At 54.1% G+C, this 43290-nt stretch carries 40 protein-coding genes; 17 read left to right on the forward strand and 23 right to left on the reverse strand.

Annotated features, from left to right (window positions below):
- The 4 genes from pflB to LZ634_RS20370 form a co-directional block, all read left to right on the forward strand.
- The coding region (gene pflB, locus LZ634_RS20355) for a formate C-acetyltransferase (protein WP_234508454.1) at positions 1 to 1965 on the forward strand (1965 nt) is incomplete at its 5' end.
- 78 nt (positions 1966 to 2043) lie between these two features.
- Entirely contained in the window at positions 2044 to 3408 is a 1365-nt protein-coding gene (locus tag LZ634_RS20360) for an L-serine ammonia-lyase (protein ID WP_234508455.1), read from the forward strand.
- Positions 3409 to 4008: 600 nt separating this feature from the next.
- Positions 4009 to 5334, forward strand: a complete 1326-nt coding sequence (locus tag LZ634_RS20365; protein ID WP_234508457.1) for an amino acid permease — start codon at positions 4009 to 4011, stop codon at positions 5332 to 5334.
- 16 nt (positions 5335 to 5350) lie between these two features.
- Complete coding sequence (locus LZ634_RS20370) at positions 5351 to 6655, forward strand: serine dehydratase subunit alpha family protein (protein WP_234508460.1); 1305 nt, start codon at positions 5351 to 5353, stop codon at positions 6653 to 6655.
- Between the two features lie 35 nt (positions 6656 to 6690).
- Here LZ634_RS20370 and LZ634_RS20375 read toward each other — a convergent pair whose 3' ends face one another.
- Together LZ634_RS20375 and LZ634_RS20380 are read right to left on the reverse strand one after the other, a co-directional pair.
- Positions 6691 to 6855, reverse strand: a complete 165-nt coding sequence (locus LZ634_RS20375; protein ID WP_234508462.1) for a hypothetical protein — start codon at positions 6853 to 6855, stop codon at positions 6691 to 6693.
- A 22-nt stretch (positions 6856 to 6877) separates the two neighbouring features.
- Entirely contained in the window at positions 6878 to 7579 is a 702-nt protein-coding gene (locus tag LZ634_RS20380; protein WP_234508465.1) for a pirin family protein, read from the reverse strand.
- Between the two features lie 104 nt (positions 7580 to 7683).
- On the opposite strand from LZ634_RS20380, the gene LZ634_RS20385 reads away from it, so the two are divergent.
- Complete coding sequence (locus LZ634_RS20385; protein ID WP_234508466.1) at positions 7684 to 8580, forward strand: LysR family transcriptional regulator; 897 nt, start codon at positions 7684 to 7686, stop codon at positions 8578 to 8580.
- 81 nt (positions 8581 to 8661) lie between these two features.
- Here LZ634_RS20385 and LZ634_RS20390 read toward each other — a convergent pair whose 3' ends face one another.
- The 11 genes from LZ634_RS20390 to LZ634_RS20440 form a co-directional block, all read right to left on the reverse strand.
- On the reverse strand, positions 8662 to 9027 hold the full coding sequence (locus tag LZ634_RS20390; RefSeq protein ID WP_234508468.1) for a DUF805 domain-containing protein: 366 nt from the start codon (positions 9025 to 9027) through the stop codon (positions 8662 to 8664).
- A 130-nt stretch (positions 9028 to 9157) separates the two neighbouring features.
- Positions 9158 to 10144 (reverse strand): glutathione S-transferase family protein, encoded by a 987-nt coding sequence (locus LZ634_RS20395; RefSeq protein ID WP_234508470.1) that lies wholly within the window; start codon positions 10142 to 10144, stop codon positions 9158 to 9160.
- Between the two features lie 109 nt (positions 10145 to 10253).
- Complete coding sequence (locus tag LZ634_RS20400) at positions 10254 to 10646, reverse strand: DoxX family protein (RefSeq protein ID WP_234508472.1); 393 nt, start codon at positions 10644 to 10646, stop codon at positions 10254 to 10256.
- Positions 10647 to 10930: 284 nt separating this feature from the next.
- On the reverse strand, positions 10931 to 11212 hold the full coding sequence (locus LZ634_RS20405; protein ID WP_234508474.1) for a YqjK-like family protein: 282 nt from the start codon (positions 11210 to 11212) through the stop codon (positions 10931 to 10933).
- On the reverse strand, positions 11209 to 11607 hold the full coding sequence (locus LZ634_RS20410; RefSeq protein ID WP_234508476.1) for a phage holin family protein: 399 nt from the start codon (positions 11605 to 11607) through the stop codon (positions 11209 to 11211). The genes LZ634_RS20405 and LZ634_RS20410 overlap by 4 nt, the downstream gene beginning before the upstream one ends.
- A gap of 2 nt (positions 11608 to 11609) precedes the next feature.
- Positions 11610 to 11915 carry a DUF883 family protein gene (locus LZ634_RS20415; protein ID WP_052283711.1) on the reverse strand — a complete coding sequence of 102 codons (306 nt, stop codon included), beginning with the start codon at positions 11913 to 11915 and terminating at the stop codon, positions 11610 to 11612.
- Positions 11916 to 11941: 26 nt separating this feature from the next.
- Positions 11942 to 12310: a DUF1090 domain-containing protein gene (locus tag LZ634_RS20420; RefSeq protein ID WP_234508479.1), complete on the reverse strand. Its 369-nt coding sequence runs from the start codon at positions 12308 to 12310 to the stop codon at positions 11942 to 11944.
- Between the two features lie 148 nt (positions 12311 to 12458).
- Positions 12459 to 12839: an EnvZ/OmpR regulon moderator MzrA gene (mzrA, locus tag LZ634_RS20425; RefSeq protein WP_234508481.1), complete on the reverse strand. Its 381-nt coding sequence runs from the start codon at positions 12837 to 12839 to the stop codon at positions 12459 to 12461.
- Between the two features lie 2 nt (positions 12840 to 12841).
- A complete protein-coding gene (gene yqjA, locus LZ634_RS20430) occupies positions 12842 to 13504 on the reverse strand; it encodes a DedA family general envelope maintenance protein YqjA (protein WP_234508484.1) in 663 nt (220 codons plus the stop codon).
- A 315-nt stretch (positions 13505 to 13819) separates the two neighbouring features.
- A complete protein-coding gene (gene exuR / locus LZ634_RS20435; RefSeq protein ID WP_234508486.1) occupies positions 13820 to 14596 on the reverse strand; it encodes a transcriptional regulator ExuR in 777 nt (258 codons plus the stop codon).
- Positions 14597 to 14725: 129 nt separating this feature from the next.
- On the reverse strand, positions 14726 to 16030 hold the full coding sequence (locus tag LZ634_RS20440) for an MFS transporter (RefSeq protein ID WP_234508487.1): 1305 nt from the start codon (positions 16028 to 16030) through the stop codon (positions 14726 to 14728).
- A gap of 472 nt (positions 16031 to 16502) precedes the next feature.
- On the opposite strand from LZ634_RS20440, the gene uxaC reads away from it, so the two are divergent.
- From uxaC to LZ634_RS20455, 3 genes are all read left to right on the forward strand, one after another.
- Positions 16503 to 17915: a glucuronate isomerase gene (gene uxaC, locus LZ634_RS20445; RefSeq protein ID WP_234508489.1), complete on the forward strand. Its 1413-nt coding sequence runs from the start codon at positions 16503 to 16505 to the stop codon at positions 17913 to 17915.
- A 14-nt stretch (positions 17916 to 17929) separates the two neighbouring features.
- The gene (locus tag LZ634_RS20450) at positions 17930 to 19417 is read left to right on the forward strand and encodes a UxaA family hydrolase (RefSeq protein ID WP_234508492.1); all 1488 of its coding nucleotides are present in this window, start codon (positions 17930 to 17932) and stop codon (positions 19415 to 19417) included.
- An 84-nt stretch (positions 19418 to 19501) separates the two neighbouring features.
- Complete coding sequence (locus LZ634_RS20455) at positions 19502 to 20053, forward strand: YgjV family protein (protein ID WP_234508494.1); 552 nt, start codon at positions 19502 to 19504, stop codon at positions 20051 to 20053.
- A gap of 19 nt (positions 20054 to 20072) precedes the next feature.
- Here LZ634_RS20455 and sstT read toward each other — a convergent pair whose 3' ends face one another.
- The 4 genes from sstT to LZ634_RS20475 all read right to left on the reverse strand — a co-directional run bounded on the left by sstT (position 20073) and on the right by LZ634_RS20475 (position 24366).
- The gene (gene sstT / locus LZ634_RS20460) at positions 20073 to 21323 is read right to left on the reverse strand and encodes a serine/threonine transporter SstT (protein ID WP_234508496.1); all 1251 of its coding nucleotides are present in this window, start codon (positions 21321 to 21323) and stop codon (positions 20073 to 20075) included.
- 243 nt (positions 21324 to 21566) lie between these two features.
- Positions 21567 to 22535 carry a TerC family protein gene (locus LZ634_RS20465; protein WP_234508499.1) on the reverse strand — a complete coding sequence of 323 codons (969 nt, stop codon included), beginning with the start codon at positions 22533 to 22535 and terminating at the stop codon, positions 21567 to 21569.
- Between the two features lie 271 nt (positions 22536 to 22806).
- Positions 22807 to 23793, reverse strand: coding sequence for a Gfo/Idh/MocA family protein (locus tag LZ634_RS20470; protein WP_234508501.1), 987 nt, complete (start codon positions 23791 to 23793; stop codon positions 22807 to 22809).
- 72 nt (positions 23794 to 23865) lie between these two features.
- Positions 23866 to 24366 (reverse strand): YgjP-like metallopeptidase domain-containing protein, encoded by a 501-nt coding sequence (locus LZ634_RS20475; RefSeq protein ID WP_234508503.1) that lies wholly within the window; start codon positions 24364 to 24366, stop codon positions 23866 to 23868.
- A gap of 83 nt (positions 24367 to 24449) precedes the next feature.
- Between LZ634_RS20475 and rlmG the strand changes: the two genes are divergently transcribed.
- Positions 24450 to 25586: a 23S rRNA (guanine(1835)-N(2))-methyltransferase RlmG gene (gene rlmG, locus LZ634_RS20480; RefSeq protein ID WP_234508505.1), complete on the forward strand. Its 1137-nt coding sequence runs from the start codon at positions 24450 to 24452 to the stop codon at positions 25584 to 25586.
- Positions 25587 to 25660: 74 nt separating this feature from the next.
- Here rlmG and LZ634_RS20485 read toward each other — a convergent pair whose 3' ends face one another.
- The 4 genes from LZ634_RS20485 to LZ634_RS20500 all read right to left on the reverse strand — a co-directional run bounded on the left by LZ634_RS20485 (position 25661) and on the right by LZ634_RS20500 (position 31366).
- Entirely contained in the window at positions 25661 to 27679 is a 2019-nt protein-coding gene (locus LZ634_RS20485; RefSeq protein WP_234508508.1) for an NADPH-dependent 2,4-dienoyl-CoA reductase, read from the reverse strand.
- Positions 27680 to 27816: 137 nt separating this feature from the next.
- A complete protein-coding gene (locus LZ634_RS20490; RefSeq protein ID WP_234508510.1) occupies positions 27817 to 28887 on the reverse strand; it encodes an ABC transporter ATP-binding protein in 1071 nt (356 codons plus the stop codon).
- On the reverse strand, positions 28884 to 30260 hold the full coding sequence (locus LZ634_RS20495) for a phosphomannomutase CpsG (protein WP_234508512.1): 1377 nt from the start codon (positions 30258 to 30260) through the stop codon (positions 28884 to 28886). The genes LZ634_RS20490 and LZ634_RS20495 overlap by 4 nt, the downstream gene beginning before the upstream one ends.
- 29 nt (positions 30261 to 30289) lie before the next feature.
- Entirely contained in the window at positions 30290 to 31366 is a 1077-nt protein-coding gene (locus LZ634_RS20500; protein ID WP_234508514.1) for a LacI family DNA-binding transcriptional regulator, read from the reverse strand.
- Positions 31367 to 31545: 179 nt separating this feature from the next.
- On the opposite strand from LZ634_RS20500, the gene LZ634_RS20505 reads away from it, so the two are divergent.
- The 6 genes from LZ634_RS20505 to LZ634_RS20530 are packed head-to-tail and all read left to right on the forward strand — an operon-like array spanning position 31546 to position 38096.
- Positions 31546 to 32835, forward strand: coding sequence for an ABC transporter substrate-binding protein (locus LZ634_RS20505; protein WP_234508516.1), 1290 nt, complete (start codon positions 31546 to 31548; stop codon positions 32833 to 32835).
- Positions 32836 to 32844: 9 nt separating this feature from the next.
- Entirely contained in the window at positions 32845 to 33711 is an 867-nt protein-coding gene (locus LZ634_RS20510; protein WP_234508518.1) for a carbohydrate ABC transporter permease, read from the forward strand.
- Entirely contained in the window at positions 33712 to 34539 is an 828-nt protein-coding gene (locus LZ634_RS20515) for a carbohydrate ABC transporter permease (protein ID WP_234508520.1), read from the forward strand.
- A gap of 11 nt (positions 34540 to 34550) precedes the next feature.
- A complete protein-coding gene (locus LZ634_RS20520; protein WP_234508522.1) occupies positions 34551 to 36137 on the forward strand; it encodes an alpha-glucosidase in 1587 nt (528 codons plus the stop codon).
- Positions 36118 to 37176 carry a glycoside hydrolase family 130 protein gene (locus tag LZ634_RS20525; RefSeq protein WP_234508524.1) on the forward strand — a complete coding sequence of 353 codons (1059 nt, stop codon included), beginning with the start codon at positions 36118 to 36120 and terminating at the stop codon, positions 37174 to 37176. The genes LZ634_RS20520 and LZ634_RS20525 overlap by 20 nt, the downstream gene beginning before the upstream one ends.
- On the forward strand, positions 37152 to 38096 hold the full coding sequence (locus LZ634_RS20530) for a DUF1861 family protein (RefSeq protein WP_234508526.1): 945 nt from the start codon (positions 37152 to 37154) through the stop codon (positions 38094 to 38096). The genes LZ634_RS20525 and LZ634_RS20530 overlap by 25 nt, the downstream gene beginning before the upstream one ends.
- A gap of 36 nt (positions 38097 to 38132) precedes the next feature.
- Here LZ634_RS20530 and ygjG read toward each other — a convergent pair whose 3' ends face one another.
- On the reverse strand, positions 38133 to 39524 hold the full coding sequence (gene ygjG, locus LZ634_RS20535; protein ID WP_234508528.1) for a putrescine aminotransferase: 1392 nt from the start codon (positions 39522 to 39524) through the stop codon (positions 38133 to 38135).
- Between the two features lie 355 nt (positions 39525 to 39879).
- Between ygjG and LZ634_RS20540 the strand changes: the two genes are divergently transcribed.
- Complete coding sequence (locus LZ634_RS20540; protein WP_234508530.1) at positions 39880 to 41400, forward strand: PAS domain-containing methyl-accepting chemotaxis protein; 1521 nt, start codon at positions 39880 to 39882, stop codon at positions 41398 to 41400.
- Here the strand turns inward: LZ634_RS20540 and LZ634_RS20545 are convergent.
- Positions 41397 to 41969 (reverse strand): PadR family transcriptional regulator, encoded by a 573-nt coding sequence (locus LZ634_RS20545; protein ID WP_234508532.1) that lies wholly within the window; start codon positions 41967 to 41969, stop codon positions 41397 to 41399. The genes LZ634_RS20540 and LZ634_RS20545 overlap by 4 nt on opposite strands.
- Before the next feature lie 237 nt (positions 41970 to 42206).
- Here LZ634_RS20545 and LZ634_RS20550 point away from each other — a divergent pair, with 237 nt between their 5' ends.
- Positions 42207 to 42971, forward strand: coding sequence for a siderophore-interacting protein (locus LZ634_RS20550; RefSeq protein ID WP_234508534.1), 765 nt, complete (start codon positions 42207 to 42209; stop codon positions 42969 to 42971).
- Positions 42972 to 43290 lie beyond the last annotated feature (319 nt).

The following is a 43290-nucleotide window of genomic DNA, read 5'->3' on the forward strand; positions in this document are numbered from 1 at the left end:
AGTTGGAGTCATTACCCGTTTGGCGGCATCAATATGATCAAAAGCTCGTTTGAAGCTTATGGTCGCGAAATGGACGCTGATTTTGAATATCAGTATACCTCGCTGCGTAAAACCCATAACCAGGGCGTATTCGATGCTTACTCCCCGGATATGCTGCGCTGCCGTAAATCGGGCGTACTGACCGGTTTACCGGACGGCTACGGACGTGGACGCATCATCGGCGATTACCGCCGCGTAGCGCTGTACGGCATCCGTTATCTGGTGCGTGAGCGCGAACTGCAGTTTGCCGATCTGCAAACCAAAATGGAGTGGGGCCAGGATCTGGAAGCCACGCTGCGCCTGCGTGAAGAGCTGGCTGAGCACCGCCGCGCGCTGCTGCAAATGCAGGAGATGGCGGCCAAGTACGGCTGCGATATTTCCCGTCCGGCGCTCAATGCGCAGGAAGCGGTGCAGTGGCTCTATTTCGCCTATCTGGCAGCGGTGAAATCGCAAAACGGCGGCGCGATGTCGCTCGGGCGTACCGCCACCTTCCTCGACATCTACATTGAACGTGACATGCAGGAAGGGCGTCTCACCGAGGAACAGGCGCAGGAGCTTATCGACCACTTCATTATGAAGATCCGCATGGTGCGCTTCCTGCGTACGCCGGAATTCGACACGCTGTTCTCCGGCGACCCAATTTGGGCGACGGAGGTTATCGGCGGGATGGGGCTGGACGGGCGCACGCTGGTGAGCAAAAACGCGTTCCGCTATCTGCATACGCTGCACACCATGGGCCCGGCACCGGAGCCAAACCTGACCATCCTGTGGTCGGAAGCGCTGCCGCCGGCCTTTAAGCAGTACGCCGCGCAGGTCTCTATCGTCACTTCATCGCTGCAATATGAAAATGACGACCTGATGCGCGCTGATTTTAACAGCGATGATTACGCCATTGCCTGCTGCGTCAGCCCGATGGTCATCGGCAAGCAGATGCAGTTCTTCGGTGCCCGTGCCAACCTGGCAAAAACGCTGCTGTACGCGATCAACGGTGGGGTGGATGAGAAGCTGAAGATCCAGGTGGGGCCGAAAACCGCGCCGCTGATGGACGACGTGCTGGACTATGAATCGGTGATGGAAAGCCTCGACCACTTTATGGACTGGCTGGCGGTGCAGTACATCAGTGCGCTGAACGTCATTCACTACATGCACGATAAGTACAGCTATGAAGCCTCGCTGATGGCGCTGCATGACCGCGATGTCTATCGCACCATGGCCTGCGGTATCGCCGGGCTGTCGGTGGCGGCGGATTCTCTGTCGGCCATCAAACACGCCCGCGTGAAGCCGATTCGTGATGAAAATGGTCTGGCTATCGATTTCGAGATTGAGGGTGATTATCCGCAATATGGCAACAACGACGAGCGCGTGGACAGCATTGCCTGCGACCTGGTCGAACGCTTTATGAAGAAAATCAGAGTGCTGCCAACCTACCGTCACGCGGTACCGACTCAGTCGATCCTGACCATCACCTCCAACGTGGTGTATGGGCAAAAAACGGGCAACACGCCGGATGGTCGCCGCGCAGGAACGCCGTTTGCGCCGGGTGCAAACCCGATGCATGGCCGTGACCGTAAAGGGGCCGTGGCTTCGCTGACCTCGGTGGCGAAGCTACCGTTTACCTACGCGAAGGACGGGATTTCGTACACCTTCTCGATTGTCCCGGCGGCGCTGGGCAAAGAGGATGCCGTGCGTAAAACCAACCTTGTCGGGCTGCTGGATGGTTACTTCCACCATGAGGCGTCAATTGAAGGCGGGCAGCATCTTAATGTCAACGTGATGAACCGCGACATGCTGCTGGATGCGATTGCCCACCCGGAAAATTACCCGAACTTAACCATTCGTGTTTCGGGTTATGCGGTGCGTTTCAATGCATTAACCCGCGAGCAGCAGCAGGACGTTATTTCGCGCACCTTTACTCAGGCAATCTAACCCTCGACCTGCGTGCGCATTGCTACACCGGGCTGCCATCCGGCAGCCCGTCTCTGAAGCCGTATCGAGGTCACGGATATGATTAGCACATTCGATATGTTCAAAATTGGCGTTGGGCCGTCTAGTTCACACACCGTGGGGCCAATGAATGCCGGAAAATCCTTCATTGATGAACTGGCGGCCGGGGGCTTTTTACCCCAGACCACACGCCTGACGGTCGATCTTTACGGTTCGCTTTCCCTCACCGGGAAAGGACACGCGACCGATGTCGCGGTGATTATGGGGCTGGCGGGCAATCGCCCTGACAGCGTCGACATCGATGCCATGCAGCCGTTTATGCGCGCCGTCGAGCGTAGCGGGCTGCTCAGCGTGGCGCAGGGTGAAGCGGAAGTGCCGTTTTCCCTTAGCGACGATGTCATCTTCCATAATGAAGCTCTGCCGCGCCATGAAAACGGGATGCGCTTTACCGCCTGGGGTGAAGAGGGGATTTTGCTCAGCAAAACCTACTACTCCACCGGCGGCGGTTTTATTGTTGAAGAGTCGAAATTTGGCCAGGAGTTTGAGGTTGAACAACCTGTGCCGTATCCCTTCCATTCCGCCAGCGAACTGGTGCAGCAGTGCAAAGAGCACGGGCTTTCTATTTCTGGCCTGATGATGCAAAACGAGTTGGCGCTCAGAAGCCAGAGCGAGATTGATATCGGTCTGACCCGCATCTGGCACGTCATGCGTACCGGCATTGAACGCGGGATGAATACGGAAGGCGTGCTGCCGGGCCCGATGAGCGTTCCGCGCCGCGCCGTCGCGCTGCGGCGACAGCTGGTCTCCAGCGACAGTACCTCCAGCGATCCGATGAATGTGATCGACTGGATCAACATGTTTGCGCTGGCGGTGAGCGAGGAGAATGCGGCGGGTGGTCGGGTGGTGACCGCGCCAACCAACGGCGCGTGCGGCATCGTACCGGCGGTGCTGGCCTATTACGATAAGTTCAGGCGCACGGCGAACGGGAACTCCATCGCCCGTTATTTACTGGCCGCTGGCGCGATTGGTGGGCTGTATAAACGCAATGCTTCGATTTCCGGCGCAGAGGTCGGGTGTCAGGGCGAGGTCGGCGTAGCGGCATCGATGGCGGCCGCGGGATTGGCCGAGCTGCTTGGCGGCAGCCCGCAGCAGGTGTGCATGGCCGCGGAGATAGCCATGGAGCACAATCTGGGGCTCACCTGCGATCCGGTGGGTGGACAGGTGCAAATCCCTTGTATCGAACGCAACGCTATCAATGCGGTAAAAGCGGTTAACGCGGCGCGGATGGCGATTCAACGCACCAGCGAAGCGCGGGTTTCTCTCGATAAAATTATCGAGACCATGTATGAAACCGGTAAGGATATGAACGAGAAATACCGCGAAACGTCGCGCGGTGGCCTGGCGATTAAAGTGCTGTGTGATTAGTTGATTGTGCCAAAAACAATGACGTCGTAAGCGTGTGGATACGATCCGTTGCAACGCCCCTGGCCTGATGGCCCGGGGCGTTTTTTTTCGGCCGCGGGCTGCCACAGGCCAGATCATATAAGCAGTGTATTATTTTGTTTTCTTACATTTTTTCTACAAACATTGGAGTTATTGGCTAAATCAATCTGACACTGTGATAGCCATCATTTTTTGCTGGCGCTGACAGTTACAACCCATTAACTCGCCGGTTTGCGCTGTCTCACAAAATGGCCGCGCCATGCGGGCGTGCAGAAATCACCATAAACACACAATGTATTATAAAACAATGCGTTACATTGATTTTGTGTGGCGGTGAAATATATAAATCCTTTATGAATTGGTAAGGATAGAAATTAACTTACCCATATCTCGCTATATGGAGCATTTTTTTCTCCCTATGACGTTTCCCATGCCAGCAGTGGCAAGTTTTTTCTCCTTAACCCGCGCTATCATCTATCCACTATAAAAAATGTGGTTAATAACCATGCATTGCTAAAAATATGTGGAATATCAATCTGTATTAAAACAATAAACCCTACAAACCAAGAGTGAGACTTTGTTATGGAAACAATCTCAGTTGCACCGACACAAACCTCTAGCGCGGCGGCACGAGCGGGCATGTCGGAAAGTGAATGGCAAGCGGCAATAAAATTCGACAGTACCGATGTGGGCTGGGTCATCATGAGTATCGGCATGGCTATCGGTGCGGGGATTGTGTTTCTGCCCGTCCAGGTGGGATTAATGGGCCTGTGGGTGTTCCTGCTCTCTTCTATCGTCGGTTATCCGGCCATGTATTTGTTCCAGCGTCTGTTTATTAATACCCTGGCAGAATCACCGGAGTGTAAAGACTACCCGAGCGTGATCAGCGGCTACTTGGGTAAAAACTGGGGCATTTTACTGGGCGCGCTCTATTTCATCATGTTGGTGATTTGGATGTTCGTCTACTCCACTGCCATCACCAACGATAGCGCTTCCTACCTGCACACGTTCGGCGTCACCGACGGCCTGCTCTCCGAGAATCCATTCTATGGTTTGGGGCTTATCTGCGTGCTGGTGGCAATCTCTTCAAGGGGTGAAAAGCTGCTGTTTAAGGTCTCCAGCTTTATGGTGCTGACCAAGCTGCTGGTGGTCGCCGCGCTGGGCGCGTCGATGGTGGGGATGTGGCATCTGTATAACGCCGGCACGCTGCCGCCGATGGGGCTGCTGATTAAAAATGCCATCATCACGCTGCCGTTTACGCTGACCTCGATCCTGTTTATTCAGACCCTGAGCCCGATGGTTATCTCTTATCGTTCGAAGGAGAAGTCACGCGAAGTTGCCCGCCATAAGGCACTGCGTGCCATGAATATCGCCTTTGGCATTTTGTTTGTGGTGGTCTTCTTCTACGCCGTCTCATTCACCCTGGCGATGGGCCATGATGAAGCGGTCAAAGCCTATGAGCAGAATATCTCGGCGCTGGCGATTGCGGCACAGTTTATCAACGGGAGCGCAGGGGCATGGGTGACCGTGGTCAGCGTTATCCTCAATATCTTTGCGGTGATGACCGCTTTCTTCGGTGTTTATCTTGGCTTTCGCGAAGCGACTCAGGGGATTGTGATTAACCTGCTGCGCCGCAAAATGCCGGAAGAAAAAATCAACCAGAAGCTGGTGCAGCGCGGGATCATGTTGTTCGCCATCCTGCTGGCGTGGAGCGCGATTGTACTCAACGCGCCGGTGCTGAGCTTCACCTCTATCTGTAGTCCTATCTTTGGTATGGTCGGCTGTCTTATCCCGGCCTGGCTGGTTTACAAAGTGCCGGCGTTACACAAATACAAAGGTGTCTCCCTGGTGATCATTATCATCACCGGTCTGCTGCTGTGCGTGTCTCCGTTCCTGGCATTCTCTTGATTAATTGGTGGTAAAAATGGATGAAGTGAAAATGAATCCGCTGTGGGGCGTGCTGATTCAGGCGGTAAAACAGAACGTCAAACCTGCGATGGGCTGTACCGAGCCGGTATCGCTGGCGTTAGCCAGCGCCATCGCAGCCTCGCACCTCGCCGGTCGCGTGAGCCATATTGACGCTAAAGTTTCACCCAATCTGATGAAAAACGGTATGGGCGTCACCGTACCGGGCACGGGGATGGTGGGGCTGTCGATTGCCGCCGCCGTGGGGGCCCTGGGCGGCGATCCGCAGGCCGGGCTGGAAGTATTGAAAAGCGCGTCGGTTGACGCCATTGCGGCGGGAAAGGTGCTGCTTGCCAGCGGCAAGGTCTCGGTAACGATTCAGGAGCCGTGCGAGGAAGTGCTGTACGCCAGCGCGACCGTTTATACGGCGGATGAGTCTGCGACGGTGACCATTGCGGGAGGGCACACGCGGGTTGTTCGTATCGTGAAGAATGGCGTCGTGCTGTTGGATGCTGGCTGCTGTGGGGGGGCTGGAGAAGAGCCGGCGGTATCGCTGGAGAACGTAACGCTGGCGCAGGTAGTGGAGTTTGCCGAGCAGGTACCGTTTGAAAAAATCGGCTTTATTCTTGATGCGGCCCTGCTCAACGATGCGTTGTCCCATGAAGGGCTGCGCGCCCAATATGGCCTGCACATTGGCGCCACTTTGCAGCGTCAGCGTGAGCGCGGACTACTGGCGAAAGATTTGCTCAGCGACATTATGATCCGCACCTCGGCGGCATCCGATGCGCGCATGGGCGGGGCCTGTTTACCTGCCATGAGCAACTCCGGTTCGGGAAATCAGGGCATTGCTGCCACCATGCCGGTGGTGGTGGTGGCTGAACATCTGGAGTGTTCACAGGAGAAAATGGCGCGTGCGCTGATCCTGTCGCATATGACGGCTATCTACATTCACCATCAGCTGCCGATGCTGTCCGCACTATGCGCCGCGACGACCGCTTCAATGGGCGCCGCTGCCGGGATTTGTTGGTTGATTGATGGCAGCTACCGCTGTATCGCCATGGCTATCAGCAGCATGATTGGCGATGTGAGCGGCATCATTTGCGATGGCGCGTCCAACAGTTGTGCGATGAAGGTTTCTACCAGCGTGTCTTCGGCGTGGAAAGCAGTGCTGATGGCGCTGGATGAAACGGCCGTCACCGGCAATGAAGGCATCGTGGCAAACGATGTGGAACAGTCGATTAGCAACCTTTGCGCGTTGGCCTGCCGCTCTATGCAGCAAACCGACAAACAGGTGATTGAAATTATGGCGAGTAAAATCGCTTAGCCGAGCGCCCCGGCTTCTGACCGGGGCCCGCGTCTTTATGCCGCTTCGGCCTCTTCGGCCTGGCGGTTTTGCGCTTCTGTCACGATGGCTTCCAGCTCGCTGAGCATCTCTTCAAACCCAAACGCTACGGGGGTCGTGACCACGGGTGCCGATGTTACGACATCCGCCGTGCGCTGCTGCCTCTTGTTTCTCTTACTCATTTTCCCCGGCTCCCTGAAGATGCTATACCGGTAAATCTATCAGTAAAGCGCGCAGAGGGGTATCAGCCACCAGGGTGATATTGCTTTCATCACGAATAAATGCGCCGTCGCCACAGGTTAAGGCCTGTTTTTCGGCATCGTGAGCAACCGCGTGCACCGTACCGTGAATCGACTGCAGATAGGCGCGTGGCCCGTGCAGTTGCAGATTAACCTGCTCACCTTTATCCAGCTCAATATGATGCAGCCAGACCTGCTGGCGCAGCTGCAGACTGCCTTCGCTGCCGTCCGGAGATGCCAGCAATTGATGCGCGGCATCATGCAGTTTCATCTTCTGCACGCGCGAGTTCTCGCGTTCCGGGCAGGCGTCCAGCCAGATTTGTATCCGGGTTAACGATTTATCTTTGCTGAGATTATGTTCGCTGTAGCTGACGCCTGGCTGAGTGGCAATCAGCAGCGCTTCACCGGCCTTGACCTTAATGTGGTGGCCCTCGTTATCACGATACTCAGCCTCACCTTCCAGAATCAGATTCAGGATATCCACTTTTGGGTAAGTTCGCGGCTGGAAGGCGGCGCCGGGCGCAAGCACTTCCTGATTCAGCACGCGCAGAGAGGCGTAACCCAGCAGTTTCGGATCAAAATAATGCCCAAAAGAGAAGGTATAGCGGGCCTGCAGCCAACCGAAGTCAGCCTGTCCGCACTGTTTTGCTGTTCTTGTGGTAATCATTTTCTTGACCCTCCTTTACACTAAATCAATGGTAAAGGTATGGACGCTGCATTGTTAGCCAGATATTCTGCCCGGTATGTTCAAATTTCCTGAATGAGAACGCCATGGCTAAAGAGAGAGCACTGACGCTGGAAGCACTACGAGTAATGGACGCTATCGACAGACGTGGCAGCTTTGCCGCCGCGGCCGATGAGCTGGGCCGTGTGCCTTCGGCACTGAGCTACACCATGCAAAAGCTGGAAGAAGAGCTGGACGTGGTGTTATTTGACCGCTCAGGTCATCGAACAAAATTCACCAACGTTGGGCGCATGCTGCTGGAACGCGGGCGGGTGCTGCTGGAAGCGGCGGATAAGCTGACCACCGATGCAGAAGCCCTCGCGCGCGGCTGGGAGACGCATCTCACCATCGTTGCAGAGGCGCTGATCCCAACGCCGACGCTTTTCCCGCTGGTGGAGAAGCTGGCCACCAAATCCAACACCCAGTTGTCGATTATCACCGAAGTGCTGGCAGGTGCCTGGGAGCGTCTGGAGCAGGGGCGTGCAGACATCGTGATTGCGCCGGATATGCATTTCCGTTCATCGACGGAGATCAACTCACGCAAACTGTATTCGGTAATGAATGTGTATGTTGCTGCGCCGGATCATCCAATTCACCAGGAAGCGGAACCGCTTTCCGAAGTGACGCGCGTGAAGTATCGTGGCGTGGCGATTGCCGATACCGCACGCGAACGCCCGGTGCTGACGGTGCAATTACTCGATAAACAGCCGCGACTGACGGTGACGTCGATGGAAGAAAAACGCCAGGCGCTGTTGGCCGGGTTAGGGGTGGCGACCATGCCGTATCCGCTCGTCGAGGATGATATTGCGCAGGGGCGTTTGCGGGTGGTGAGCCCGGAGTATAGCAGTGAGATCGATATCATCATGGCCTGGCGACGCGACAGTATGGGCGAAGCCAAATCCTGGTGCCTGCGTGAAATCCAGAAACTGCTGACCGCCAGATAGAAGGTGGTTATCCGCGGGTGAGATTTCACCCGTAGTCGGTGCGACAGCACCGGCTACGGGCTACCTGATTGTGCAATACAATCAAGGAATGCGTTTCGGGTCTGGCCCAAAGCGGTTATCGCCCGGCGTCCCGTTCTGGCAGTTGAAGATAATAATCACTATCCAGCCCACGATCGGAATAAGCAGCAGCAATAGCCACCATGCCGAGCGGTCAGTGTCATGCAGACGCCGGAACTGCACGGCCCACCAGGGCAGAAAGATCAGAATGCCGTAAATGGTGGTGAGGATCCCCTCGCCACCGGCACGCTGCCAGCCCAGCATTTTATCCACCACGCTTAACACGGCCGTCAAAATGACGTTCACCAGGATGAACATCCAATACTCTTTGCGACGGGCGCGGCCGCCAAATCCAATATAGTTACGTAGAACGTTGAGATACCAATCCATTTTCATGCCTCTGTTGATCATTAATCACTTGTTTTTAAAGCGATCAAGCTAAGGATAGTCGCGAATGAAAAGGTGGTAAATATTGATGGGGTGAATTAATTAGGGCATCGATGAACGATGCCCTGTGCGCTTAGCGGAAACGTTCGTCACGCCCGTGCGGTTCATCCAGATCCTGCCACGGCCCGATGGAGATAATGCCGGTCGGGTTGATGGTTTTGTGGCTGCGGAAATAGTGCGTGCGGATATGGTCAAAGTTGACGGTGTCCGCGATGCCCGGCATCTGGTAGATATCGCGCAGGAAGCCGTGCAGATTCAGATAGTCGCTGATGCGGTGTTTGTCGCACTTAAAGTGGGTGACATAGACCGGATCGAAACGAATAAGCGTGGTCCACAGGCGGATATCGGCTTCGGTCAGCTGATTACCCGTCAGGTAGCGATGCTGTCCGAGGATCTTTTCTAGGCGGTCCAGCGAGCTAAAGACTTTCTCAACCGCTTCATCATAGGCGGCCTGGCTGGTGGCAAAACCGGCCTTGTAGACGCCGTTGTTCACGTTGTCGTAGATCCAGCCATTCAGCTCATCAATTTGTTCGCGCAGCGCAGGCGGGTAGTAGTCACCGGCTTTGGCCCCAAGTGAATCAAAGGCAGTGTTGAACATGCGAATGATTTCGGCTGATTCGTTGCTGACGATAGTCTGGTTCTTTTTATCCCACAGCACCGGCACCGTCACGCGACCGGAATAGCCTGGATCGGCGTGTTGATAGAGTTGATAGAGAAACTGGTGTTGATAGAGCGCATCGCCCGTCGCCGCCGGGAAGTCAGCATCGAAAGTCCAGCCGTTTTCCAGCATCAGCGGATTGACGACGGAAACGGAGATAAATGGCTCCAGTCCTTTGAGGGTTCTGAGAATTAGCGTGCGGTGCGCCCAAGGGCAGGCAAGAGAAACATATAGGTGATAGCGATCTTTCTCGGCGGCAAAGCCTGCGTTGCCGGTTGGACCGGGTTCGCCGTCGGCGGTCAGCCAGTTACGAAAGGCGGAGACTGAACGCTGGAAACGTCCACCGGTGGATTTGGTGTCATACCAGACGTCTTGCCAGACGCCATCGACTAATTGTCCCATGATGTTCTCCTTTTAATACTGGGCGCGCTGTCGCTTGAGCTACGCCGAGTATAGATAGCAAAAGCGAGGAGATATCTCCTCGCTTTTTAGTTAACTCAGTATAGTGCGCTTACCACTTTTTATTCAGTACACGGTCGATACTGAATGCGCCTGGACCGGTGATACCCAGCAGCAGGAAGCCGCCAGCGATGGTCAGGTTCTTCATGAACATCAGAGAGTTCATGCCTTCCGCAAAGTTGCTGTGGAAGATAAACGCGGTCAGCAGGGTGAAGCCTGCGGTGAACAGCGCAGTGGTACGGGTCAGGAAACCGAACAGAATCGCCAGACCGCCGCCGAACTCAAGCAGGATGGTCAGTGGCAGCAGGAACCCTGGGACGCCCATTGCTTCCATATACTGCTGTGTACCCGCATACCCGGTGATTTTGCCCCAGCCCGCTGTGATAAACAGAATAGGCATCAGAATACGAGCAACCAGGAAACCAACATCTTCTAATTTTTTCATCTTTCTCTCCAGAGAACCTTGCGGGTAGTTAAACCATATTATTGAGCGTTTACACGTCGATAGCGTGTATCTGCTGTCGATGGAGAGAAATATAACCGCGGTGTATCACAATTGTTAGCAAGGAAAACTATTGAACTTCTTCAAAGAATCTGAGCAACGATGTATGGCAGCGAGTGGATTGATGGGGAATATCGGTATGGGGTGTACTAGCAAGCGGGCAGGACTTAGCAAGGGTATTTAGTGAAATACCCTTGCTAAGATACCGGGGTAATTAACGCAACGGCTTAGCGCAGCAGGTTTTTGGCCATGCGCCAGGTGCTCCAGATGCCAAGGCCGCGACGGGCCCAGCGCACCAGAAACCGGGGATGACGCAGTGAAACCACGGCCATGGCGCTGCTGGCGACAATCGCCCACGAGCGCAAACTGACAAGTTTGCTCCAGCCACGGTCGTAGACCTCGGTGGCATCGAGCCAGTCGCGGCGGGTAGCGATTAAATCGAGCCGCTGCTGCTGAATTTCCCGCAGCAGAAAGGCTTTGCGTTCCTCTCGCGCCTGTCGTGGATTCATGGCTTATCATCCTCCAGCAGAGCACGATCGTTTGCCAGCTCATGGCGCGTGTGGCGCAGCAGCGTTGAACGACGGGCCTTACGTATTGTCCAGACTCCGCCAATCAATGCCAACAAGAGCAGCGTGCCGGTGGTTGCCATCATCACGTGTAAACGATACTGCGGATCAACCGCCCAGATGACCAACACCAGCAGGCTCATCAGGCCGAAAGCGGTAAACAGCAGGGTAAGCCCTGCCATTAACAGCAGTTGGATGAGGTTAGCTTTCTCCTCTTCCAGCTCGACGACCGCTAATCGCAGCCGCGTTTCCACCATCTGCACCGCAAGGGTGACGATACGCTGACCCATGCCCAGGATATTCTTTCCCGGGCCTTGTGCGTGGTGAGAATCGTTCATGCTTAACGACGGGTCAGCAGAACGCCCAGTACCAGGCCTACGGCTGCACCGATACCGACGCCGGTCCACGGATTTTCACGCACGTAGCCATCGGCTTTAGCCGCAGCTTCACGCGTTTGTTTTGCCAGCGCGTCGCTGGTTTCGCCCAGACGGTCGCGGCTCTCTTTCAGCGCGCTTTCCGCTTTGCTGCGCAGCTTGCTTAACTCTTCCTTGGATTTATCGGTGGAAGTATTCAGGACTTCTTCCAGGGTATCGGACAGGGCTTTGAGCTCTGCACGTAACTGTTCTGATGTCGAATCTTTAGCCATCGTATCTCTCCTGTAAGGGTTTTGACTCAATACGCGCGGGATTCCAGCGCGTTAAGTTCTTGCTGGGCTTCTTTAAGCTTACGCTCACGTTTAGCCACTTTGTCCGCACTTCCAGTCTGTTTCGCTTCCTTCAGATCCTGCTCGCGCTCGCGAATTTCATCTTTCTGGTCAGCGATTTTTTCCTGATGATCGGCGCGTAGTTTGCTGTCAGTACAGTGAGCTTTCACTTCACTCAGCGCTTTTTTCAGACCGTCGATACGGTGTTGATTGTTATGCTTCTCGGCATAGCCAATCTCGCGCTGGATGTCTTGCTCTTTTTCCTGACACAGTGATGTTGCTGCAGCGCTCGCGCTAAGCGAAGCGAGAGTGAGCGCAAGTACGATGCGGTATTTCATGTATGAGCCTTCCATTGTGCGAAGTACATCTATTATGTACTTTTCCCAGTTTGTGAGTAGCGGCGTTGCCACATTCACAACACTAAGCATAGTAAGTAAATTACAAAATCACCAAAGTCGGTGAAATTATTCAGAATCCTGGAAGTGGCTAACCAAATCGATGAGAGGTATCACGAAGAAGGGACAGCCAGCTTGCCGGATCGGTATCTTCATCCTGCAGGGCGATTACGTACACATGCGGCAGCGTGCTATCCAGAACGCGTTTTGCCGCCGCGCTTTGTTCGCTGGATTCAAAGGTAATGAGTAGCGCATTGTCCTGCGGGGTGATGCTTTTAAAACGAATGCCGTTGGCGTCCAGGTGGTGCGAGATGGAGAAGCCATCGGGCATGTTGGCCTGGTTCATTGGGCGGATCGCCAGCGTGGACTCTTCGCGCTGAAGCGCAGCCCACAGCCAGAGCATGATGCATAACATCAGCATCACGCTCAGGCTGAGTGCGAATCGGCGGATCAGAATGTGGTTAGACCCCATAATTACCCTCGATTACCGTATTTTTTCTTCCACACCACGGCCAGTGAGCCTATCAAGCCAAATACCAGCAGCACGACCGGCAGCAGCATCAGGCATGACATCAGCGCGTCTTCATACTTCTGGAAGACGGAGGTTTTACCAAGCAGATAGCCCAGAGTCGTCAGAATCAGAACCCACAGCAGGCCGCTCATCCAGTTGAAGAACTGGAAGCGAGCGTTATTCAGCCCGGAAAGACCAGCAATGGTCGGTAACAAGGTACGGACGAAGGCAATAAAGCGGCCCACCAACAGGGCGGAAAGGCCGTGTTTGTGGAACAGATGGTGCGCGCGTTGGTGGTAGTGGGCGGGAAGATGCGATAGCCAGTTTTGGACGATACGCGTATTGCCGAGCCATTTGCCCTGGATGTAACTCACCCAGCAGCCGAGGCTGGCGGCGACAGTCAGAAGGAAGACGGTTTGCGGGAAGCCCATTGCCCCTTTGGCAATCAGCACACCGACGAGCACCAGCAGGCTATCACCCGGCAGGAAGGCAGCCGGCAGTAGACCGTTCTCAAGGAACAGAATCATAAATAAGACAAAATAGAGCATACCAATCATGGATGGATTAGCGAGAGTCTCGAAATCCTGGCTCCATAAGGCATTTAAGAGTTGGGTTAGTAGTTCCATTCACGATTCCTGGTACATCGATTAACGTAATGCCTGAACGCGCTGCGATATCTTCGCTGTTTTTATTTTAATAGCATCGCGGTAAATGCGCGCTGAACAGTCCTTGTTTTGGCAAAAAATGTGCAAAACGACAAATTGCATTCAATTGTAACAAATGGTCTGGTTTCTCGTCACAGAAATTGCAATTTGTTGCAGACTGATTTTGCGGCTTAGCGCGGGGAGAGGCTAGGGGATTTACAAAGGCTTACCCACACTGAAAGTCGGGCAAGCCTTATAGAGATTTCAACGGTTTCGCGTAGCGCGGAAAGGGGGGGGTTATTTACCGCCGATGGCTACGGTATCAAGGTGGACAACCGGGTTTTCCGCAAACAGATAACGGTCGGCGTTGAACTCGAAATCATCGCTGGTTTCATTGAATAACATCAGCTTAGTGTTTTCGAGGTGCTGCCACATGGCGATTTTGGCCGCATGCGGATCTTTACGAATCAACGCTTTTAATATTTGGTCGTGATCGTCACACCAGTTATCGACGGTACGCGCATCGATATGGTCATGCAGTTTTTTCCAGTACGGGTTATGCACGCGCTGGGTCCACATTTTTTCGACAATCGCGGCGAGCGCGGTATTTTGCGTGGCTAGCGCGACCTGCACGTGGAACTGGAGATCCCACTCTGAATCGCGGAAGCACTTCTCTTTGCGCGCTTTTTCCTGGATCTCCATCAGTTTCATGATGTCCTGCTTGGTGACCTGGGTCGCGGCAAATTCGGCTATGTTGCTTTCAATCAGCTGGCGAGCCTGCAGCAGTTCAAACGGACCGTAGTTGGCAAACTCCAGGTTTTCATCTGGCGCCTGATGGTATTTGGCTTGATTGGAAATGACATGGATGCCTGAGCCCTTGCGGACTTCAACGTACCCTTCCACTTCCAGCATGATAATGGCTTCGCGGACCACCGTACGACTCACGCTCTTTTCATCGGCAATGAAGCGCTCAGCAGGCAGTTTATCGCCCACAAGGTAAACCCCTTGCTCAATGCGCTCTTTTAACTCAGCGGCAAGTTGCTGATACAAACGGCGGACATCGGTGATTTCCATATGCTCTCCAGGCAGGGTACGGCAGATTAAATTTGTTATACCACTTTTACGCACAGCTAACCACAATTAGCAATGAAAAAAGCCGCCTGAATCAAGGCGGCTTGAGAGAAAAAAGACATCAGGAATCGATTAGTTTTGCGTTGCCTGCTGCGTCGGGTGATGGCTATCCGATTCGCCATCGTCCGCCTGTTTGTTCTGCAGGACGGTCCAGATAACCAGCGCACCTAACAGGTCGAAGATAGCCAGTACGGCAAACAGCGGGCTGAAGCCAATGGTATCGGCCAGCGCACCGACCACCAGAGCAAACATGGTACTTGCCATCCATGCCGCCATCCCGGTTAAACCGTTGGCGGTAGCCACTTCGTTACGACCGAATACATCGGAAGAGAGCGTAATTAGCGCGCCGGACAGGGACTGGTGAGCAAAGCCACCAAGGCACAGCAGGGCGATAGCAATATAAGGACTGGTGAACAGGCCGATCATCCCAGGGCCAATCATCAGCAGTGCGCCCATGGTGACAACCATTTTACGCGAAACAATCAGGTTAACGCCGAACCAGCGCTGGAACAGCGGCGGCAAATAACCACCCAGTACGCAGCCTACGTCAGCAAACAGCATTGGCATCCATGCAAACATAGCGATTTCTTTCAGATCAAAGCCATACACTTTGAACATGAACAGTGGGATCCAGGCGTTGAAAGTACCCCAGGCTGGTTCTGCCAGGAAACGTGGCAGTGCGATACCCCAGAAGCGACGGGTCTGAATAATCTGCCACGGCGACATTTTCTTACCGTTGTTGGTCTGGTGCTGTGCTTCCTGACCACCAATGATGTAATCGCGTTCTTCGTCAGTTAATTTCTTCTGATCGCGTGGGTGTTTGTAGAAGATGAGCCAGGACATCGCCCAAATGAAGCTCAGTACGCCAGAGATGATGAACGCCATCTGCCAGCTGTGCATCACGATAGCCCAGACGACCAGCGGTGGAGCAATCATACCGCCGATAGAAGAACCGACGTTGAAGTAGCCCACTGCAATAGAACGCTCTTTCGCCGGGAACCACTCGGAGCTCGCTTTCAGACCCGCAGGGATCATCGCCGCTTCTGCGGCACCGACTGCACCACGGGCAATCGCCAGGCCACCCCAGCTGCCTGCCAGCGCGGTAGCGCCGCAGAATACAGCCCAGGCAACGGCGAAGAAGGCGTAGCCAATTTTGGTACCCAGAACGTCCAGCACATAGCCCGCAACGGGCTGCATGACGGTGTAAGCTGCGGAGTAAGCAGCGATGATGTACGAATATTGCTGTGTGGAAATATGCAGCTCAGCCATTAAGGTTGGCGCCGCTGCCGCCACGGTATTACGTGTCAGGTATCCTAGCACGGTGCCCATCGTCACCAGTGCAATCATGTACCAACGTAATCCTTTAATTTTACGCATGTAAACCTCATCGTTTTGTTATCTCTGCGGGGTTCGCAGCCATCACCCTGTGCCAGGAGATGATGTTTTTTCGAAGGGCTTACCGAGGACGTGAATCCCGGTACGGCCCGAACTTGCCATTAGTACGTGTGCTGAATTCGGTATCCGTACCGCTAAATCAGGTGTCTGTATCGACCACTGCTAATGCATTGTGTCTGTGTATGTATTCGACGGGGGGCAAGATAACTTGTCATACAACTTTAAAAGGTGAATACCGTCACAAAAGAGGTATTTTCCATAGTGTTTAAGGGGTAGATAAGGCAGGCCAGTACTGGCGCGGCTTGCAGCTCATTTTTGCCAGTTTTATTGTCATTTTTTGTCAGCGTTTATTGATCTAACTCACGAAAAAATCGTCGGTCCAATGAAATTGGTGTGATAACTTTGTCGGCATTACAGATAAACATCTGACCCACTCGTTGAGAGGAAGACGATAATGACCCCGTTTATGACTGAAGATTTCCTGTTAGATACCGAATTTGCCCGCCGTCTGTACCACGACTACGCAAAAGACCAGCCGATTTTCGACTACCACTGCCATTTACCGCCGCAGCAGGTTGCTGAAGACTATCGCTTTAAAAACCTGTATGACATCTGGCTGAAAGGCGACCACTACAAGTGGCGTGCGATGCGCACCAATGGTGTTGCTGAGCGCCTGTGTACCGGCGATGCGTCTGACCGTGAGAAATTTGACGCGTGGGCGGCGACCGTTCCACACACCATCGGCAACCCGTTATACCACTGGACCCATCTGGAGCTGCGCCGTCCGTTCGGCATTACCGGTAAACTGCTGTCTCCGGCCACCGCTGGCGAAATCTGGGATGAGTGCAACGAGCTGTTGGCGCAGGACAAGTTCTCCGCGCGCGGCATCATGAAGCAGATGAACGTGAAAATGGTCGGCACCACCGATGACCCTATCGATTCTCTGGAACACCACGCGGCTGTTGCTAAAGATGGCTCTTTCGACGTGAAAGTGCTGCCGAGCTGGCGCCCGGATAAAGCCTTCAATATCGAACAGGCGACTTTCAACGACTATATGGCGAAACTGAGCGAAGTGTCTGACACTGAAATCCGCCGTTTCGCCGATCTGCAGACCGCGCTGACCAAACGTCTGGATCACTTCGCCGCTCACGGTTGTAAAGTGTCCGACCACGCGCTGGACGTGGTGCTGTTCGCTGAGTCTAACGAAGCAGAACTCGATAGCATCCTGGCCCGTCGTCTGGCCGGTGAAACCCTGAGCGAGCACGAAGTGGCGCAGTTCAAAACCGCGGTACTGGTGTTCCTCGGTGCTGAATATGCACGTCGCGAGTGGGTACAGCAGTACCACATTGGTGCGCTGCGTAATAACAACCAACGTCAGTTCAAACTGCTGGGCGCGGATGTTGGTTTTGACTCTATCAACGACCGCCCGATGGCTGAAGAGCTGTCTAAGCTGCTGAGCAAGCAGAACGAACAGAACCTGCTGCCAAAAACCATCCTCTATTGTCTGAACCCGCGCGACAACGAAGTGCTGGGCACCATGATCGGTAACTTCCAGGGTGAAGGGATGCCGGGCAAAATGCAGTTCGGTTCCGGCTGGTGGTTCAACGACCAGAAAGACGGTATGGAACGTCAGATGACGCAGCTGGCGCAGCTGGGCCTGCTGAGCCGCTTTGTGGGCATGCTGACCGATAGCCGCAGCTTCCTGTCTTACACCCGTCATGAATACTTCCGCCGTATTCTGTGCCAGATGATTGGCCGTTGGGTTGCCGCGGGCGAAGCGCCTGCCGATATCCAGCTGCTGGGTGAGATGGTGAAAAATATTTGCTTTAACAATGCGCGTGACTATTTCGCCATTGAACTGAACTAAGGTCTGGGGTTGGTATGCAATACATCAAGATCCATGCGCTGGATAATGTCGCGGTAGCGCTCGCTGACTTAGCGGAAGGAACCGAAGTGACCGTTGATGGCCAGGTTATCACCCTACGCCAGCCGGTGACGCGCGGCCATAAATTCGCTCTGCGCGCCATTGCGAAAGGCGAAAACGTCATTAAATACGGTCTGCCAATCGGCCATACGCTGGTCGATGTGGCGGCGGGTGAGCACATTCATGCTCATAACACCCGTACCAATCTGAGCGATCTGGATACGTATAGCTACCAACCGGATTTCCAGGCTGAAGTGGCACAGCACGCCGATCGTGAGGTACAGATTTACCGCCGCGCGAACGGTGAAGTTGGGGTGCGTAACGAACTGTGGATCCTGCCGACCGTTGGCTGTGTCAACGCGATGGCACGTCAGATGCAAACGCGCTTCCTCAAAGAAAGCAATGATGCTGAAGGTATTGACGGCGTTCACCTCTTCAGCCACACCTACGGCTGTTCGCAGCTGGGTGATGACCACATTAATACCCGTACCATGCTGCAAAACATGGTGCGTCACCCGAATGCGGGTGCGGTGCTGGTGGTGGGTCTTGGCTGTGAAAATAACCAGGTTGATGCCTTCCGCGAAACGTTAGGAGAGTTCGATCCTGAACGCGTTCACTTTATGATCTGCCAACACCAGGAAGACGAAGTGGAAGCGGGGATCGAACACCTCCGCCAACTGTACGATGTGATGCGTAACGACCAGCGTGAGCCAGGTAAACTGAGCGAGCTGAAGTTTGGTCTGGAGTGCGGCGGGTCTGACGGTCTGTCCGGTATCACCGCTAACCCAATGCTGGGACGCTTCTCTGACTATGTGATTGCCAACGGCGGCACCACCGTGCTGACTGAAGTTCCGGAAATGTTCGGTGCCGAGCAGTTGCTGATGGATCACTGTCGCGATGAAGAGACCTTCGGCAAGCTGGTGACTATGGTCAATGACTTTAAGCAGTACTTCATTGCCCACAATCAGCCGATTTACGAGAACCCATCTCCGGGCAACAAAGCGGGCGGTATCACCACGCTGGAAGACAAGTCGTTGGGCTGCACGCAAAAAGCGGGCTCCAGCCAGGTGGTTGACGTACTGCGCTACGGCGAACGTTTGAAAACCCACGGGCTGAACCTGCTGAGCGCGCCGGGCAACGATGCGGTTGCTACCAGCGCACTGGCGGGTGCGGGCTGTCATATGGTGCTGTTCAGTACCGGTCGCGGTACGCCATACGGTGGTTTCGTGCCAACGGTGAAAATCGCCACCAACAGTGAGCTGGCAGCCAGGAAAAAACACTGGATCGACTTTGACGCCGGCCAGCTGATTCACGGTAAAGCGATGCCTCAGCTGCTTAATGAGTTTGTCGATACAATTGTGGACTTCGCCAACGGCAAGCAGACCTGCAACGAGCGCAATGATTTCCGCGAGCTGGCATTGTTTAAGAGCGGTGTCACGTTGTAGTCGCACGATATTCTGATACGATAAAACGGCGTTTCAAATCCTGAAGCGCCGTTTTTTTATGACTTCGTTTCTCAGGGACTCTTCATGACCGCGTATTGGCTCGCCCAGGGCGTAGGTATCATCGCTTTTCTGATCGGTATCACTACTTTCATCAACCGCGACGAGCGTCGTTTCAAGTTTCAGCTGGCTATCTACAGCGGCGTTATTGGGCTGCATTTCTTCTTGATGGGAGCTATCCCGGCCGGAGCGAGCGCCGAGCTTAACGTGATTCGAACGGTGATTTCGGTTTATACCCGGCGCCTGTGGGTGATGTTCTTGTTTATCGCCCTGACGCTGATTATCGGTATCGGCAAACTTCAGCATGCGATGGAAATTCTGCCGGTCATCGGCACGGTGGCCAGTACCTGGGCGCTGTTTCGCTGCAAAGGGCTGACGGTGCGCTGCGTGATGTGGTGCTCAACGGCCTGCTGGGTGATGCATAACTTCTGGCTCGGTTCTATTGGCGGCACGCTGATTGAAGGCAGCTTCCTCGTGATGAACGGCCTGAACATTATTCGCTTCTGGCGGATGCAGCGTAAAGGCATTGACCCGTTTAAGGTCGAGAAGAAAGTGCAGGAAGAAAACCCCTCCGCCTGATGGCGAAGGGGGAGAAGGACTAGCTGCGCAGCGCATCCTTTGCCAGACGCGCATCTTCCGCCTGGCAAACGGCGGCGGTGAACATCACATCGGTAGAGGAGTTGATGGCGGTTTCGCAGGAGTCCTGCAGCACGCCGATGATAAAGCCGACGGCAACCACCTGCATGGCAATCTCGTTGGGAATACCAAACATATTACAGGCCAGCGGGATCAGCAGTAATGAACCACCCGCCACGCCGGATGCGCCGCAGGCGCACAGCGATGCCACGACGCTCAACAGCAGCGCGGTTGGCAGATCGATAGCAATACCCAGTGTATGTACGGCTGCCAGCGTCAGCACGGTGATGGTAATCGCCGCCCCCGCCATATTGACCGTGGCCCCTAGTGGAATGGATACCGAGTAGGTATCACGATCCAGATTCAGCTTCTCACACAGCGACATGTTGACCGGAATGTTTGCCGCCGAGCTGCGGGTAAAGAAGGCGGTCACGCCGCTTTCGCGCAGGCACAGGAACACCAGTGGATATGGGTTGCGGCGAATCTGCAAAAATACCAGCAGCGGGTTTATCACCAGCGCGACCACCGCCATACAGCCAATCAGCACCAACAACAGCTGTGCATAGCCCCACAGCGCCGAGAAACCGGTGGTGGCAAGCGTAGAAGATACCAGGCCAAAGATCCCGATAGGCGCGAAGCGGATAACTACCTTCACGATAAAAGTCACCGCATTCGACATATCGTTGACCAGATTTTTGGTGCTCTCATTGCTATGGCGCAGAGCAAAACCCAGACCCACTGCCCAAACCAGAATACCGATGTAGTTGGCATTAATCAGCGCGTGAATCGGGTTGGCCACGATGCTCATCAATAGGCCGTGCATCACCTCAACGATACCGGTTGGCGGCGTGATGTCCGTTGCCCCGGTCGCCAGTTGCAGCGTGGAAGGGAAGATGAAGCTCACCACCACGGCGGTCAGCGCAGCCGCGAAGGTGCCGAACAGATAGAGCCATAAAATCGGGCGGATGTTCGTTTTCTGGCCCTGCTGATGGTTGGCGATAGAGGCCATCACCAGTGTTAATACCAGTACCGGCGCCACAGCTTTCAGCGCGCCAACGAACAGCGTGCCCAGCAGGCCGGTGGCGATAGCGGCGGGTTTTGAAACCAGCGCCAGCAAAATACCGAGGACAAGACCGAGAAGGATCTGTTTGACCAGACTGCCCTGGGTCACAAAGCGCATGAAGCCGGATGAAGCGGGTTGTTGTGTCATCATTGCATTCCTTAAGATGATGAGTTGTGTCGTTCCAGCGACGTATTATTTGTTACGTTTATGTCTGGATGTAAAAAAATGTTTGCACGATCGAGTATAAGGAATGTCTTCGGTTGGGGAAGTATAAAATGCTGGAATTTACGTTGCGTGTCATAATTCTTAACTAATTATTTACATTTTTGCGACGCAAATATGAACGAGAGCAAGGATTCGGACGAGCCACGAGAGGCTCGTCCGCAGAGGGGATTACATCATCTGTTTTTTCGCATCGTTACGGTGATTAACCCATGCGTTAATCAGCAGGGTAAGCAGCAGAATGCCGCCAACCACGGCCAACGAAATGGAGATCGGAATGTGGTAGAAATCGACGATCAGCATCTTGATACCGATAAACACCAGGATTATCGACAGACCGTACTTCAGCATTGAGAAGCGCTCTGCAACGCCCGCCAGCAGGAAGTACATCGCACGCAGGCCGAGGATCGCGAACAGGTTAGAGGTCAGCACGATAAACGGATCGGTCGTCACCGCGAAGATTGCCGGGATGCTATCTACCGCGAAAATCACGTCGCTCAGCTCAACCAGAATCAGCACCAGCAGCAGCGGGGTAGCAAACAGCACGCCGTTTTTGCGGGTAAAGAAATGCTCATTCTCGATTTTATCGGTCATCCGCAGATGGCTACGAAGCCAGCGTACCAGCGGCTTGTCGCCAATGCCGCCTTCATCTTCTTTGGCCAGCGCCATCTTGATACCGGTGAACAGCAAAAACGCGCCGAAGAGATACAGCAGCCATTCAAACTGGGAGATAAGCCAGCTGCCGGCGAAGATCATGATGGTACGCAGCACGATCGCGCCCAATACGCCGTAGACCAGCACCCGACGCTGCAACGCTGCCGGAACGGAGAAGTAGCTAAACAGCATCAGCCAGACGAAGACGTTGTCGACCGCCAGCGATTTTTCAATCAGGTAGCCGGTGAGGAAGGCCAGCGCCTGTGGATCGGCCACCGCACGCCCCTGGGTCTGTACCAGATACCACCAGAAGGCTGCGTTAAACAGCAAAGAGAGGGTTATCCAGACCAGCGACCAGCTAGCGGCCTGTTTCATCGACATCGTATGAGCGCCGCGACGGCCCTGTAAAAACAGGTCGATGGCGAGCATGATAACCACCACAACCGCGAATCCGCCCCACAGCAACGGTGTGCCGACTGTATTCATAACTATTTTCCTTACGCATAAAAAAACGGCTAACGTCAGAAGACGATAGCCGTTGCTTTTTATGCATAGACCTCGCCTTCCGGCAAGGTCTCACTTACAACAAGAAAGGAATACGCGTTCGTATTCCTTTTTCGTTGCCCGGCGACCGGATACGTTTTACACGTATCGTAATGACGATCCACCGACAAGGAAGTTACTCCCCTTTGCACGTAACAAAATATGTCAGGTCACTGGTTTCGTCAATGACCCGACCTCTCTCTTTTACGTTGTTTTACGAAGCCTGCGCATCCGCCGGGAAAACGACGCCGGTCTGGCGACGGATTTCGGTCTGAACTTTGGCGGTAATGCGGCTGACTTCAAGCCCTGGGTGATTCACTTCGTTGTTTTCGACCAAGCGTGCAAACTCTTCGGCTTCATACAGCATAGTATTGATGTGCTGAGGCTGGCTGAGATCTTGCGCTTTGCTGCCGCGCGGCACGAAGGAAAGCTTCTGGCACTCGGAGATTTTTTCGATAACCAACGCCCCGGCTTCGCCCTGAATTTCACTTGGCAGGCTGGAGTCGCTGACTTTGGAGTGCTGCAGCGTGACGCTGAAATCACCGTAGTCCATCACCACCACACCATGGGCGTCGACGCCGCTGTCCAGCAGGCTAGCGGAAGCCTGAACTTGTTTTGGCTCGCCCCAAAGTGCGACCGCTGAGGCCAGGCAGTAAAAACCGATATCCATAATCGAGCCGTTGGAGAAGGCTGGGTTAAAGGTATTTGGGTTTTCGCCGTCGAGATAACGCTGGTAGCGAGAAGAGTACTGGCAGTAGTTGATAAACGCTTTACGGAGCTGACCGAGCTTTGGCAGCGTTTGCTGCAGCAGCTGGAAGTTAGGCAGGCTGGCCGTTTTAAACGCTTCGAACAGCACCACCTGGTTTTCGCGAGCGAGGGCAATCGCCTGCTCCACTTCACGCAGGTTAGACGCGAGTGGCTTCTCGCAGATCACATGCTTTTTATGGCGCAGGAACAGCTCGGTTTGCGGAAAGTGCAGCGAGTTCGGGCTGGCGATATACACCGCGTCGACGTCATCGCTTTGTGCCATGGCTTCCAGCGAGGTGAACAGATGCTCGACGGGATAATCGTTGGCGAAACTTTGCGCCTGCTCGAGGCTGCGGGAATAGACGGCGGTTAACTTGTACTTGCCGGTCTCATGAGCGGCATCGACAAACTGGCGGGTTATCCAGTTTGTCCCAATCACAGCGAAACGTATCATAAACGCCTTCAGGCTCCATAAAGGGATTCTTTCGTCAATGTATCACGCCTTTATGACAATGCCAGTGCTCGCCTACGCAGTTTCCTTTAACGAAAGATGCGTGAGCCACAAACGGGTATCAAACTCCAGCTGGTGGTACTGCGGCTCCATATAACAGCACAGCTGATAGAACGCTTTATCGTGTTCTTTCTCTTTCAGATGCGCCAATTCATGAACCACGATCATTTTCAAAAAAGCTTCAGGTGCGTTGCGGAACACGGTGGCGACGCGAATCTCCGCTTTGGCTTTGAGCTTGCCGCCCTGCACGCGTGATACCGCCGTGTGCAGCCCGAGCGCGTTTTTCAGCACGTGGATCTTATTGTCGTACATGACTTTATTGATTGGCGGCGCGTTGCGCAGAAACTGGCTTTTCAGATCCTGGGTATACTGCCAGAGCGCCTTGTCGGTAGCGAAATCGTGCGTACCGGGGTAGCGTTTCTCCAGCACCGCCCCCAGGCGCCGCTCGGTGATTAACGTGCGCACCTGAGTCAGTAAATGCTCCGGGTAGCCCTGGAGGTAAGTTAGTTGGTTCATCTTCACCCACGCAAATCATAAAAAGTGTATACTCACGCACCCTTTTCAGGGATACGCCGTAATTTTACCATTCAGGAGGGCCGATGAGCCACATAGACAACGGTTTCCGTTCGCTGACACTTAAACGTTTCCCGGAGACGGATGACGTTAACCCGCTGCTGGCGTGGGAAGCGGCGGATGAATATCTGCTGCAACAGCTGGACGATACCGAGATTAGCGGCCCGGTGATAATCCTGAATGATACCTTCGGCGCGCTGGGCTGTGCGCTGGCGGAACATACCCCGTACAGTATTGGCGATTCTTACTTAAGCGAGCTGGCGACGCGTGAAAACCTGCGCCACAACGACATTGCTGAATCCAGCGTCAAATTCCTCGACAGCACCGCCGAGTATCCGCAGGCGCCGGGCGTGGTGCTGATTAAGATCCCAAAAACCATGGCGCTGCTCGAACAGCAGCTGCGTGCGCTGCGCGAAGTGGTGACGCCACAGACGCGTATTATTGCCGGTGCGAAAGCCCGCGATATCCACACTTCGACGCTTGAACTGTTTGAAAAAGTGCTCGGCCCAACCACTACCACGCTGGCATGGAAAAAAGCGCGTCTGATTAACTGTACCTTCAGCAAGCCGGAATTAGCCGACACCTCGTTGACGCTGAGCTGGAAGCTGGAAGGCACCGACTGGACCATCCACAACCATGCCAACGTCTTCTCCCGCACCGGGCTGGATATTGGCGCACGTTTCTTTATGCAAAATCTGCCGGATAATCTGGAAGGCGAGATTGTTGACCTTGGCTGCGGCAACGGCGTTATCGGTATGACGCTGCTGGAGAAGAATCCGCAGGCGAACGTGGTGTTTGTCGATGAATCCCCAATGGCCGTTGCCTCCAGCCGTCTGAACGTGGAAAGCAACCTGCCAGAAGCGCTGGATCGCTGCGAGTTTATGATCAACAACGCGCTCTCCGGCGTGGAGCCGTTCCGCTTTAACGCGGTACTGTGCAACCCGCCGTTCCACCAGAAACACGCGCTGACCGATAACATTGCGTGGGAGATGTTCCACCACGCGCGCCGCTGCCTGAAAATCAACGGCGAGCTGTATATCGTCGCCAACCGTCATCTCGACTACTTCCACAAACTGAAGAAGATTTTCGGTAACTGCGAAACCATCGCGACGAACAACAAATTTGTGGTGCTGAAAGCGGTGAAACTCGGCCGTCGCCGTTAATCGCTGACGCCAGAGAGTAGTAAAAACGCCTATCCGGCCTGATAAACGTTAGGCCGGATAAATTCAACAGATAGTTAAATCTCCAGCGCCAGTCGGGTGCCCTGCGCGATAGCTCGTCGGGCGTCCAGCTCTCCCGCAACATCGCTGCCGCCGATAAGATGCACCGTTTTACCCGCAGCCTGCAGCGGTTCCGCGAGCAGACGATTGGGTTCCTGCCCGGCGCAGATAATCACATTATCAACCGCTAGCGTTTGCGCTTCGCCGTTGATCTCCACGTGTAATCCCGCATCGTCAATCTTTTGGTAGCTAACGCCTGGGATCATTTTCACTCCACGCGAAAGCAGGGTAGTACGGTGGATCCAGCCGGTAGTTTTGCCCAGCCCTTCGCCTGGCTTACTGGCCTTACGCTGTAGCATGACGATCTGCCGTGGACTACGCGCCAGGTGTGGCCCTTCCGGACGCAGGCCGCCGGCCTGTTGCAGACTGGTATCGATCCCCCATTCAACGCAGAACTCGGCAATATTCTGGCTGGTTGGACTGCCTGGCTGGCTGAGATACATCGCGGTATCAAAGCCGATGCCGCCGCAGCCGATAATGGCTACGCGCTTGCCTACCGGGGCTTTATCGCGCAGCACGTCAAGATAGGTCAGCACTTTCGGGTGATCGATACCGTCGATCGGCGGCGTGCGCGGGGTGATCCCGGTGGCGAGAATGGTCTCATCAAAGTGCAGAAGATCGTCGGCGCTAACACGCTGATTGAGCTTCAGCGTGACGCCGGTTATCTCGATCATTCTGCGGTAATAGCGCAGCGTTTCATAAAACTCTTCTTTGCCTGGGATCTGCTTGGCGATATTAAACTGCCCGCCGATCTCGGCGTTGGCATCAAACAGCGTTACCTGATGGCCGCGCGCGGCGGCGTTGATGGCAAAGGCCAGACCCGCCGGACCAGCGCCGACCACCGCTAGATTTTTGCTCCGCGCAGCGGGCACTATCGGCATTTTGGTTTCATGGCAGGCGCGCGGGTTCACCAGACAGGAAGTCACTTTGCCGACGAAGATCTGATCCAGACAGGCCTGATTACAACCGATGCAGGTGTTGATCTCGTCGGCTCGTCCAGACTGCGCTTTTGACAGCAGTTCGGCATCGGCCAGGAAGGGGCGCGCCATCGACACCATATCGGCGTCGCCGCGCGACAGAATGTCATCGGCCACCTGCGGATCGTTGATACGGTTAGTGGTGACCAGCGGGATCGTCACGTGGCCTTTTAGTTTACGCGTCACCCAGCTAAATGCGCCGCGTGGCACCGGCGTCGCAATGGTGGGGATCCGCGCTTCATGCCAGCCGATCCCGGTATTGATGATTGTCGCTCCGGCGGCCTCAATGGCTTTTGCCAGCAGCACGGTTTCATCGAAGGTGCCGCCGTTATCCACGAGATCGAGCATCGACAGGCGATAAACGATAATAAAATCTTTTCCTACGCGCTGGCGTACCGCGCGCACCACTTCCACGGCAAAACGCATGCGGTTGGCGTAGTCGCCGCCCCACTGGTCATCGCGCTGGTTGGTACGGGCGGCCAGAAATTCGTTGATCAAATATCCTTCTGAGCCCATCACTTCCACGCCATCGTAGCCCGCTTCGCGCGCCAGCTGGGCACAGTGGGCAAAGTCATCGATCAGGGCAAGGATTTCTTCATGGGTTAGCGCGTGTGGCGTAAAACGGTTTATCGGCGCCTGGAGCGCAGAGGGCGCAACCAGCTTTGGCTGATAGCTGTAGCGACCGGTATGCAGGATTTGCAGGGCAATTTTGCCGCCTTCCTGATGCACCGCATCGGTAATCACGCGGTGATGCGGTACCTGACTCGCGTCGTTCAGCATCGCGCCGCCCGCCATTCCAACGCCGGTGGCATCCGGTGCGATTCCGCCGCTGACAATCAGCGCCACGCCGTGACGCGCGCGTTCGGCATAGAATGCCGCCAGACGCTCCGCGCCGTCGGGATACTCCTCAAGCCCGGTGTGCATCGAACCCATCAGCACACGGTTTTTAAGCTGGGTAAAACCCAGATCGAGCGGGGCGAACAGCGACGGATAGCTCATAAGAATGTCCAGTATGTGAAATTATTGTTATGTGGTCGGATGAGTTACTAATTTAGCCGTCGGCGAGCAAAAGGGAAAAAGGGAATGTGATGATTGTGATGGGATTCAAAGAACGCCCCCGTTACCGGGGGCAGCGCTTAACGAAGCGTGACCCGCTTACCCAACGAATCAAACAGGTGGAGGTGGGCCTCTTGTACGCTCAAGCTGAGTGATTGCTGGTTTGGGAAGCTCAACTGCTGGAATGACTTCAGGCAGATTGATTCTCCGGCGGCCTCCAGCCAGACCAGCGTAGAGTCTCCCTGAAGTTCACACAGACGGGTGCGACCGGTGAGGGTAAAGTCACCGGGTTGCTGATACTGCATATGCTCCGGACGGATGGCGACAAACATTTTATCGCCTTCACGAATCCCTTCCGGCTGGCGAGAAAGCGGGAAGACGATGTCATCCGCAATCTGTAGCGCGCCCTGATACCAGACGGCAGGGAGAATATTGATTTTAGGCGTGCCGATAAACTTGGCAACGAACAGGTTTGCCGGTGTGTTGTAGAGCTCAAGCGGCGTGCCGACCTGTTCAATTTTTCCTTTGTAGAGCACCACGATACGGTCGGCGAGCGTCATGGCTTCGACCTGGTCGTGGGTGACATAAATCATGGTGTTTTTCAGCGTGTTATGTAGCTGCTGGATCTCCTGACGCATCTCCACGCGTAGCGCGGCATCGAGGTTGGAAAGCGGCTCATCAAACAAGAACAGCTCTGGTTCCTGAACAATCGAACGGCCAATCGCCACGCGCTGTCGCTGGCCACCGGAGAGATTTTGCGGCAGCCTGTCGAGCATCTCATCCAGCTTTAGCATGGTGGCTGCACGATGGATTCGCCGCGCGATTTCATCAGCCGGGGTTTTGATATTCCGTAAGCCAAACGAGAGGTTATCGCGTACGGTCATATGCGGATAGAGGGCGTAGGACTGAAACACCATCGACAAGCTACGTTTGCCCGCTGCAAGGTGGGTGACGTCTTTATCACCCATCATCAGTGTGCCGCTATCGGGCATCTCAAGCCCGGCAATCATTCGCAGCAGCGTCGACTTACCGCAGCCGGAAGGGCCGACCAGCACGATAAATTCACCGGAAGCTATCTCCAGAGACAAATTTTCAATGATGGTGGTCTTGTCGTATTTTTTATGGATATTGCTCAGGTTAAGGGCTGTCATAGCGCCTCCTTCGCGGCAATGAATGCCAGCACTTCGGCAGTTTTGGCGGAGAGCAGGCCGGTATCGCCGCGAGTTTCAACATTCAGACGCAGCAGCGGTTCGGTATTCGAGGCGCGCAAGTTAAAGCGCCAGTCGGCAAAGGCCAGGCTAACGCCATCGCAGTCGTCGTATTGTGGCGACTGGGGCTGATAGTACGCGGTAATGCTTTTGAGCATGTCGGCAGGACTGTCGACAACCCGATTGATCTCTCCTGATACCGGAAACTGCGCCTGCGCCCCGGCGATAAAGTCAGACAATGGCTGATGGCTACCGCCAATAATTTGCAGCATCAGCACCAGCGGGATCATCCCGCTATCGCAGTAGCCAAATTCGCGAAAGTAGTGATGTCCGCTCATTTCGCCGCCGTAGATGGCATCTTCCTGGCGCATCCGGGCTTTGATAAAGGCGTGTCCGGTTTTGCTGATAATCGGCTTCCCGCCGTTGTGGTTGATAACCTCGAGGGTATTCCAGATTAAGCGTGGATCGAGGATAACGCTGCTACCGGGCGAGTGCTGTAAAAAATGACGGGCAAACAGCCCCACCAGGTAATAGCTCTCGATAAATTCGCCGCGCTGATCGAAGAAAAAACAGCGATCGAAATCGCCATCCCAGGCGATACCAAAATCAGCATGATTATCAATAACCGCCTGCTGGGTGGCGAGCTGGTTTTCTGCCAGCATCGGATTGGGAACACCCGCCGGGAAACGGCCATCGGGTTGATGATGTAGACGGATAAATTCAACCGGCACGCCAGAGTGATTCAGTGCCTCAGCTAGCGCATCGAGCGCCGGGCCTGCTGTTCCATGCCCTGAGTTGGCGACAATCCGCAGCGGGCGTATCAACGGGTGCCTGAAGAAACGCAGCAGGCAGCGGATCCATGCGGGACGGTTATCATAGGTGGTGAGGACGCCGCGATGCACAGCGGGCGGAAACGCGTTTTTCTCTGCCAGCGCTTTAATTTCAAGTAGCCCGTTGTCGTTGCTTACCGGGCGTGCTTCTTCGCGCACCAGTTTCATGCCATTGTCATGGGCGGGATTATGGCTGGCGGTGACTTGAATTCCACCGTCTGCGCGTAGCTCACGCGTGGCAAAGTAAATCTCTTCCGTGCCCGTGAGGCCAATATCAATCACATTAACGCCGCTGGACATCAGTCCTTCCGCGAGCGCGGCTTTTAACGCCTCCGAGCTCAGACGAATATCCGCCCCGACCACAACGCGTCGGGGGTGTAACCAACTGGCGTAGGCGCGACCAATCCGATAGGCAATTCCGGGTGTGAGTTCGACATCGACTTCGCCACGAATGTCGTAGGCTTTAAAGCAGGTCAGTTCATCCATAATCCACTCTTCGGTTAAGCAATAGGTACTCAGGCGGTTTCCCGCACGATGAGCTGATACTCCAGCGCATAGTGGGTGACTGGCCCGTTTTTCAGGAGTAACTCAACGGCGATTTTACCTTTGCGTTCTGCATCCTGGGCGATGGTCGTAAGCCCAATGCCCTTCACTTCGGGCGTCACGTTGTCAAAGCCGATGATCGCCACGCGTTGGGGAATGGGCAGGCCATTGCGCTGGCAGTAATTGACTGCGCCAACCGCGAAACGATCCGACAGGCAGATAAGCGCGGTGATGGCGGGATGGGCCGTTAATAACGTCTCAGCGGCCAGTTCGCCATGCTGTTCATCGTGTTGAGTTTCATAGAGCCAGCTATCGCCCAGCGGTATTCCATGCTCATGAAATACGTCGCGGCAGGCATTTACGCGCGTCAGCATTAATGTGTTGTCGCCGGCGATAGCCTGCTTAAGATGATGCATCCCTTGGACGCCGGGGCTCGAGGAGAAGGCGATGATGCCAAAATGGCGATGCCCTTTCTGGAGCAGATAGGTCGCGATATCGCGCATCGCACAGGTGTTATCTATGGATACGCTGCTGTATTGCGGCAGTTGAAAATCAAGCGTCACGACCGGGAGATGGCGCGCGAGCGTTTGCTGGATGACTTCGGCATTGTTGTAGGTGGCATTGAGAATGTAACCATCAACCAGCGTGGTGGGGGATGGCGATTTACACGAGGCCCCTTTTTGCAGCGGAATAAGCACCAGATTTATATTCTGTTCTTCGCAACGTATGGCAATCCCGCGCATCAGCTTGATGTCATGGGGATCGATAAATACGTAACTCATTGAGTCGTTAAAAACCACGCCGATGGCATCTGATTTTCCGGTACGTAACGCCCGAGCCAGTTTATCGGGTCCCTGAAAACCGACCGACTTTGCATAAGACAAAATACGCTCCCGTAAATCAGCAGAGAGTTTTTCAGGGTTATTCCACGCATTTGAAATCGTCGTGTGTGAAATACCCATTTCACTGGCCAATGATTTTATTGTTATCCTGGTGTTTTTTATTTCTTTATATTCATCAGGTGTTTTATTTTCTTTTTTTATATTCATGGGGATTATATGTTTGCGTTTTTATTTATACGTTAATGGGCGCTAAGTTTAGCGTTAAACAAAAATTGTTTTGTGATTTGTTTAACGTTAAACATAAAAAAGGAGTGCTAGTTTACGCCTCATTCAAAGCAGGGTTGCGGTAAGCCAATAATACGTATTACGCGTTAGGGAGATAAATCGTGAAATATTCAACGGTTGCTAAATTGACGGCATCAATACTACTCAGTTTCTGTATTTCCGGTTGTGGCCCGGATGATAAAAGCGAGGCGCAAGATAGCGCTAAAACACCGATTAAAATGTGGGTCGCGCCGAATGAAAATGAAGAGGCGTTCTGGAATAAAATGGTGACGGAATGGAATAAAGACGCCACGCATACACCCGTTGAATTTACAACTATTCCTGCGGCTAATAGCTCGGAAGAAGCCATCATGAATGCGTTGGCCTCAGGAACTGAACCGGATATTTCCAGTAATATATTTATTGGTTTTGCCAGTCAGCTTGTTGATGTCGGGCAAATTGAAGATTTATCTAAAATGCCTGGATTTGAGGCACTGGTGAATTCGCGTCAAATGACGGCGATCCTTCCCGCCTGGAAACTCAACGGCCAGCAAAATGTCCTGCCGATTTATATCAATCCTATTGTCTGGTGGTGGCGCGGTGATTTGCTGAAAAAATACGGTTTTGACCATGTTCCGACACGTTACGACGAACTTTACCAATTGGCTGAGCGCCGGGCGGCAGATAACCACGGCTACGTAATGCAGCTGACGGCGGGCAAAAACTGGTGGGAGCGCTGGTTTGACTTTATCCCGTTGTATTACGCACAGAGCGGTGGCAAAGCCTATATCGCGGATAAAAAAGCTGAATTCAATAACCCTGCGGGTCAGGCCGTGCTGACATTTATGGGGAAAGTGTTTGAAAACAAGTGGAGCAGCTATGACTTCACCGCCGCTGACGACCCGCTGGCAACCGGGCTAGTACTGGCCTCGGCACGTGGCCCCTGGGATCTCGCACGCTACCGTAAACAGTACCCGGACATACTGAAAACCATTCAGATAGGCCCAATGCTAACCGAAGGTGGCGTCGCGCATCCGCATACGTTTGGTGACAGCAAAGGCATGGTGATGTTCAGCTCCAGCAAACACAAAACGCAAGCCTGGGCATTCATACAATGGGTTTTTGGCCATGCAGAGCATGACCGTAGCTGGCTGGAACTTACCGGTATGCCGCCAGCGCGCGCCGATCTGATGACTAACCCGCTGTTTACTCAGTATTTTGACCAGAACCCGCTGGAGAAAAGCATTGCGTCCTATGTTGATGTCGCGCTGCCGCCGGTGGCGACGACGCAAACCACGGAAGTGCAGCGTAGTATGACGCAGATGCTTGAACGGGTGATTTTTAACCAGGATGACCCGACCAAAGTATTAGCCCAGTCCCAGCAAGAAATTAACGCCCTATTATCCAAATAAGGGGGATCAATGGCCGGATATGATTCCCGTACCGGAGGCCTGCTGGCCTCCGTATGGATAGGTTATTCTTTGCTGTTCTGGTTTTACCCACTGGCCTGGCTGCTGGTGCTTAGCGTGACACACTGGCAATTTATTGGTACGCCCCGTTTTACGGGGCTACAGAATATTATTGGCGTGGTTAACGACCAGCTATTCTGGACATCAATGTGGAATATCTGTCGGTTCCTGATGTGGTATTTACCCATCGTCTTTATCACCTCGTTACTCTTTGCCGCCGGTCTGCGTAAAATTAAATATGGGAAGGGGTTTATTGCACTGAGTTTTTTGCTGGCTAATATATCATCGGGCGTGGCCTATTCCATTGTGTTTGCCAAACTCTTTAGTGAATATGGCCCAGTGAATCAGTTTTTACGTGAAGCTTTTAATGTTTCTGTTCCCTGGTTTACCAACCCGGACTGCGCAATGCTATCGATCGCCCTGATTGTAACCTGGAAATTTGTCGGCTATTACGGTCTGATTCTTTATTCCGGGATGCAATCTATTCCGCACGATATTTATAGTGCGGCAGTGCTGGATAAAACGGGGCGCCTTAAACAAAGCTGGGCCATTACCTTGCCTATGATGAATCCGCAAATTGTCATGGTGATGGTGCTGGTGATTACCGTCGCTTTCAGTATTTTCACCGAACCTTATTTAATTACCGGCGGTGGGCCGTTGAACAGTACAACTAGTCCAATGGTGGTGATGTATGAAGCCGCTTTCCAGAATATGAAACCGACCTGGGCCGCTGCAATGTCAATCATTGTGGCTGGGTGTAGCTTCCTGGCTATCTGGCTCTTCCGCAAACTGTTTGAAAAAAATATCGAGATTGTGTGAATGAAAAAACTCACTCCCTTGAGCCTGTTAATTCATGCGGTGATGTTTTTACTGGCGTTAAGCTGGCTCTACCCGTTTATCTGGATGGTTGTCTCCTCACTGAAGCCAACGGCGGAAATCTACACCAGCAGCCTGTTCTCCGGGCATTTAACGCTGGAAAACTACACCTTCCTTTTTGATAACAGCAACCGTGCAGATAAGCCGTTTTTGCGCACGTTGTGTAATTCGCTGTTTGTGTCCATCACCATCACCGCCTGTGTGACCGTCACCTCGATGCTGGTGGGATACGCGCTGGCGAAGACCGAATTTCACGGTAAAAACGCGTTTCGCAATTTACTGATTGTGCAGATGGTGTTCCCGGTATTCATGTTCATCATTCCGCAGTTTGTGCTGATGCGGGAGCTGGGGCTGATTAATGACTACAGCGCGATGATCCTGCCCTATGCGATGAGCGCGTGGGGGATCTTTATGGTGTCGCAGAGCTTCAAAGGGACGCCGAATGATTACCTGTACGCCGCGCGTCTCGATCACGCCAATCTGTGGGGCATTTTGCGTCATGTGATGATGCCGCTGAATAAATCCATTCTGGCGATTGTTGCGCTATTCACCTTCTCAAGCTCCTGGGACAACTTCCTGTGGCCGCTGATTGTGATGCGAGATGTCGAAAAAATGCCGTTCTCAGTCCTGTTAGCGACGTTCAGTAAATCTTACGGCGTGTATCTGGGGCCGGTAATGGCTGGGGCAGTGGTGCAGATGCTGCCTGTCGTCGTGCTATTTATCCTGTTCCGTAAATATTTCCTGCAGGGTATGTCGTTATCACTGAAATAAGGAACGTACCGGTGAGCAATCAACCCTGGTGGCAGGCGTGTACCTGCTATCAAATTTATCTGCCCTCTTTTTGCGACGGAAACGGCGACGGCATCGGGGATTTCACCGGGCTGTTGTCGAAGGTCGATTATCTGCAAACGCTGGGCGTCGGGGCTATCTGGATAACCCCTTTTTACCCGTCACCGATGGTGGATAACGGTTACGACATCAGTGACTACTGCACCGTTGATCCACGTTTTGGTACATCGGCGGATTTTCGTGAAGTGGTGGAACGCTGCCACGCCTGCGGGATCCGGGTGATCATCGATCTGGTGGTTAACCACGTTTCGACGGAACATCCCTGGTTTCGCGATGCATGGAATAATCCGGCCAGCCGCTACCGGGATTACTTTCTGTTTAGCAAACAGCCAAATAACTGGCAGTCGTTTTTCTCCGGCAGTGCATGGTGTGCGGAGCCGGATACCGGCGAGTATTACTACCATAAATTTTCGCCACAGCAGGTTGATTTGAACTGGCAGAATCCGCAGGTGGAGCAGGAGATCTATCGGGTCATCGATTTCTGGAAATCGCAGGGGGTTGATGGTTTTCGTTTTGATGTGATCAACTTTTTGACCACTGACGGCATAGGTCCTGATAACCCGATAGACAACGGTGAACAGCGGCATGAGTTTGATATAAACCAACCGGGGATCATCGACACCTTACGGCGCCTGTGTCGCTATGTGCGTCAGCAGGGGAACGCGTTTCTGATTGCCGAGATCGGCAGCGACGAGCTGGATATTCTGGCGCGCTATCAGAGTCCCGAACTGATGGACGTGGTGTTCAACTTCAATATCGGCAGCCAGAAGACCTTCGATATCTCGCGTTTATGCTCGGAAATTAACGCCACACAATCACAGCAATCAGGCCTGCCAACGCTCTTTTTCTCCAGCCACGATATGCCGCGCATGATTAGCCGTTTTGGTGAAGGCCTACGCGATATTGAACGCGCGCGAGCGGTGCTAGCGCTGCAGCTGACCGTGCGCGGCGTGCCGTTTGTCTTCCAGGGCGAAGAGCTGGGGATGACCGACTATCTCCCCGAGACGGTAGAACAGATTTTCGATATTCAGGGGAAAATCCATTATCAAACGGCGCTCCAGCAAGGCTTAACGCAGGCCGAAGCGCTGGTTCAGGCAATTGACCATTCACGCGATGCATCCCGTGCGCCGATGCTGTGGAGCGATGCGCCATTAGCTGGATTCTCTCCCATCACATCCTGGATGCCCATTAGCAACGACTACCGGCAAATCAACGCCATGCGCCAGCAGCAGACGCCCGGCTCGCTGTGGCGAGATTATCAGGAGCTGATTGCGCTGCGCAGACAAACGGCAGCTCTCTGCGAGGGGGATGGCGGACTGCTGGTGCAGACCGAGGAGTGCGTCTGGTTTATGCGCGCGACGGCAAGCGAACGAATCTGGGTGGCGATTAATTTTGGCGGTCCGGTACAAAATCCATGGCGGGCGATTGCCGCCGACGTGCTGTACGGGCAGGACACCCAATGGCTAGGTAAAAATCAAATTCTGATGAAAAGGAGAGTTCATGAACAGACACAGCAATAATCCGCTGATTACCCCGAAAGATGTGGTGCCTTCACTGCCGGGGCGGAAAGTAGAATGCGTTTTTAATACCGGCGTCACCGAATACAACGGTGAAATTATCCTGCTCCTGCGCGTTGCCGAGAGCGTGCTTAATGACGATCCGCAGCAGATCGTCGTGCCGCTGCTGGAATCACACGCGGGTGGCTGGCGGCAGACCACGAAGATGTTCCACCGCGGCGATGAGCGCTACGATTTTAGCGATCCCCGAACCATTGTCTTAAAGAGCGATCCATCGCAGCTGTGGCTGACCTCAATGTCCCATTTGCGCCTTGCGCGCAGCAAAGATGGCGTGCATTACGCGATCGATACCCAGCCTTTTATCATCGCGGACAGCCGCTATGAAGAGTTCGGTTGCGAGGATGCGCGTATTACGCAGATAGATGATCTTTGGTATATCAACTACTCGGCGGTTTCGTCATTGGGGATCACCACGGCGCTGGCGACCACCCGCGACTTTGTGCACGTTGAAAAACAGGGATTGATCCTTTGTCCGGATAACCGCGACGTCTGTTTCTTCCCGGAAAAAGTTAACGGTCGCTATATGGCGTTAACGCGCCCGGCACCGTGCCACTTTGGTCATCCAGAGATCTGGATCTGCGAATCTCCGGATATGCTGCACTGGGGAAACCACCGGCACCTGCTGGGACGTTCAGGGGATGAATGGGACTCGCGGAAATCAGGTGGCGGCGCGCCGTTAATTAAAACCCAACGTGGCTGGCTTGAGATCTATCACGGAGTCGATGCCGATCAACGCTACTGTCTGGGCGCGCTGTTATTGGATCTCAACGATCCCACCAAAATCCTCGCAAAATCGCCGGTACCGCTGCTGGAGCCAACGGCATCCTATGAACGAGAAGGTTTTTTCGGCAACGTCGTGTTCACCTGCGGGGCGCTTATTCGTGATGAGGTGCTGCATGTCTGGTACGGCGCCGCCGATGAGTGTACCGCGCTGGCGACGCTGCCAATGGATGCGTTATGGAAGCACTTAGGGTTGGCATGATGCGCGACGACGTGGCCGAACTTTATCGCCGCTATCGCTCCCACACCCGGCTACACAGCGGTGGCAAAATTACTTTTCACGGCGTGGACGGGCGGGATGTGTATAACCCGACGGCACCTTTTCGTCATGCTGGGGGATGGTGCATAGCCGCGCGGGTGGAAGTGCGCAACAGCGAACGCGCTCAGGTGTGCTTCTTCGCCTGGGACGGCGCGAATCATGCAACTGTGCTAGCCGATATGCCGAAGTTCGATTTGCAGGACCCCTTTATCAGCGAGATCGATGGGCAACTGGTGTTTGGCGGCGTAGAGGTCTCGTTTTCAACGCAAGGGGAGCCTTTACGCTGGCGCACGCAGTTTTTCATCGGGGAAAATATTGCCACATTGCGGCCGCTGGCGACCGGGCCGTGGGGCATGAAAGATATCCGCCTGCTTCAATTGCCCGATGGACGTATTCTGGTTTTTACCCGGCCACAAGGGGAGCCTGGCGGGCGTGGCACCATCGGCTGGACGATTATCCCCCGATTGCAGGCGCTCGATGCGCAGGTGATGGCCCGCGCCACGTTGATTTCACATGTGGATGAGCAGTGCTGGTGCGGCGTCAATGCGGCATACCTGCTGCCTACGGGCAACGTTGGCGTGCTGGCGCATGTTGCTGGTTTTGATGCGTTGGGCAACCGTCATTACTATGCGGCGCGTTTTCTCTTTGACCCTCAGTCCGGCGTGTCGTCTCCGATGGCAATCATCGCCTGCCGGGATGATTTTCTGAGTGGGGAGAGCAAGCGTGAGGATTTGCGGGATGTCGTTTTCCCCGCCGGGTTGCTAAAAGATGGTCAAGGCGGCGTCCGGCTTTTTTGCGGCACCAGCGATTGCGAAGTTCAGTGGCTGGATATCCCATCGCCATTTGGCGATAGGTGGCAATAAAAACGCCCCCCTACCGAAGTGGTAGGGGGCGTGAATTTACTGCTCGGTAGCTACCTGATGTTGACTGACCCGCAGAGCTGCCAGCGCGTTACGCGCCGCTTTCAGCACCTGGTCGCACTGTTCCATCGTCAGGGTCAACGGGGGTTCAACGCGAATGGTCTTGGCATTGTTGAGCGTTCCGGCAACCAGTACGCGCTGGCGGAACATCTCGCTGGCGAAGTTGTAGCCGATTTCGTTATCGACAAATTCAATCGCCATCAGCATTCCTTTACCACGGGTTTCACGCACTAGATCCGGGTATTCGCGTGCCATACTGCGGAAACCATCCAACAGCATATCGCCTTTCTGCTCGGCCTGAGCGGGCAGGTTTTCGGTCAGCAGTACGTTGATGGTTGCCAGCGCCGCCGCACAGGCCAGCGGGTTGCCGCCAAAGGTGGTGGTGTGCAGGAACGGGTTGTCGAACAGCACTGAGAACACCTCTTCCGTGGCAATAGTGGCACCGATAGGCATGACGCCGCCGCCGAGCGCTTTCGCCAGGCACAGGATATCCGGCTGCACGTTCTCATGCTCGCAGGCAAACATCTTGCCGGTACGACCCATCCCGGTTTGCACTTCATCAAAGATCAGCAACGCACCGAACTCATCGCACAGCTTGCGCACGGCCGGCAGATAGCCCTGAGGTGGCAAAATTACGCCGCCTTCGCCCTGAATTGGCTCAAGGATCACCGCCGCCACGTCATCACCGGTTTTCTGGCATTCGCTGAGCAGGGTGCGCATGGCCTCAATATTACCGAATGGCACATGGCGGAAACCCGGTAGCAGCGGCATAAACGGCTTGCGGAAGGTCGATTTGGCCGTAGCCGATAACGCCCCAAGCGATTTGCCATGGAACGCGCCGCTGGTGGCGATAAAGGTAAATTTACCGCGCGGCGATTGGTAGGCTTTGGCCAACTTCAGCGCCGCTTCCACCGATTCGGTGCCGCTGTTGCTAAAGAAGCTGTACTTCAGTTTGCCGGGCGCAAGGGCGGCCAGCGTTTTGGCCAGCATCGCGCGCAACGGGTCGAGCAGTTCCTGGCTGTGAAGCGGTTGTTTAGCGAGCTGATTCTGTACGGCGGAAACCACCACTGGATTACGGTGCCCCACATTGAAAATACCAAAACCGCCCAGGCAATCCAGAAACTCCTGGCCCTGGGTGTCGACAAGCGTATTTAACCCTCCCGCCTGCCACTCTACGGCTCCGTAATCCCCACCGGCTGTTACAGATTTTCGGTACTCTAAAAACCCCGGATTCACATGTTCTTTAAAGTATTCCCTGACCTCCTGGTTAAGAGCTTTCATCTCCTCATGTGAGAGCGTTTTCTTCTCAATGAGATTCAGTGCGTGTGCGCTGCAGGCCAGAGCCGATGCGCTGGAAGGTAACCTGTTCAAAATGTGCTCCCGGGGCTCACGTATCACATGATACTGAGTTAAGTATTGCAGGGATTACGCCACTTCAGCGGCTGCGGTGAAAATCGGGATAAATGCCTGGGAATAACGCGGATGTACAATATTTAATCGTCCAGCGGTGCGGGAAGACTGAAAAGGTTGGCGACGAGGTGCGACCTTTTTGTGCAGCGCGCTCTACAGCAGTGCGCGTTTTGCGCCAGGGTAGCGCGGCTTGTAAAAAGTAGGGCTTTTGTCGATTTTGCGATCTAACGCAAAATTAACAATTAAGGTTAATTAAATAACCTCCGATATAACAATTGTAATACATTTTCTTTCCGCACCTGAAAAGGATGTTCGTATGTCTACCCTGTCCGACCAAAACCAGCATGAATCCGTGCTGGACGATCACACCACCCTCATGTCGACCACCGACCTCAATAGCTGCATTACCCACGTTAACGATGCCTTTGTGAAGATAAGCGGCTATGGCCGTGAAGAGATGCACGGCCTGCCGCATAATCTGGTGCGTCATCCCGATATGCCGAAAGCGGCGTTTGCCGATATGTGGCATACGCTAAAGCAAGGTGAGCCGTGGACCGGTATCGTGAAAAATCGCCCAAAAAACGGCGGCCATTACTGGGTGCGTGCCAACGCCATTCCCCAGGTGCGTAATGGTAAAACTATCGGCTATATGTCTATCCGTACCAAGGCCAGCCCACAGGAAGTGGCTGCAGTTGAGCCGCTTTATCAGGCGTTACGGGAGAATCGCAGCAATAAACGCCTGCATAAGGGCCGCGTTATCAGCAAACGCTGGTGGGGCAAACTCTCGGCTATGCCGCTGCGCTGGCGGGTTCGAAGTGTGATGCTCGGGCTGTATCTGCTGCTGGCCGGATCGCTGTTTGCCCTGAATGCGCCGATTGCGGCGGTGCTGGCGTCGGCGATTCTACTGCTGCTGACCACCCTGGTATTTGAGTGGCAGATTGTTCGGCCAATTGAGAACGTGACACGACAGGCGCTCCGCGTGGCGACCGGCGAGCGTAACAGTGTGGAACATCTGGATCGTAGCGACGAGCTAGGGCTGATACTGCGCTCAGTGGGGCAGCTTGGGTTAATGTGCCGTTGGCTGATTAACGATGTCTCAAGCCAGGTTAACAGCGTTAGCGATGGTAGCGACGTACTGGCGCGTGGCAACGACTCTCTCAATCTGCGGACGCAGGAAACGGTGGAGAATGTGCAGCAAACGGTCACTACCATGAATCAGATGGCGGCATCGGTGCAGAACAATTCCCACACTGCGGCGCAGGCCGATAAGCTCTCTCTTGCCGCCAGCGGTGCGGCAACTCAGGGGGGACAGGCGATGCATCGGGTGGTGCAAACCATGGAGGATATCGCCGATAGCACCCAGCGTATTGGTTCGATTACCACGCTGATTAACGATATTGCTTTCCAGACCAATATTCTGGCGCTGAATGCCGCCGTTGAGGCCGCGCGTGCCGGTGAACAGGGAAGGGGCTTTGCGGTGGTTGCCGGTGAAGTTCGGCATCTGGCGAGCCGGAGCGCCACTGCCGCTAACGAAATTCGCCAGTTGATTGAAGCCAGCGCCAGTAAAGTACAGTCCGGGTCTGAGCAGGTACATGCGGCGGGGCGCACGATGGATGACATTGTTTCACAAGTGCAAAATGTCACCCAGCTGATTGCGCAGATTAGCCAGTCAACGTCAGAGCAGGCGACGGGTTTGTCAGACCTGACGCGCGCGGTGGCGAAACTTGATGAGATCACCCAGCAAAATGCCGGGCTGGTGGCGGAGAGCGCAAGCGTGTCGGCGATGGTCAAACGTCGCGCAAGCCGCCTGCAGGATGCAGTGACGGTCCTGCATTAATCTAACTGGGTGATATCCAGCGCCGCACGGTCGATAATGCCGATAATCTGTTTTAGCTGCGCGTCACTGATATCGCCCTGATTCACCTTCAGGTCCAGCACGGCTTTAAAGTTGTCCAGCGCCCGCTTCATCTGCGGGTTTTTACGCAGTTCATGCCCCACCATTCTGGCTTTCAGCCGGGTCTGGATTTGTGCCAACGGTTCCTGGCTTGCTTCGAGCATCTGACTGCCGTCGGCGGTAATCTCGATTTTCTTGCGCCCGCCGTCCTCTTCCTGCACGGTAATCAACCCCTGATCCTGCAATAAATCCAGCGTGGGATAGATAACGCCGGGGCTCGGGCTGTAATGGCCCTGGGTCAGGGATTCAATCGCTTTAATCAACTCATAGCCGTGGCTGGCGCTCTCTTTGAGGATGCTGAGAATGACCAGGCGCAGCTCACCGTGACCGAAGAAGCGCTGACGACGACCGCCGCCGCCGTGGCCTTCACCACGTCCACCGCGATGTTCGCACTCGCCGTGTTCGCCACGATGGCCGTGGCCGCGATGTTCGCTACCAGAGAAAGGTCTCATGGATGGTATTCCTTTTGCTATTTAGATATATCTAATTTATATCTTATTTTATATCTTTAGCAATATCTAAAAGTGAATGTTTTTCAATTTATTGATATATATAACATTAATTTTTATTTGGCGATGCTTGATATGATGTGGTTCATATATCATAAAAAGTGCTTGCATTCTTTTTAATTGGCAATCATTATCATTTGCAAAGTTTTTAGATATATCTATTTGTCAGAGAGACGCCAAATGAAAGAGAACAAATACCCACAGCGCGTACGCAATGAGCTTCGTTTTCGTGAACTGACCGTACTGCGCGTTGAACGCGTCGGTGCGGCTTTCCAGCGGATTGTGTTGGGCGGGGCAGCGCTTAACGGCTTTAGCTCACGCGGTTTTGACGACCACACTAAACTGTTTTTTCCGCAGGCCGGAACGACATTAACGCCGCCAACCGTGAGTGACGAAGGCATCGTTTGGGCAGACGGCGTTCGCCCACAGGCACGAGACTATACGCCGCTGTATAATGCGGAGCGCCATGAGTTGGCCTATGACTTCTTTATCCATGACGGCGGCGTGGCTAGCCAGTGGGCAATGGACGCGATAGCCGGCGATACGCTACTCATTGGCGGCCCGCGTGGTTCGCTGGTGGTGCCAGAGGATTACGCCTGGCAGCTGTATGTTTGTGACGAAACTGGAATGCCTGCGCTGCGCCGTCGGCTGGAGGCATTACGCGAGTTGCCGCAACATCCGCTGATCAACGCGCTGGTGATGGTTCGAGATGAGGCGGATAAAGATTATCTGGCCGGGTTTGAGAACTGCAATATTGAGTGGTTTACCCGCTATGATGCCGACGCTGTTGCGGCGCGTCTGGCGCAGTTAACGGTGCCTGAGTCCGACTACTTTATCTGGCTGACAGGTGAAGGGAAGGTGGTGAAAGGGCTGACCGACGGTTTTGTTACCGACGCTATCGATCCGCAGCTGGTGCGTTCGAGCGCATACTGGCACGCAAAATAAGCCAACGGCAGGCGCACCCCGCGCCTGCTTTTCCTGCTGACCTTCCGCCATGCATGGGTCACTCACCCTCAATCCATTCTGCGCTATTTATCGCGGCTTACTCACATAAGCCAGGCGAACGTCGTATTTTCCACACTTTTTATAGCCCTATCTTTGGACCTGTTTTCGGCCATTTATTGCGTTTGAAAATGGAATATATTATTGTTTTATATGAATAATTATCCATTTATTGTGTCTGGTGATGATGTCAATCACCTTTGCTTTGATGCCAATAAAAAATCTGTAAAAGTAGATGTTTATCGACTTTTCGTCTAAAAGT

Origin of the sequence: Kluyvera intermedia, assembly GCF_021440345.1 — a bacterium.
GTDB lineage: Bacteria > Pseudomonadota > Gammaproteobacteria > Enterobacterales > Enterobacteriaceae > Kluyvera > Kluyvera intermedia_A.

Bases quoted from the DNA above. Each gene is read 5' to 3' on its own strand.
- sstT (WP_234508496.1), bottom strand. From the start codon at position 21,323: ATGATGACACAACAACCCGCTTCATCCGGCTTCATGCGCTTTGTGACC.
- LZ634_RS20550 (WP_234508534.1), top strand. From the start codon at position 42,207: ATGAAAGAGAACAAATACCCACAGCGCGTACGCAATGAGCTTCGTTTT.
- LZ634_RS20375 (WP_234508462.1), bottom strand. From the start codon at position 6,855: ATGAGTAAGAGAAACAAGAGGCAGCAGCGCACGGCGGATGTCGTAACA.
- LZ634_RS20525 (WP_234508524.1), top strand. From the start codon at position 36,118: ATGAACAGACACAGCAATAATCCGCTGATTACCCCGAAAGATGTGGTG.
- mzrA (WP_234508481.1), bottom strand. From the start codon at position 12,839: ATGGGGTCTAACCACATTCTGATCCGCCGATTCGCACTCAGCCTGAGC.
- LZ634_RS20360 (WP_234508455.1), top strand. From the start codon at position 2,044: ATGATTAGCACATTCGATATGTTCAAAATTGGCGTTGGGCCGTCTAGT.
- LZ634_RS20405 (WP_234508474.1), bottom strand. From the start codon at position 11,212: ATGAATCCACGACAGGCGCGAGAGGAACGCAAAGCCTTTCTGCTGCGG.
- LZ634_RS20455 (WP_234508494.1), top strand. From the start codon at position 19,502: ATGACCGCGTATTGGCTCGCCCAGGGCGTAGGTATCATCGCTTTTCTG.
- LZ634_RS20485 (WP_234508508.1), bottom strand. From the start codon at position 27,679: ATGAGCTATCCGTCGCTGTTCGCCCCGCTCGATCTGGGTTTTACCCAG.
- LZ634_RS20490 (WP_234508510.1), bottom strand. From the start codon at position 28,887: ATGACAGCCCTTAACCTGAGCAATATCCATAAAAAATACGACAAGACC.
- LZ634_RS20515 (WP_234508520.1), top strand. From the start codon at position 33,712: ATGAAAAAACTCACTCCCTTGAGCCTGTTAATTCATGCGGTGATGTTT.
- LZ634_RS20415 (WP_052283711.1), bottom strand. From the start codon at position 11,915: ATGGCTAAAGATTCGACATCAGAACAGTTACGTGCAGAGCTCAAAGCC.
- LZ634_RS20510 (WP_234508518.1), top strand. From the start codon at position 32,845: ATGGCCGGATATGATTCCCGTACCGGAGGCCTGCTGGCCTCCGTATGG.
- LZ634_RS20475 (WP_234508503.1), bottom strand. From the start codon at position 24,366: ATGAACCAACTAACTTACCTCCAGGGCTACCCGGAGCATTTACTGACT.
- LZ634_RS20410 (WP_234508476.1), bottom strand. From the start codon at position 11,607: ATGAACGATTCTCACCACGCACAAGGCCCGGGAAAGAATATCCTGGGC.
- LZ634_RS20540 (WP_234508530.1), top strand. From the start codon at position 39,880: ATGTCTACCCTGTCCGACCAAAACCAGCATGAATCCGTGCTGGACGAT.
- LZ634_RS20370 (WP_234508460.1), top strand. From the start codon at position 5,351: ATGGATGAAGTGAAAATGAATCCGCTGTGGGGCGTGCTGATTCAGGCG.
- rlmG (WP_234508505.1), top strand. From the start codon at position 24,450: ATGAGCCACATAGACAACGGTTTCCGTTCGCTGACACTTAAACGTTTC.
- exuR (WP_234508486.1), bottom strand. From the start codon at position 14,596: ATGGAAATCACCGATGTCCGCCGTTTGTATCAGCAACTTGCCGCTGAG.
- LZ634_RS20440 (WP_234508487.1), bottom strand. From the start codon at position 16,030: ATGCGTAAAATTAAAGGATTACGTTGGTACATGATTGCACTGGTGACG.
- LZ634_RS20400 (WP_234508472.1), bottom strand. From the start codon at position 10,646: ATGAAAAAATTAGAAGATGTTGGTTTCCTGGTTGCTCGTATTCTGATG.
- LZ634_RS20450 (WP_234508492.1), top strand. From the start codon at position 17,930: ATGCAATACATCAAGATCCATGCGCTGGATAATGTCGCGGTAGCGCTC.
- LZ634_RS20470 (WP_234508501.1), bottom strand. From the start codon at position 23,793: ATGATACGTTTCGCTGTGATTGGGACAAACTGGATAACCCGCCAGTTT.
- yqjA (WP_234508484.1), bottom strand. From the start codon at position 13,504: ATGGAACTACTAACCCAACTCTTAAATGCCTTATGGAGCCAGGATTTC.
- LZ634_RS20365 (WP_234508457.1), top strand. From the start codon at position 4,009: ATGGAAACAATCTCAGTTGCACCGACACAAACCTCTAGCGCGGCGGCA.
- LZ634_RS20420 (WP_234508479.1), bottom strand. From the start codon at position 12,310: ATGAAATACCGCATCGTACTTGCGCTCACTCTCGCTTCGCTTAGCGCG.
- LZ634_RS20390 (WP_234508468.1), bottom strand. From the start codon at position 9,027: ATGGATTGGTATCTCAACGTTCTACGTAACTATATTGGATTTGGCGGC.
- LZ634_RS20545 (WP_234508532.1), bottom strand. From the start codon at position 41,969: ATGAGACCTTTCTCTGGTAGCGAACATCGCGGCCACGGCCATCGTGGC.
- uxaC (WP_234508489.1), top strand. From the start codon at position 16,503: ATGACCCCGTTTATGACTGAAGATTTCCTGTTAGATACCGAATTTGCC.
- LZ634_RS20530 (WP_234508526.1), top strand. From the start codon at position 37,152: ATGGAAGCACTTAGGGTTGGCATGATGCGCGACGACGTGGCCGAACTT.
- LZ634_RS20380 (WP_234508465.1), bottom strand. From the start codon at position 7,579: ATGATTACCACAAGAACAGCAAAACAGTGCGGACAGGCTGACTTCGGT.
- LZ634_RS20495 (WP_234508512.1), bottom strand. From the start codon at position 30,260: ATGGATGAACTGACCTGCTTTAAAGCCTACGACATTCGTGGCGAAGTC.
- LZ634_RS20500 (WP_234508514.1), bottom strand. From the start codon at position 31,366: ATGAATATAAAAAAAGAAAATAAAACACCTGATGAATATAAAGAAATA.
- LZ634_RS20395 (WP_234508470.1), bottom strand. From the start codon at position 10,144: ATGGGACAATTAGTCGATGGCGTCTGGCAAGACGTCTGGTATGACACC.
- LZ634_RS20385 (WP_234508466.1), top strand. From the start codon at position 7,684: ATGGCTAAAGAGAGAGCACTGACGCTGGAAGCACTACGAGTAATGGAC.
- LZ634_RS20465 (WP_234508499.1), bottom strand. From the start codon at position 22,535: ATGAATACAGTCGGCACACCGTTGCTGTGGGGCGGATTCGCGGTTGTG.